Raw genomic sequence first — 57,671 nt, 5'->3', positions numbered from 1 at the left:
TTTCTGTGCAGGTGATTCTTTAGGCTTAGGTGATTGGTGCATGGCATTCATCCTTGGATTTTGCGCCCAATCCATCTTACCGTGCTTTCGAAGCCAGGTTAAAACGGTTGAGCGGCCTTGGATACCATAAATGGTTTGGGCTTGTTTATATGTCATATCGCCTCTTTCTACAGCAGCGACAATCTGTAATTTAAAGCCTAGTGTGTAATCACGCTGAGTGCGCTTAACATAGGTACTATTTGAAGTAGTCATAATTCGTCCTCAATGTGTAAACACATTTCAGGACGGGACAAGAAATTAAAAAAGGCCAAGTTAGTAAACTAACTTGGCCTTTTTCTTATCGCTGCATTAATGCTTTGCGTTACAAGTCTCAAACTTAAGCGTTCACACCTGTCGCTTTAAAGTCAGGGTTCACTGCTGTTAACTTCTTAACTACGTAATTTAGAAGCACACCGTACATTGGAACAAACAGACCTAAGCTGATGATGAGTTTGAATCCGTAATCAACCAACGCAATTTCAGTCCAGTGCTCAGCCATGAATGGATCTGGGCTTTGGTAGAAAGCAATCGCAAAGAACGCGATGGTATCAATGGCATTCCCGAATAACGTTGAACACGTTGGCGCAACCCACCATTGCTTCATTTGGCGTAAGCGGTTGAACACATGCACATCCAAGATCTGACCAAGCAAATAAGCCATGAAGCTTGCTGCTGCGATGCGTGCAACAAACAGGTTGAACTCGCCTAGTTGGCTAAAGCCTTGGAATGAACCTTCAAAAAACACCACAGACAATAAATAAGAAACGGCCAGTGCTGGCAACATCACTAAGAAAATGATTTTACGAGCAAGCTGCGCGCCAAAGATGCGTACGGTCAGGTCGGTCGCTAAGAAGATAAACGGGAAAGTGAAAGCACCCCAAGTGGTGTGCATACCGAAGACGGTAAAAGGGAGCTGAACCAAATAATTGCTTGATGCAATAATGATCAAATGGAACAAAACTAATAGTGCTAGGGCTTTGCGCTGTTGCGCAGGGGTAAAGTTACTCATGCTGTACCTTTTTAGTTTGGTTTGGGGGTGAGGGAACCCAAATCGAGTCATTTCTTCGAATAATCCAAGAAAGCTCTTACCAATAATGTGAATTAAAAATGTTTCTATAATTTGCTCTATTGAGCGGCGGGCGATTATACATTAATCAATATTGGCTGCAACGGTGAGAACAAACGCAAACGTTTATCCTCACTTTTATTGATGAATGACGTTAGAAGCCAAGTTTTAAAAGCCAGGTTAGAAGCTACGTTTCAGAAGCCATGCTAAAAGTTAGAAACCACGCTTGAAAAGCGTCGCGAGATAATCGAACTCTTCTCGGCTTTCTTCAGCGTTTAACGACTCAAACCAAATTGATTCGCTGTAATGCTCAGACTTTAAAAACATTCGACAATCTTCAAAATCAATCAACCAAGAATGCATATCGGCGTCCCATTGCTTTTCAACAACAGAAGCTGACAGCAATGCCACCAGCTTTTCACCTAGCACTTCATAAGAATCAAAATCAAAACTTGGAGACGTAATCAATAAACGCCCTTCCTCAGCCAAATACTCTCTTAAGCCAAATTCTGTTGGTGTTGTCATGTCCCTATCAACCTTATTCTTTTTCTATAAGCCAATCGTTTTTACAAGCTAGTCGTTTCTGGCAAGCTAGCCGTGTGTGGTGATGTGTTCTTGAATCAAATCTAAGAATGGGTCTGCGTACTTATCAAGTTTACGCTGACCAACGCCATTGACTGCCAGCATCTCGCCATAAGATGTGGGTAATATTTCAGCCATATCAATCAGCGTCGCATCACTGAATACCACATAAGGTGGCAAACCATCTTCATCTGCAATCGACTTACGCAGCTTACGCAGTTTGGCAAACAGCTTCTTATCGTAATTCTTGCTGCTTAGTTTATCGGACTTAGCATTACGCACTGCGGTATCTAAACGAGGTACAGCCAACTCCAAAGACATCTCACCACGCAGTAGCGGACGCGCTTCTTCTGTTAGCTGTAATGTTGAGTTACGAGTAATGTTCTGGAACAGCAAGCCTTTGTGAATTAACTGACGGAAGATACTGATCCAGTAATCATGGCTGTGGTCGCGGCCGATACCGTAAGTAGACAGCTTGTCGTGACCATTATCGCGTACACGGATGTTCTGCATACCGCGCATCACTTCGACCACATAGCCCATACCAAACGACTGATTAACTCGGTACACACAAGACAACGCCTTCTGTGCCTCTTGGGTCGCATCAAAGTGTTTTGGTGGGTCTAAGCAGATATCGCAGTTGCCACATTGCTTCTCGCGATATTCGCCAAAGTAGTTGAGCAGCACCTGACGACGACACGTTTGTGCTTCGGCAAAGGCACTCATCGCGTTCAGCTTGTGCATCTCAACTTGTTTTTGCGGGCCTTCTTCTTTCTCATCCAGCATACGACGCAGCCAACCCATATCGGCCGGGTCAAACAACATCATCGCTTCAGCAGGTAAGCCATCACGACCTGCACGGCCTGTCTCTTGATAGTAAGATTCGATGTTACGTGGAATATCAAAGTGCACCACAAAACGTACATTGGGTTTATTGATGCCCATACCAAACGCCACAGTCGCCACAACGATCTGAATATCATCACGTTGGAAGGCTTCTTGAACGTAAGCACGTTCGTCGGTGTCCATGCCTGCATGGTAACCCGCTGCGCGAATACCGTTATTGCACAGCTTCTCGGTCACCATCTCCACTTTCTTACGGCTGCCACAATAGATGATGCCGCAATTGCCTTTCTGCGTTTCTAGGTAGCGAACCACCTGAGACACGGGTTTGTGCTTTTCAACCAGGTTGTAGCGAATGTTAGGGCGATCGAAGCTGCCTAAGTACGTGTGCGGCTCCACCAGCTGCAAACGCGAGATAATATCTTTGCGCGTCGCATCGTCAGCGGTTGCTGTCAGCGCCATATAAGGCACATGCGGGAAATACTGTTTAAGCTGACCTAGCAAAGCATACTCAGGGCGGAAATCGTGTCCCCACTGAGAGATACAGTGTGCTTCATCCACCGCAATCATCGAAAGCGGTAAGCCTTGTAAGCGCTCGATGAAATCACGCATCAACACACGCTCTGGTGAAGCATAAACCATCTTCAATTGGCCTGAGTTCATGCGGTTGAACACGCTCAACAGTTGATCGCGTGGCATCGATGAGTTTATGCATTCAGCCGCCACACCATTAGCTTTCAATTGGTCAACTTGGTCTTTCATCAATGAAATGAGCGGTGAGATAACCAAAGTCAGCCCATCACGCACTAAAGCCGGGATTTGGTAACACAGAGACTTACCACCACCGGTTGGCATAATCACCAAGCTGTCTTTGCCTTCAACAGCTAGGTCTATGACCTCTTGCTGACCATCACGAAAGCTTTGATAACCAAAGACATCTTGTAAGATATCTTGCGCATCATTCGCGGGAGTTGGTGTTTGCTCAGCAATCAGAGTGGCGGTCATTGTGGTTCCTAATCAAGGTATAAAGTCAGCGTGCAGCATTGGCAAGCAAGGCGCACATTGTAGAGGGGAACGCTGGCGAATTAAACCGCAAATTGTTAGGTGAAAAGGGTTAACGCTCCTATACTGACCAACTCTCTTTATAAATCTTATTAATAAGCACTCAGTGCTAGAGAAAGTTACATGACACAGGAAGAACAACAACGTACGCGCCAGGGAGTTTTGCTTGCCGTTGCCGCTTACACCATGTGGGGAATCGCTCCCATATATTTCAAATCTTTAAGTGAAGTATCCCCATTTGAGATTCTTAGCCACCGTGTAGTATGGTCTTTTTTCCTACTCGCTTTTCTACTGCACATGAGTCGTGGCTGGCGTAAGGTTCGAGATACCCTGACCTCTAAACCAAAAATGCTCTATTTAGTCGCCACTTCGATTTTAGTGGGCGCCAACTGGCTTATTTTTATTTGGGCGGTGAATTCCAATCACATGCTCGATGCCAGCTTAGGCTATTACATCAACCCGCTGATTAACGTGTTACTCGGGATGTTCTTCCTTGGCGAACGCTTACGCAAGATCCAATGGTTTGCCGTTAGTCTTGCTGCGATTGGCGTGATAATTCAATTGATCGCATTTGGCTCTGTGCCGATCGTTGCCATTGCCCTAGCCTTCAGCTTTGGCTTCTATGGCTTGTTACGTAAAAAGGTTAGCTTGGAAGCTCAAACTGGCTTATTCATTGAGACGCTGGTGATGCTGCCTATCGCCGCAACGTACTTATTGTTTATCGCAGACAGTGCAACGTCAGATTTCTCGATGAACCCAATGCAGCTCAATCTATTATTGGTTGCAGCTGGTGTGATCACCACGGTTCCACTGCTTTGTTTTACTGGAGCAGCAACCCGCTTGAAGCTATCGACACTCGGTTTCTTCCAGTACATCGGCCCAAGCTTAATGTTCTTACTGGCGGTCCTTATTTACGGTGAAGCCTTTACTTCAGATAAAGCGATTACCTTCGCCTTTATTTGGGGCGCTCTGGTGATTTTCAGCTTTGACGGCCTACGTAACAACAAGAAGAACAAACGCGCTAAGCAGTCACACTGATCGTTTTTTACAAGACAATCCCTTAATACGAAGATAAGCTTGGTTGAATTGATGACTATTTGACCAAGCTTTTTTGTACCATGGATAAAGTCCACTATTACTCTACCCCCACAGAAGATATCAGCCTGATACAAGCTCAGTACCAAGAGTTTGCCTTTCAGCGCCACTATCATTTGGACTTTCACATTGGCTTAATTACCCAAGGACAGCAGAAATTCGTCTATAAAGGGACGAGCCATAATGTTGGTGCTGGCCAAGTTGTTATCATGCCACCCGATGAACTGCATGATGGGCACTCCAAGCTCGATTCAGGTTATCAAGTCAGTGTGTTTGCGGTTTCTCCCCAATGGTTTCAAGATCTTGCCGATCACGGTAAAAATGGTCACGATTTGAGCTTTTCCGAGTTGATCCTCTCCGATCAAGCGACCTTTTTACAATTACGTAACCTACACGGACTGCTCATCAACCCAAACATCAGCCAACTTGCTCAAGATTGCCTACCATTCGAAGGTTTTTCGACGATTGTTGATCGTTACGCGCAATTTGGATCGAAAACAGAGGTGCAGCTTGGTACCCAATCGATGTACACACTCAAAGACTATTTGATGGCAAACCTCGACCAGCCCGTACGACTCGAACAGCTGTCTGAACTGTGCGATCTCACCACGACTCAATTCCAACGCCATTTTAAAAACAAAATGGGTATTACGCCTTATGCATGGCTGAGCCGTTTACGCATGGAACAAAGCATGCGCCTGATTAAGTCTGGGATATGTGGTACTAAGGTTGCGCACCAAGTAGGCTTCTATGATCAGGCACACTTCTCTAAGGCTTTCAAAACCACGTTCGGCGTACCACCCTCACAAATCAACTAAGTGTTGATAATTTACAATTGCTCGATTTCAAATCACGGTAAGCTACGCTCAATACGATTACTTATTTAAAAATAGCGGCAACGTTATTGAGAACTGACGATGAACGAAGTCACCATACTGATCACCCTAGCCTCTATCCACTTCATCGCTTTGATGAGCCCCGGCCCTGATTTTGCGTTAGTCGTGCAAAATGCGACGCGTCACGGACGCCAGACAGGCTTGTACATTGCGCTTGGTTTATCTTGCGGGATCTTGCTGCACTCATTGCTAAGCCTGACGGGAATCAGTTACCTAGTCCACCAACAACCGACATTATTTGCCATTATCCAACTAGCCGGCGGTAGCTACTTGCTGTACTTAGGCTACGGTGCACTTAAAGCAACCTGGCAAATCATTCAGAACCACGATGATGATGCCGATATCGTCAATTCCAACGATCTGATTCTGACCAATAAGCGTCAGGCATTTTCGAAAGGGTTTGCGACCAATATTCTCAACCCAAAGGCTTTGGTGTTCTTTATCAGCTTGATGTCGAGCCTAGTGCCTGCCGACATGTCTCTGTCAGGTAAAGGCTTTGCGCTTATCATCCTGTTTGGTCTGTCTCTATTTTGGTTCTCACTACTGGCGTGGATGCTTTCGACCAAGGCATTACAAAAGAAACTCAGCGAAGCAACAGTATACATCGATGGCTTATGTGGCGTGGTATTCAGCCTTATTGGCGTGAGTATTCTTTGGCAGTCGCTGTCCGGTTTAATCGCTTAAATTCGAATCAAGATTACAATTCGTTAACAACAATCTGGCTATCTCATCTTTCCACTGCCAATCTAGCTCTGCATATTAAAAGGAGAAGATCATGCAGTGGAAAACAAAACTAACAACCCTCGCCACTTCTACCCTACTTTTTGCCTCTCACGTCAGTTGGGCAAATCAAGCTGCCGATTCTGTCGCACCCGAACAAAGTAGTGGTTTAGAAACCAAACAGCTCATTAAAGCCAACGATTGGATGGTCACCGCGGCCAACCCATTAGCAACACAAGCTGGAGCTGATGTGCTTGCTCGTGGTGGTAACGCGATAGATGCCATGGTTGCCGTGCAACTTATGCTTGGCTTAGTGGAACCTCAGTCATCCGGTATTGGTGGCGGCGCGTTCCTTGTTTATTTTGATGGCAAGGACAAGCAACTCAAAACCTACGATGGCCGTGAAACCGCGCCGCTTGATGCCACACCACGTCTATTCCAAGACGAAAACGGCCAACCGCTTAAATTCTATGATGCCGTGGTTGGCGGTCATTCTGTTGGCACGCCAGGCACAGTGCAATTACTGTGGGACACTCACCAGAAGTACGGCAAGCTCGAATGGGCGTCACTGATTAAGCCTATTGCTCAGCTGGCTGAAGAAGGTTTTACTATTAGTCCACGTTTAGCCACCTTGATTAAGAATGACCAAGAACGTCTAAGCCGCTTTGCCACCACCAAAGCCTACTTCTTCAATGCCGATGGCAGCCCGAAAACCGCTGGCACGCAACTTAAAAACCCAGAATACGCGGCAACGTTAAACGCTATCTCGAAGGAAGGTGCTAAGGCCTTCTATCAGGGTGAGATCTCTGCCGATATCATCAATACCGTGCAAACCGCGAAAGGTAACCCGGGTGTATTGGCACAGAAAGATTTCGACGCGTATTCCATCAAGCAACGTGAACCGGTTTGTTCTGCTTATGAGAGCTATCAAGTATGTGGAATGGGGCCACCAAGTTCAGGTGCATTGACGGTTGGACAAATTCTCGCGATGACCGAGCAGTTTGATCTTAAATCATGGGGACCGAACGACGCAAAATCTTGGCAAGTGTTAGCAGACGCTTCTCGCCTAGCCTTTGCTGACCGTGGTATGTACATGGCAGACCAAGATTACGTGCCAATGCCAACCCAAGGGTTAGTGAATACTGACTATTTGCAGGAACGTGCTCAGTTAATTACCGCAGGTAAGGCATTAGACAGCGCGCCATCGGGCACCCCACCGTGGGATCATGCAATGCAAAGAAGCCAAGATGTTTCTATTGAATTGCCGTCCACCAGCCACTTCAATATTGTTGATAGCGATGGCAATGTCGTGTCGATGACCACCACTATTGAGAATGCCTTTGGTTCACGCTTGATGGTTAGAGGTTTCCTACTCAATAACGAACTAACAGACTTCTCATTCAAGACCCATAACGATGGTAAGCCTATCGCCAACCGACTTGAACCGGGTAAGCGTCCGCGCTCTTCAATGGCACCGACCATCATCATGCAAGACGATAAACCTTACATGGCAATTGGCTCTCCGGGAGGCAGCCGTATCATAGGTTATGTGGCACAAGCGATCATTGCTCATACCCAATGGGACATGGATATTCAGCAAGCCATCAATCAACCACACTTCCTAAACCGCTTCGGTACCTTAGATTTGGAAAAAGGAACATCAGCGGAAAACTTCAAACCTGAGCTAGAAAAGATGGGATTTGAGGTCAACGTTCGCGATCTTAACTCTGGTTTACACGCGATTCGCATCACAAAAGATGGTTTAGAAGGCGCTGCAGACCCTCGTCGTGAAGGTGCAGCTATTGGTCAGTAGGGAATAATCCTCCCTTTTTACTCGCGGCCTTGTGCGAGATCTCTCACAAGGCAGTGAGTAAATATCGATATTTGATGACGAAATTAGTCACCCACACACCGTAACTAGTTGAAATAAAAAGATACGTATATTTATCATTCAAATAATTATATAGAAATTCGCTTATGCACCATTGCTGATAAATAAGGAATCGGTAATATGAATGGTGTCGGAAGGATGCTGACACGGAACAGGAAACGCCAAGGACTTGGTTATCTTCAGGATGAAGATTCGATTACTCAGGATGAATAATCGGCATGGATAGCGAAATGGACATGGAATGGACGCAATAGTAACTAGGATGGTTGCTACTAAGGAAAGACAATGGACACCTCTGGACGAGGAAAGGACTGAACATCAGGATGATGTAAAGGACACCGCTCAAGGAACAAGTGACGCGCGCTAACGAGGATTGTTGGCAGATCAGGATAAGATCAAGGACACCGCTAGGAAGGCGACGAAAGGAATACGCTGAAGGATAACAGCACACTATCATGGATTTGATGCATGGAGCACACTTAGTAGCCGGATTGCTGCGAGTAAGACTATAGACCCCGATGAGCGCAAGCTCTCGGGGTTTTTCTTTATCTGTCATCCCGCCTTTTCTTCCCCTAAAACAAATAAATCAAAGACCTTTGATTACAATTCTGACATTTAAACCATTCACTTCTTAACCACTTCCGAGTAACGTAAGTTGAACTAGGCTCAACTAGTTTCATAACCATAATTAAACTAAGGACAAATTCATGTCACACGTTACCTTCAAAGGCGCTGCTGTACCGCTAACAGGCACATTCCCACAAACTGGCGAACAAGCACCAAGCTTTGCACTGACTGCAGGCGATCTTTCTGAACTGACTCTTGCTTCTCTTGAAGGCAAGAAAGTAGTTCTAAACATCTTCCCAAGCATCGACACAGCAACTTGTGCGACAAGCGTACGCACGTTCAACGCAAAAGCGGCAGAGCTTGAGAATACGGTTGTTGTTTGTATTTCTGCTGACCTACCGTTTGCTGCGGGTCGCTTCTGCGAACTAGAAGGCATTGAAGGCGTTCAACACGCCTCAACTTTCCGTTCTCCTGCATTCGCATCAGACTACGGCGTAGCGATTGCTGAAGGCCCACTATCAAGCCTAACAACGCGCGCAGTTGTCGTTGTTGATGAAAAAGGTGCGGTAACACACAGCGAGTTGGTTGCAGAGATCACTGAAGAACCAAACTACGAAGCGGCACTTGCAGCACTGTAAGTCTCACTTTTAGGCAGCAATGCCTTAAGCTCGTATTAACCTAATTGAGGTCGGTACAAAGCAATAAAAAGAGCAGCCATTGGCTGCTCTTTTAGTTTTTAATAATGAACGGTTATTAAATGCTGAAGTAATAGATTAAAGCTGCTCTAATCGAGCGTAAGCCGTTACTAACCATTTAATCCCTTCACCGTTAAACGCGACTTGAACTCGGCTTTGTGGGCCACTTCCCTCGAAGTTGATGATAGTACCTTCACCAAACTTAGGGTGCTTAACGCGAGAGCCCAAGCTAAAGCCTGTTTCGTTAAAGTTCTCTTTCACGGCGGTTTGGCTAAAGCGACCACTGCTTGCAGGGCGACTCACTTGTGCTTTCATACGCACTTCATCCAGACATGTCTCTGGTAACTCACGAATAAAGCGTGATGGTTTGTGGTACTTGTCCTGACCGTACAAACGACGCATCTCAGCGTAAGTGATGTAGAGCTTCTCCATTGCACGGGTCATGCCTACGTAACACAGACGACGCTCTTCTTCTAAACGCCCCGCTTCTTCTGCAGACATCTGGCTTGGGAACATGCCTTCTTCAACGCCAACCATGAATACCATTGGGAACTCTAGGCCTTTGGCACTGTGCAGGGTCATGAGCTGAACCGCATCATCAAACTCATCAGCCTGACCTTCACCCGCTTCCAAAGCTGCATGAGTTAAGAATGCCGTTAGCATACTCATTTCATCCGCTTCTTCTGGTTTTTCAAACTGACGCGTTGCCGTTACCAATTCTTCCAAGTTCTCAATACGAGCCTTCGACTTCTCGCCTTTCTCTTGCTCATACATCGCAAACAAGCCAGACGATTTGATCACGTGGTCGGTTTGCTCATGAAGTCTCAGTTCGATGGTGTCATCCTCAAGTGCATTGATAAGCTCAATAAAGCGGCTCAAAGCACCTGCAGCACGGCCTGGTAACACTTGTTCTTCTATCAGAGCAACACTGGCTTCCCACATGGTTGCACCACGATCACGCGCTGCAAGACGAATCGTTTCTAGCGTTTTATCGCCCAAGCCACGCGTTGGCGTATTAACGACACGTTCGAACGCCGCATCATTACTGCGATTACTCATTAGGCGCAGGTAGCTCAAGGCATCTCTGATTTCCTGACGCTCGAAGAATCGCATGCCGCCGTAGATTCGGTAAGGTAAACCACCTTGAATCAAAGCTTCTTCAAGAACACGAGACTGGGCATTATTACGATAAAGCATTGCAGTATCTTCTAGCGCACCGCCTTTCTCCTGCCACTCTTTGATTTTGCTAACCGTGAAACGCGCTTCATCTAACTCGTTATAAGCAGAGTAAACAGAGATTGGCTCGCCATCGTTACCATCGGTCCACAGCTCTTTACCCATACGCTCGGTGTTGTTCGAGATAAGCTCGTTCGACGCCTGCAGAATGGTTTTGGTTGAACGGTAGTTTTGTTCGAGTCGAACCGTTGAAGCGCCTGGGAATTCATCCAAGAACTTCTGAATATTTTCAATTTTAGCGCCGCGCCAACCATAGATAGATTGGTCATCATCACCCACGATCATCACACGACAATCCGAGCCTGCCATCATACGTAGCCAAGCGTATTGGATATTGTTGGTATCTTGAAATTCGTCGACAAGAATGTGCTTGAAGCGAGCTTGGTAGTGCTCGCGGATGTGTTTCTTATCACGCAATAGTTCATGCGATCTCAACAAGATCTCAGCAAAGTCGACCAAGCCAGCACGATCACATGCCTCTTGGTAAGCCGAGTAAATCTTTAACCACGTTTGAGTTATTGGATCATGGTAGGCGTCAATGTGATTTGGGCGCAGCCCTTCGTCTTTCTTGCCATTGATCCACCAAGAAGCTTGCTTGGCTGGCCACTGCTTTTCATCAAGGTTTTGCGCCTTGATTAAGCGACGTAGTAAGCGAATCTGATCATCTGAATCAATGATCTGGAAGTCTTCTGGCAGTTTTGCATCTAGGTAGTGAGCACGAAGAATGCGGTGACAGATACCGTGGAAGGTGCCGTTCCACATGCCTGACGAGCTGCCCATCATCAACTCTTCAATACGACCACGCATCTCTGCTGCCGCTTTGTTGGTAAAGGTAACCGACATGATAGAGAACGGTGATGCTTGCTCTACGCTTTGTAACCAAGCGATACGATGCACCAACACTCGCGTTTTACCACTGCCAGCACCTGCCAGAATTAGTAGGTTTTCTAAAGGTGCTGCGACCGCCTCACGTTGCTTGTCGTTTAGGCCATCGAGTAAAAGCGAAGGATCTATCATTGGATATGCTCACTACTGGGTATTTATACATAAAAGTCGATTATAACCTAAACACTAGGCTGCGTTTAGGATAATAAGAAGAAAAAACAATCAAAAATTAACACCATAAAATCAGCAACTTAAAAGATAACTCATCATTAATATTGATATTTCTTATAATGCCGTGAAATTATTTCCTGGTTCTTCCTATCCTTTTTAGTAAGCAAGTTAACAATTCATTAACCTGCGATATAAAAATACTATTAAGTCCTAGAGGGAATGACTATGAAAAATTCTAATCTTGCTGTTACAGCTGCAATCACAAGTGTACTAGCGTTCGGCGGTGTAGTTCTTACATCAGCACCTGCGGAAGCAGCAGCAAAAGAAAAATGCTACGGCGTGGCAAAAGCTGGCCAAAATGATTGTGCAACTAAAACAAGTTCATGTGCGGGTACAGCCAAAGAAGACAACCAATCCGATGCATTCGTAGTCGTGCCTAAAGGACTATGTGGCAAATTAACTGGTGGTAACACTCAATCATCATAATTGAGCTGCTTAGTATGGTGGGCTGACCTTCAGCTCACCTCCACTTCCGATTAGGAGAACCGTTGTGACTCAAACTCTTCACCCCAATGCAGGGGTTGGCCTTAGAACACCGCACTTGGACTTCTTCAGCCAAAATCCATCTCTAGTGAGTTGGTTAGAGGTGCACAGCGAGAACTACTTTTTAGCTCAATCACCGCAACGCCAACAACTCAGAGAAATTCGTAACGCACACAGCATAAGTTGCCACGGTGTTGGATTGTCTCTAGGTTCTGTTGAGCGCATCAACCCAAATCACCTACTGAAGTTGAAAGAACTCGTCGATGACATCGAGCCGTTCTTAGTTTCTGACCACCTCAGCTGGAGTCAGACTGGCGGGCATTACTTCAATGACTTGCTACCGCTACCTTATACCGAAGAAGCGTTAGAAGTCTTCTGTCGCAATGTCATCGAGGTTCAAGACAGCCTGCAACGCCCTATGCTGATTGAGAACCCATCGAGCTACCTTACCTTCAAGCATTCAACCATCCCAGAATGGGAGTTTTTAGCCGAGGTACAGAAGCGTACTGAGTGTCGTCTACTGCTCGATTTCAATAATATTTTTGTCTCATCTTTTAATCACGGCTTCAGCTGTGAAGAGTACTTAAGCGGAATTCCGGCAGACAAAGTGGAAGAGATTCACTTGGCAGGTTTTACCAAAAAGAAACTCGAACAAGGTGAGATCTGGATAGACACCCACAGTAAACCTGTCTGTGACGAAGTGTGGCAACTCTACACTGACTGGATAGCACTACATGGTTCACGCCATACCTTGATTGAGTGGGATCTAGATATCCCAGAACCACAAGTCTTATTGGCTGAAGCAACCAAAGCCAGCGATATCTTGTATCAACACGACAAGTTAAACCAAAGGAGTCGCGCATCATGAGCCACTCCCTATCAGATGTTCAGTTGGAGTTTGCTAATGCCCTACGCTACCAAAACAATGGTGAGCACTGCGACATAGTGAGCGACCATTTTACGGATGAACAGCGAATCCAAATTTACCGCAACAACTTTGTGATTAGCTTGAGCGAAGTGCTGGCAGCAACCTACCCACTCACTGAAATGTTGGTTGGCGAAGAGTGCTTCCAACAGATGGCTCGTCGACATGTCTTAAGTCACCCATCAACCTCTGGTGATGTCAGTGGTTACGGAGAACATTTTGAACAGACTATCCAAGCCTTTCCTGCCGTTATTGAGGCTGCCCCTTATCTCGCTGAAATGGCTTTGTATGAATGGAAAAAAGATAGCTTAGCAAGATGTGTTTCAGAATCACATGTCGACCGACGCCCTCTTTCTTGTTTAGCTGATGTGCCACAAGAACAGCAAGGCGCTTTGGTCTTCCATCTCCAAGATTCAATAACGCTAGTCATTTCTAGCTATACGATTATCGCGCTTGAGCAAGCTATCTACCAACAACAACTCGATGGGTTAGACATCAACCAACCTGAATTTGGGGTGTTAATCCGAGCGGAGAATTCACAGGTTGAGGCCCATCGTTTGACGCAAGAAAGCCACCAACTATTAACCGAATTTCAATCGGGTCAAACGCTCTCAGCGATAGACCCTTTACTACTACAACATCTGAATACTGTCATGGCACTGAACGTCATCTCAGGCTTTTCAATCAATGCCGAATTGGAGACATAATATGGATAACAACACAGTCACGAACATGATGGCTCAATACGACAATTTGATTGAGAAATCACAGGCACTTTTTGTTCCCGTACTACTTCTGTTTTGTCGTCTATGGGTGGCTTGGGTCTTCTTTAACTCAGGGCTCACCAAGATAGCCACTTGGGATAGCACCCTTTACTTGTTTGAATTGGAATACCAAGTGCCTCTTTTGCCTTGGGAATTGGCCGCTTACATGGGTACTGCCGCTGAATTGATTCTGCCGGTGTTCTTAGCGCTTGGTTTATTAACACGACCTATGGCTGCGGTGTTGTTCGTTTTCAATATCATTGCTGTCGTATCATACCCTGTATTGTGGGCACAAGGCTTCTATGATCATCAACTTTGGGGATTAATGATTCTTATCGTCGTGGTATGGGGAGCTGGACCATTTTCACTTGATAGAATCTTAAAATCCCAATTCAAAAGCTAAACCTCTTTTCCATGGCCTCCTAATTTACATAGGTCCAAAACGCAAAAAACCACTCAATTGAGTGGTTTCTTTTTATCTGGGATAAACTACTTGTTTAGAAAAGCTTGTAGCTCTTCAGCAGAGATACCTTGCTCGGCTAGCTCTTTTGCTAGTAGCTGAACCTGTTCACCCTTACGAGACTCAATTACATGCTGAAACTGATAAATAATATCTCGCAAAGTATCAATTGGAACTTGTTTTGCCGCACTGCGAATACGCTCTTCACTTTGGTTTCCTAGCTCTTTAAGCAGTTTACCAAACATAACCTTTTCAGGTGCATCTTCCATTTGTTCTAAGACGCGCGCCATTTCGTAGGTTGTTAATGACATTACAGTATTTTCCGTTGGGGACTAACGTTTCAATGAGTGACAAATATACCATGTTTTAAGGTTTCGCAAACCGCCATTTGTATATTTTGTCACCCTTGAGACTTATGCCTTAGCAAACGTCGTGTGCCACGACTTACCTGCTTTACTCGCAAGCACTAACAATGCCGGAACAATAAGGAACATTTGTAGCGCAATCATCACCTGAGACGTTAAATCAAGACGTTGCATGGTACCAACAAGCAGCCCTGAACCGCTCATTTGGAACAAGCCAAGCAACGCAGCTGCTGTACCCGCACGGTCACCGAAAGGTTCAAGAGCCTTACCAGCAGCAGCACCGAGAATCCAAGCAAAACCCACTGAAGATAAGAAGATTGGCAACATGAATGCGATCGCTGTCGCTTGATCAGCAAGCACCAACATAATCACCCCAGCTAAGCCAAGCGTTGAAATACCAACAACCAGGGCTTTGTAGGTACCAAAGCGATCCATAAACTTTGGCGCTGTGAATGCTGCGATGATATTAATTGCCGCGTTTACACCAAACCAAAAGGTAAATTCGTTCATCGTCAAACCTAGGTTCTCCATCAGTACAACCGGTGCAGAGGTAACATAAGCTAGGATTACCGCCATCGCCATCAAGCATAAAGTGGCATGGAAGATAAATGACGGTGTTTTCAATACCGACCAGTAACGTTCAAGTTTGAACACCGCAACCTTTTCTGTCGCAGGGTTAGACTCTTTCATTTGGAAGAATAAGATAGTGCCCACAACGACAGCGAAGCCTGCCATAAAGCTGAAGTTCGAACGCCAACCAAATTGATGAGTCAACCAAGCGCCAAGAATCGGAGCCAAAGCAGGAATAAAACAGATTGCACCATTAAGGTAGCTGATCATACGGCCACTCTTCTGCGGGCCAAATAGATCGCGAACCGTTGCAAAAGCTGCTACAGAAGTCGCACAAGCTCCTAAGCCTTGTAGCAGCCGAGCTATTAGCATCATATCAATCGTTTGAGCTGCCCACGCCAAGCAAGCACTCAATGCATAGATACTAACACCTCCCAATGCAACGGTTCGACGTCCTAACTTATCAGCCAAAGGGCCTGCAAATAATTGCCCGACACCCATGGCGAATAAAAACCATGTAATCGTATCTTGTGCTAGTGCGTGTTCCACGTGAAACGCTGTTGAAATTTGTGGCAGAGCTGGAAGATAAATATCTATAGCCAAAGGGCTAAATAGAACCAGCATTGCCAATAAAGCAACCTGCAGTTTACTAGGGGTTGGAAGCGCGTTAGAAGGCACAAGATTCTCCGAATGAGTTAATTTAGGTGCATAATAACCAACTAAAGATATGAACAAAAATGGCATATACTCATTAGCATTATTCCAAATAGGAAACTCACATGAATATCGAGAAACTATCACGCCTCGACCTTAATCTATTAGTTTGCTTGCAGGTGCTGATGGAAGAGCTGAGTGTCACTCGCACTGCGCATCGATTGTGCTTGAGTCAATCGGCTGTGAGTAAGTCGCTAGCCAAGCTTCGTGAACAATTTAATGACCCCCTTTTCACACGAAGTGCTCATGGCCTACGACCAACACCGAAAGCTGTTTTCCTTAAGCCTCGGTTAGAAACGTTGATCAACCAACTTGATGTTCTCACTCAGCCTGAGACATTCACTCCCAACAATAGCGACCACAGCTTTCACATTGCTGCCGTTGAGAGTGTGTACCCGCTGATTCTTCCGCACTTCTTACCGGCAATATTTCGACAAGCACCTAAGGTCAATATCAACACCCATGCTTGGACAGAACAAACCTTTAAGAAGCTGCAGCTTGGCGAACTAGATATCGGACTCACTGGCAAAGACATCGACATCAACGATGCGCGTTTAACTATGCTGCCGCCAGACGACATTTGCGAACAAGAGATCTACCGCGACGCACAGATGTGTGTGCTAAGACGCAACCACCCCGCTCTGAATGGTAAATGGGATCTGGAAACCTACCTTGCGCAGCGTCATGTACAAGTAAGGTGTGATGGTAACGACCGCTGGCTGCTCGACTACAAACTAGCTGATCTTGGCCATCAACGTGATATCGCTATTTCTGTTCCAGACTTCAATAGCGCTGCAAGCCTGTGTACTTACACCGATTTTGTGTTTACCGCACCAAGCCACTTTACTTACCTCGTCGCTAAGCAGCTCGACTTAGTGGTTGTTCCTTTGCCAATGGAATTCCCACCGATGGCATACACTTTGTTTTGGCACCGTGACAGAGAAAATGACCCAGCCTTAACTTGGTTGCGAGATATCATCAAAGAAAAAACTCTGCACCTTAGATAAAAATGGCGTACAGCGTTTGCAGCAAACGAACAAAAGCGCTAGCTTATTGACCTAATAAGTCCCCTCGCATGTATATCGACTGTGAGTGTTAACAAGGACCCTAACAACAAGGATAAACACAGATGCACAATATCACTGCTGAACGCGTTGCTGCGGTTCGAGCTTGGCTTGAAACAAACAACCTAGATGCCGTTATCATTCCACATGAAGACGAATATCTAGGTGAATACGTTCCCGCTCATAACGAGCGACTTCACTGGTTAACAGGTTTTACTGGCTCTGCAGGTGCCGCTGTTATCACTCGTGATACTGCTGCTATTTTTGTTGATGGTCGCTACACCGTTCAGGTTCGTAAGCAGGTACCAGCAGAGTTATTTGAGTATCGCCACCTTATTGAAGAACCGGCTTTAGATTGGATCATCAATTCATTGCCACAAGGTAGTAAGGTTGCATTCGACCCACGCATGCATACCGCTGATTGGTTGAAAGGCGCACAAGCAAAACTAACGGAGAAAGTTGAGCTAACAACGTTATCAGCAAACCCGATTGATGAGCTTTGGTCTGACCGTCCTGAGCCTGTTGTATCTGATGTTCGCCTAATGGCAACAGATGCCGTTGGTCAATCAAGTGAAAGCAAACGTGCGGAGATTGCTGGTTTACTAAAAGCAAAAGGTGCGGACGCCGCTATCCTTACCGAGCTAGACTCAATCTGTTGGTTGCTTAACATTCGTGGTTTAGACGTATCTCGCCTACCGGTTGTGTTATCTAATGCGATAATTCACGCCGATGAAAGTGTCGATTTCTTCCTAGACCCAGCACGCATCCCTGCAGGTTTTGAAGCACACGTTGGTAATGGCATTCGCGTTTCTCACCCATCAGAGCTTGAAGCGCGCCTTCAGTCTTTAGAAGGTAACAATGTGTCTGTCGATTCAGGCACGAGTAATGCTTGGTACACGCTGGTTCTGCAAAACGCTGGCGCTCACATCATTGAAGCAGCAGACCCATGCCTAATGCCAAAAGCTGCTAAAAACGCAACTGAAATTGCCGGCATGAAAGCGTGTCACATTCGAGATGGCGTCGCGATGGCGAAATTCCTGTCTTGGGTTGATGCAGAAGTCGCGCAAGGTAACCTACACAACGAAGCGGTATTAGCAGACAAAGTACAATCGTTCCGTGAGCAAGACCCAACGCTGATGGACTTAAGTTTTGACACAATTTCAGCTGCAGGTGGCAACGCTGCAATGTGTCACTACAACCATGAGAACCAACCTGAACCAGGTAAGCTAGAACTGAATACTCTGTACCTAGTCGACTCAGGCGGTCAGTACTTAGATGGTACAACCGACATCACTCGCACTATCGCGATTGGCCAACCAAGCGACGAAATGATCCAACAGTTCACATTAGCGCTTAAAGGTCACATCGGCATTGCACGTGCGCGTTTCCCACAAGGTACTCGTGGTTTTCAACTTGATATCCTAGCGCGTCAGCACTTATGGGCAGAAGGCTTCGATTACGATCATGGTACTGGTCACGGTGTTGGTCATTTCTTAAGTGTTCATGAAGGCCCACAAAGTATCTCTAAGAAGCTAATCGACGTGTCGCTTGTTGAAGGCATGGTGTTATCAAACGAGCCGGGTTACTACCGTGCTGATGAGTTTGGTATTCGAATCGAAAACCTAGAGCTCGTGGTTGAACTGCCAACTCAAGGTGATTTTTCAGTACTAACGTTTGAGTCGCTAACTCGTTGCCCTATCGATAAGCGCAACATCAATGTTGATTTGCTAACACGACCTGAACTGGCGTGGCTGAACGACTACCATCAGAAAGTATGGAACGATGTTAGCCCATTAGTTGAAGGTGATACGCTGGAATGGCTACGCCAATCAACTACACCATTAGCTCACGCATAATGCTTCGTTAAGCTATTAACCGAACCAAAACGAGCTTGCGAGGTTAATAAGTTAAATAGCAAATAGCAAAACGGCTACCCAAAGGTAGCCGTTTTTATTTGCCTGTATCATTACATCGATGTTTCACGTGGAACATCAACCAATATGTTGATTAACCAGAATAGGCACTGTGCCAGTCTCGCCACACTGGATCGAAACCTCGCTGTCGGATCATTGACTCAACATCAGCAGCACTTCTCTCGTCGCTTATCTCAAATTGTTCGAGCTCTTCTTCACCAGAAGCATAACCGCCAGGCTGGGTTTTAGAAGCCGCCGACATACTCGTGATACCCAATGGCAACACATTGTCGCGGAAGGTTGCAGACTCACGAGTAGATAGAGATAGCTCGACTTCAGGATTCAAGAGTCGATATGCGCAGATAAGCTGAACCAACTGTTTATCGTTCATGACTGATTTAGGCTGTAATCCTCCACTAGAGTCTCCACCCTCGCACGGGCGAAGACGTGGGAATGAAATCGAGTAACGTGTCTGCCAATAAGTACGCTCTAGGTAATCTAAATGAGCAGCAACAAAGAAGCAGTCGGTTCGCCAATCTTCCAAACCAATCAAGGCACCAATCCCTATCTTATCGATCCCCGCCTTTGCCAAGCGATCGGGGGTTTCAAGGCGATATTCAAAGTCCATTTTATTACCGCGTAAGTGATGCTCAGCGTAGGTTCGTGGCTGATAAGTCTCCTGATAAACCATCACCGCATCTAAACCGAGAGTTTTAAGCTCGGCGTAATCATGTTGATCAAGCGGCTGCACTTCCATCGCAAGGTAGTTAAATTGCTTTTTGATATTCGGCAACACCTGTCGAAAGTAATTCATCCCGACCTTAGTTTCGTGTTCACCGGTGACCAACAAAACGCTATCGAACTTCATCTTTTTGATAGCCGCACTTTCGGCATCAATTTCATCCAAAGTAAGCGTGCGGCGCTTGATACGGTTCTCCATTGAGAAACCACAATACGTGCACGCGTTAGCGCACAGGTTAGATAGGTATAAGGGAATATAAAGCGACATCGTATTGCCAAACCGCTTGCGAGTTAGCGCCAACGATTGTTGTGCCATCTGCTCTAAGTAAGGTTCTGCCGCCGGAGAGATCAGAGCCTTAAAGTCTTCTAAGTCACGTTTGGGTTTACTCAGAGCACGTTCAACATCCGCTGCCGTTTTACTGAAGATAGACATACCAATGTCATCCCAGTTGAGCTGTTTAAATCGATCAACAAACGTCATAGCAATACTACTCGTCTAGGAATGAAGTTAACGGGCTCGAAGCAACCGCGTGAGATACTTTTCCTGCAAGTCCAGCAAGGTAAGCCATTCGACCCGCCTCAACCGCCAACTTAAAAGCAATCGCCATATCAACAGGCTGTTGCGACGCAGCTATAGCCGTATTCACTAACACAGCGTCTGCGCCCATTTCCATTGCACGAGCAGCATGAGATGGCGCACCAATGCCCGCATCAACAATCACAGGGACATTCGCTTGGTCGATGATGATCTCTAAGAAATCTGCAGACGCAATACCCTTATTTGAACCAATCGGCGCACCTAACGGCATAACCGCAGCACAACCCACCTCTTCCAAGCGTTTACACAATACTGGGTCGGCATGGCAGTAAGGCAACACAACAAAGCCATCTTTAACCAGTTGCTCAGCAGCTTTAAGCGTTTCAATTGGGTCCGGCATCAAGTACTTTGGATCTGGGTGAATTTCTAGTTTAAGCCAGTTTGTACCCAGTGCTTCACGAGCCAAATGCGCAGCAAAGATGGCGTCTTTTGCATTCTTAGCACCTGATGTATTCGGTAGTAAGTTCACGCCAGCATCAATGATGGGTTGTAAAATGTCGTCTTGCTCAGAGCGAATATCAACCCTCTTCAGCGCCATGGTTGCCAATTGCGAACCTGAAGCCTCAATAGCACTCGCCATCAATTGCTTATTGGCGAACTTACCCGTTCCAGTGAACAGACGTGATTGAAACGTTTTATCTGCGATGGTTAACATGGTTAGCCCCCTGCAATAGCTTGGAAAAGAGATATAGCGTCGCCTTCATTAACGACCGTTTGTTGCCACTGGCTACGCGGGACAACCGCATTATTGATAGCAAATACACAACCTAGATCGGGTAATGCTAGAACTTGGATAATGTCCGCTAGAGACGATGAGTGTGCTACTTGTTCTGATTGTTCGTTTATCGAGATCGTTATATGGCTCATTGGATTTCTTCTTCTAAATGCTTAACTACAGACGCACTGCACACAGGACATTCACTATCTTGAGTGACCATAAGGTTTTGCCAATTCATCGTCTGGCCATCGAACAGTTTGAGTTGGTGTGTTGCGACCTGAAACTCACCACGAGTTAGACGTTGAATAGCAGCCAAAGCTTGAAGGTTACCTATGGTGCCAACAACTGGGCCGATGATGCCGCTATCGCTACAACGAGTCGTTTGTGGATGATGTCTGAACGGGAACAAACAGTGATAGCACCCTTTCTGATTCTGATAATCAAATACAATAAACTGGCCTTTCCAGCCAATTGCAGAACCAGAAATCAAAGGGGTCTTCGCGCTGAAACATGCTTGGTTAACCTGCTGGCGTGACTCGAAGTTGTCAGTACAATCCAACACTAAGTCAGCTAGCATCACTTCAAGCTCAAGCTGACTTTCACTCATTCGTTGATTGATGGTTCTTACTTGGCTGCGACCATTGAGCTCACTCAGTTGTTGCTTCAACGCTTCAACCTTAGGCGAACCTAACTGATTTTCCCGGAACGCGACCTGTCGTTGCAGGTTCGATGAATCGACACAATCATCATCGACCAGCACGATCTTTCCAACACCAGAAGCCGCAAGGTAAAGAGCCGCAGCATTACCTAAGCCACCACAACCGATGATCAACACATGACTATTTAGTAGGTTGCGTTGCCCTTGCTCACCCACTTCAGGTAACGCAATTTGTCGTTGATAACGAATGAATTCAAAGTCACTCAACATAGCTAGGCTCCTGTATAACCTCTTCCTTGATAGTTGGAGATTTAGGTACCATCAGTTTTTCGAAAAATTCGATCACTTTCTGTGGGTCTTCCGCCAATGTAATCGCACGTACCACCGCCAAACTCGATACCTCACACTCCCACACCTGCTCAGCTGTCGATTGGTCAATACCGCCAATAGCAACCGTCGGATAACCGATAAGTTGTTCTGTGTATGGGATAGTATCAATCAGCTGTTGATACAGAGATAAACGAACTAAACCCTGAGGTTTCGATGGCATCTGTTTAGTTGTTGTTGGGAAGATATGCCCTAGCGCAATATAGCTTGGGTTGATTTGAACAATGCGTAGCAACTCGTAATAGCCATGAGTCGAGAGACCGATCTTAATACCTGCTTGGCTCAACTGTGAGAGGTTTGATTCTTCAATATCCTCTTGCCCCAAATGAACACCAAACGCGTCATGCTTGAGTGCAAGCTGCCAATAATCATTGATAAAAACCTGAGCGTTATGCTCTCGACCAAGCTCGATTGATCGCGCAACTTGTTGTTCTAAGTCCTCTTGCTGCGGGTTTTTAATACGTAGTTGAACAGTGTTGATTCCAAGCTTGAGCAACCTTTCGATCCACTCAACATCATCAACTACTGGGTATAAACCGAGGCTACTCTTACTCAATTCAGGAAAAGAAAGAGATGTCCCTTGGTTAGTCCAACCAACGCTTATGTCCAATCGTTGATCTTCAAGAACAGGGATAGGAAAGTCTTGATAATGTGCTGGCCATGTTCCACGTGAAACATTCGATGCAGCGCGAGCTAAAACTAGTGCGTCTTCTAATGGGAATTCCAGCGCCAACAAAGTAAGCAACCAAGCAAAATGACCACGACTATCTAATTCTTGATGAGCTGTAGTTTCACTCTTGATGACACGATTAGCATCTAGGTGAGACCAGATATCCATTACAGATGAATCATCTGAGACACCAATATAGATAGTGTTTGGATATTGTGTAAAGGCGCCACAAACGTCAGTTAGTGCAACTGAATTACTGTAATCAACAACATGGTTCAGTTCCGCTAACTTACACTCCGCTAATGAATCAAGATCATGAGCAAAGCCGATAGATAACGTCTGCTGAATATCAACAACAGAGAAGTATTGAGTTGGGCTTACACCCAACTCAACTGCACCGGTTGCCAAGCCTTGTCGCTTAGCAACCAATAGACAGTTTTGAACCTCCCCCGTTAACTCGATGTCTTGAGATGGGATGAGAATCTTCACTGTCATTATTCCTCTAATTGAGCTTCTTTTACGCCCACAGCTGGGTGGTAAAGTTCAGAGCCAGTATCACGGAACTCTTGTGATTTCTGACGCATCCCTTCCAACGGGTTATCCAACATCTTAATTTCAATAGCCTGATCAGCAGCCACTTGTTCGGTATCTTTCGCATACTCTCGGACTTCCTGAGAGATCTTCATCGAGCAGAATTTAGGTCCACACATTGAGCAGAAGTGAGCAACCTTACCGGATTCTTGTGGCAGAGTTTCATCATGGAATGAACGCGCGGTTTCAGGATCTAAAGCTAGATTGAATTGGTCTTCCCAACGGAATTCAAAACGTGCCTTTGAGAGTGCATTATCTCGAATTTGTGCGCCCGGGTGTCCTTTAGCAAGATCCGCTGCGTGTGCTGCTAGCTTGTATGTAATCAGGCCAGTCTTCACATCTTCTTTATTTGGTAAGCCTAGGTGCTCTTTAGGTGTGACATAACAGAGCATTGCACAGCCGTACCAACCAATCATGGCCGCGCCAATACCAGAGGTAATATGGTCATAACCAGGGGCAATATCAGTAGTCAATGGACCTAAAGTATAGAAAGGTGCTTCATGGCAGTGCTCTAACTGCTCGTCCATATTCTCTTTAATTAAGTGCATTGGCACATGTCCAGGGCCTTCAATGATCACCTGCACGTCGTATTCCCAAGCAACCTTAGTTAACTCACCTAGAGTACGTAACTCCGAGAATTGAGCCTCATCATTGGCATCAGCAATCGAACCCGGGCGTAGACCATCACCCAATGACAGAGCTACATCGTACTTCGCACAGATCTCACAGATCTCACGGAAGTGGGTATAAAGGAAACTTTCTTGGTGATGAGCAAGGCACCACTTCGCAATGATGGAGCCGCCACGAGAGACAATACCAGTCACACGCTTAGCGGTCATTGGTACGTAACGAAGCAGTAAGCCTGCGTGGATAGTGAAGTAATCAACACCCTGCTCTGCTTGCTCGATCAAAGTATCACGCATTACTTCCCAGTTAAGGTCTTCCGCAACGCCGTTCACTTTTTCAAGCGCTTGATACATAGGAACCGTACCAATTGGCACCGGACTATTACGCAAGATCCATTCGCGAGTCTCGTGGATATTGCGGCCGGTGGAAAGGTCCATCACGGTATCGCCACCCCAACGAGTTGACCATACTAATTTCTCAACTTCTTCTTCAATCGAAGAGCTTACTGAAGAGTTACCGATATTGGCGTTCACCTTCACTAAGAAGTTTCGGCCGATAATCATCGGTTCTGATTCTGGATGGTTGATGTTTGAAGGAATAATAGCTCGGCCTTCAGCAACCTCTTTACGTACGAACTCAGGGGTAATTTCTTTAGGTAGGTTGGCGCCAAAGTTATGGCCAGGGTGTTGATGGTTCAGCTGCTCATCAGCAAACTTCTGGCGTCCCATGTTCTCACGTATCGCAATGTACTCCATCTCAGGAGTGATAATCCCCTGACGAGCATAATGCAGCTGAGTAACACATTGACCGCCAGTCGCGCGACGAATTCTAGGTAGATTGCCGTAACGAAGGTCGTCTAGAGTTTCATCTTCTAAACGCTCTTTAGTGTAAACAGAGCTTACATCATCTAACAGTTCCGTATCACCACGCTCATCAATCCATTGCTCACGCAACTTAGGAAGGCCGCTATACAGGTCTATTTGATGTGTAGGGTCAGTGTAAACACCTGAGGTATCGTAAACTTGAATGGGTACATTAGGTTCGAATACAGGCTCTTTTTTGGTACCACCAACAAGGCTATCAGCGAGTGATATTTCTCGTACAGGGACTTGAATGTCCTCGCGAGATCCTTGGATATAAGCTTTTTTTGAATTTGGATAAGGTTGTACGGATAAAGAATCAATGAAATTCTTCGCTTCCAGTCTTGCTTGTTTACGACTCGACATAGCATTTTTCCTTGGCTTTTAGCCATTATTTATAGGGATAAAAATGCTTGACGGATTAGATGCTACAAGAGGGATCACAGCAAGAAAATGCAGTTGTGATCTGGAGATAGATCTCTAGAAGGATTCTAGTTAGATATCTACTCTTGTTCCCTTCGCAGGTATTAGCCTGATCAGGTTCAACGGATCCCGAGTTAACGGTCTCAGCCATATGGCACTCCGACAAGTATTACCGAGTATATAAAAACGGCTTGGATAAACCAAGCCGAGTTGTTAACAAACCGTAAGAAAGTTTTAAGACTTTATCAGAAGTTGGAAACCGATCCATGCTGCAGAGATGCTGAGAACCACGTTGAGTAGCACATTGAGTCCCATCTTAAAGAAAGCACCCTGCTGCATAAGAAGCACGTTATCCATCGAAAATGTAGAAAATGTAGTCAATGCTCCAAGGAAACCAAGACCGATGATCTGTCTCCATGGTTCTGTCGCAACCATCTCATTCTCAAACGCTGCGATGAGTAATCCCATAATTAAAGAGCCAATCACGTTAACAGTCAGCGTACCATAAGGAAAGCCACGCCCTAGCATCACTACACATAACTCTGAAATCAAATAGCGCGAACAAGCACCAAATGCGCCACCAATGGCAATAAAACCTAAAATAGATAACTGACCCATGAATCCTCCCAAACAATAGTCCCTATATTCTAGCTTTACCGCCGATAAAAGCGAGGGTAGAAACTAAGAATGCATGCGCAAATATTAAACGTTACAGGTGTCACTTAACTTCGATATATCCCATTAAACCCGTTTTCATGTGTTCTATAACATGACAGTGATACATCCAACGTCCTGGGTTGTCTGCAACAAATGCCGCTTTAGCTCGGCCGTTTCTTCCAAGTAGCACTGTATCGGTATGGAAAGGTTCTTCAATTTTTTTACCATCAAGTTCCAATACAGTGAATGTATGACCGTGAATATGAATCGGGTGATGATACTGAGTGACGTTCTTAAGATCGAATATGTAAGTCTTACCTAAATCTAAAGTCGCCAACGGTTCAGGGATACTGTCTTTGCTCATCCCCTCCCATGCTCTTTTATTAGTAAGCCAAAATTTAGGCATCGACTTCCCATCTTTAGATACTGGTGATACCGCGCCTTCCCACTCGAACACAAAATCGATCTCTTCAGCATTAGCAAGATCTAGGTTAGGTACTGGATTCAATGGTAATAATGGCAACACTCGCTTTTGAGTAAATGCTGAATCTACGACTTCAAATTCACACAAAGAAAATGGGAAACGTCCCTTCATTTGGAGAACGTTAACTCGCTCACCAGTTTTAGGAGCGATCAGTCCAATATCCACGCGCATCCCTGGGCCGATTTTATGTTGAGTCAGTTTGTAAGGCTTTTTCACAGGGTTACCATCGATGGCAATCACCCATGCCTCAGCCCCTTCGATAGCAATAGGATAAGTGATCGTATTATCGACATTAGCAATACGCAGTCTAGTCGCTGCATACTGCTTCAACTGGTATACAGGTTCATGAACTCCATTAACGCTACTCCACTCACCAGGAGTGCCCATACGAGCACTGAGTCGGGGAATCATTAAGTCTTTCCATTGACCCTTTTGATCGATATGCCAATGCTTCAGCATCAATGCATGTTCTTCGTCAAACTGCACTGGAGTACTTTCTTCTACGATAATTAGCCCAACCAAACCCATACCAAGTTGTTTAACGCTATTCATATGTGGGTGATACCAAAATGTGCCAGCATCTGGCGGCGTAAACTCATAAATGAATGTTTCACCTGGCATGATCGGTGGCTGACTTAAGAAGGGAACTCCATCCATTTCGATAGGAATTCTTAAACCATGCCAATGGATAGTCGTCGGTTCTGATAACTTATTCGTAAAACGAATTGTGACCTTTTCATCCTGTCGACATCGAATCGTCGGAGCCGGAATCTGACCATTAAAGGCTAAAACATTGGTGTCAAATCCCGCGACTAACTCAGCCATTGAAGGTTCAGCAGTTAAGTCATAAACATACTTTCCTTGTTCATCAACAGACCGCTTCATTGAACAAGCAGGTAGGACTGTTAGTGCAGATATAGCGAGGGATGATTGAATAAACTTACGACGGGAAATATCCATATTTGTTGCCTTTTAGTAATAACGACCAAAATGTAACAAAATATTGAGAATAATTCTCATAAAGAAGTGGGGATTGTGCTGTTGATTGTTTATAAAAGAGGCTGGGATAAGTGAGTACTTACCTTTTTAAGGTCAAATATCATCCAAAGTAACAAATAATCGTTGAAATATCCCAAATATAGAAAGCCCAAAGACCTCCCTCTTCGACTAGCTATTCAGATATTAAGGAAGCGTTATAGTTCTAATATCAGCATATCTAAATTAGAAGAATTAAGTGAAACCATTAATAAGTAGAAGCTAGTAATACCAATTAAAGTAAAAATATGATCTAATTAAGGCCGTCGAACTCTTACAGAAAATCGCCATGGATAGCCTTAATAATACTGATTTTAAAAAGCTAGCAAGCCAACAAAAAACCATTCAAATGAAGGTTCGCTTGCTAGCACTTGCCCACTTCAAAGAAGGTCACTCGCGCACTCAAATTGCCAAATACCTTAAAGTCAGTCGAACTAGTGTAAACAAATGGGTTCAAGTATTTCTTGAAGAAGGATTGGAAGGGCTTCAAGAAAAACCTCGCACAGGCAGACCTGCATACCTCAATGCAGAACAACGAAAACAACTCAGTGCATTCATTAAGAAAGAAGCAGAGTCCCCTTCAGGCGGGCGCCTTGTCGGGAGCGATATACATGACTACATCGTGAAAAACTTTGATAAATACTACCACCCTAATTCTATCTATTATCTCCTCGACCACATGGGCTTCTCTTGGATAACTTCTCGCTCCAAACACCCTAAACAATCACAGCAAATCCAAGACGATTTTAAAAAAATTCAAAATAGAAACGATCCTTAAGATCCCCGGCCATATTGGGCTAGAGAGTGTTGATGTCTGGTTTCAAGACGAAGCTAGGTTTGGCCAACAGAACACAACGACACGTCTTTGGGCGACTCGTGGAACGAGGCCTCGCGTGGTAAAACAACAGCAATTTGAATACGCTTATTTGTTTGGTTCGGTATGCCCTGAAAGAGGAATTGGCGAAGCCATAGTGGTTCCTTGGGTTAACAAGGACATAATGACAAATCACTTAGAGCAGATATCTAAAGCTACTGAAAAAGGACGTCATGCTGTCGTTATAATGGATGGTGCAGGCTGGCATACCGATGATATTGCGAGAGAGTTTAATAACGTCAGTACTATTAAGCTTCCTCCCTACTCGCCAGAGCTTAACCCTATAGAGCAAGTTTGGAGTTGGTTGCGACAACATTATCTAGCGAATCAAAGTTTCACTGATTATAACGACATTGTTTCCAAGGTTTGTCGCGCTTGGAATGAATTTCTTGAGTGCAAAGATCGTGTCACAAAAATGAGCAGAAGGGATTGGATAAACCTGATCAGTTAATTTTCCGGATTGGTATAAGTCGGGGAATCCGCTGCTCTGCTAATCGTGTACATTAGATTCAGAAAGCAAAAAGGCTCTAGCATTTCTGCTAGAGCCTTAAATATGGCAGGGGTGGAGAGATTCGAACTCCCAACACGCGGATTTGGAATCCGCTGCTCTGCCAATTGGAGCTACACCCCTAAAACTTTTTACTACTTCAGATTCGAAAAAACCTCGCACTAGGCGAGGTTATCGAATAAGTGGCGGAGTGGACGGGACTCGAACCCGCGACCCCCGGCGTGACAGGCCGGTATTCTAACCAACTGAACTACCACTCCGCAGTGGTCAACTCACTAAGTGAGCGTCCATATCTCCAGGTCGGTCAACCTAAAGATTTAATTTAAAGCCTGGCGATGTCCTACTCTCACATGGGGAAGCCCCACACTACCATCGGCGCTATTGTGTTTCACTTCTGAGTTCGGCATGGAATCAGGTGGGTCCACAATGCTATGGTCGCCAAGCAAATTTTAAAATTCGGAAAGCTTATTTAAAAGTATTTCTCTTCAAACGCATTCAAGGTCTGGTCTTTCTATTGAGTCCACAAAACCCCTTGGGTGTTGTATGGTTAAGCCTCACGGGCAATTAGTACAGGTTAGCTCAATGCCTCGCAGCACTTACACACCCTGCCTATCAACGTCGTAGTCTACGACAACCCTTTAGGACACTTATAGTGCCAGGGAAAACTCATCTCAAGGCTCGCTTCCCGCTTAGATGCTTTCAGCGGTTATCGATTCCGAACTTAGCTACCGGGCAATGCCATTGGCATGACAACCCGAACACCAGAGGTTCGTCCACTCCGGTCCTCTCGTACTAGGAGCAGCCCCTTTCAATTTTCCAACGCCCACGGCAGATAGGGACCGAACTGTCTCACGACGTTCTAAACCCAGCTCGCGTACCACTTTAAATGGCGAACAGCCATACCCTTGGGACCGACTTCAGCCCCAGGATGTGATGAGCCGACATCGAGGTGCCAAACACCGCCGTCGATATGAACTCTTGGGCGGTATCAGCCTGTTATCCCCGGAGTACCTTTTATCCGTTGAGCGATGGCCCTTCCATTCAGAACCACCGGATCACTATGACCTGCTTTCGCACCTGCTCGAATTGTCATTCTCGCAGTCAAGCGGGCTTATGCCATTGCACTAACCACACGATGTCCAACCGTGTTTAGCCCACCTTCGTGCTCCTCCGTTACTCTTTGGGAGGAGACCGCCCCAGTCAAACTACCCACCAGGCACTGTCCGTAATCCCGATTCAGGGACCAACGTTAGAACATCAAAACTACAAGGGTGGTATTTCAAGGACGACTCCACCACATCTAGCGACGCGGTTTCATAGTCTCCCACCTATCCTACACATGTAGGTTCAATGTTCAGTGCCAAGCTGTAGTAAAGGTTCACGGGGTCTTTCCGTCTAGCCGCGGGTACACTGCATCTTCACAGCGATTTCAATTTCACTGAGTCTCGGGTGGAGACAGCGTGGCCATCATTACGCCATTCGTGCAGGTCGGAACTTACCCGACAAGGAATTTCGCTACCTTAGGACCGTTATAGTTACGGCCGCCGTTTACCGGGGCTTCGATCAAGAGCTTCGACCGAAGTCTAACCCCATCAATTAACCTTCCGGCACCGGGCAGGCGTCACACCGTATACGTCATCTTACGATTTTGCACAGTGCTGTGTTTTTAATAAACAGTTGCAGCCACCTGGTATCTGCGACTCTCGTCTGCTCCATCCGCAAGGGACTTCACTGATAAGAGCGTACCTTCTCCCGAAGTTACGGTACCATTTTGCCTAGTTCCTTCACCCGAGTTCTCTCAAGCGCCTTGGTATTCTCTACCCGACCACCTGTGTCGGTTTGGGGTACGATTCCTTACAATCTGAAGCTTAGAGGCTTTTCCTGGAAGCATGGCATCAATGACTTCACTACCGTAGTAGCTCGACATCGTATCTCAGCGTTAATGAAAGTCCGGATTTACCTAAACTTTCCGCCTACGTACTTGAACCTGGACAACCGTCGCCAGGCCCACCTAGCCTTCTCCGTCCCCCCATCGCAATTGTAAGAAGTACGGGAATATTAACCCGTTTCCCATCGACTACGCCTTTCGGCCTCGCCTTAGGAGTCGACTTACCCTGCCCCGATTAACGTTGGACAGGAACCCTTGGTCTTCCGGCGAGGGAGTTTTTCACTCCCTTTATCGTTACTCATGTCAGCATTCGCACTTCTGATACCTCCAGCAGCCCTTACAGACCACCTTCAACGGCTTACAGAACGCTCCCCTACCCCACATACCCTAAGGTACGTAGCCGCAGCTTCGGTGTATAGCTTAGCCCCGTTACATCTTCCGCGCAGGCCGACTCGACCAGTGAGCTATTACGCTTTCTTTAAATGATGGCTGCTTCTAAGCCAACATCCTGGCTGTCTGAGCCTTCCCACATCGTTTCCCACTTAGCTATACTTTGGGACCTTAGCTGGCGGTCTGGGTTGTTTCCCTCTCCACGACGGACGTTAGCACCCGCCGTGTGTCTCCCGGATAGTACTTACTGGTATTCGGAGTTTGCAAAGGGTTGGTAAGTCGGGATGACCCCCTAGCCTTAACAGTGCTCTACCCCCAGTAGTATTCGTCCGAGGCGCTACCTAAATAGCTTTCGGGGAGAACCAGCTATCTCCAGGTTTGATTGGCCTTTCACCCCTAGCCACAAGTCATCCGCTAATTTTTCAACATTAGTCGGTTCGGTCCTCCAGTTGATGTTACTCAACCTTCAACCTGCCCATGGCTAGATCACCTGGTTTCGGGTCTAATCCTAGCAACTGTACGCCCAGTTAAGACTCGGTTTCCCTACGGCTCCCCTAAACGGTTAACCTTGCTACTAAAATTAAGTCGCTGACCCATTATACAAAAGGTACGCAGTCACACCACGAAGGTGCTCCTACTGCTTGTACGTACACGGTTTCAGGTTCTATTTCACTCCCCTCACAGGGGTTCTTTTCGCCTTTCCCTCACGGTACTGGTTCACTATCGGTCAGTCAGTAGTATTTAGCCTTGGAGGATGGTCCCCCCATATTCAGACAGGATATCACGTGTCCCGCCCTACTCGTTTTCACTGATTATGAGATGTCGATTACGGGGCTATCACCCTTTATTGCGGCACTTTCCAGAGCCTTCATCTGTCTCATTAAAAGCTTAAGGGCTAATCCAATTTCGCTCGCCGCTACTTTCGGAATCTCGGTTGATTTCTCTTCCTCGGGGTACTTAGATGTTTCAGTTCCCCCGGTTTGCCTCCTGTTGCTATGTATTCACAACAGGATACGTGCTTATGCACGTGGGTTTCCCCATTCAGAAATCCCAGACTCAAAAGGTTATTACTACCTAATCTGGGCTTATCGCAAGTTATTACGTCTTTCATCGCCTCTGACTGCCAAGGCATCCACCGTGTACGCTTAGTCACTTAACCATACAACCCGAAAGGGTCTTAGTGTATGGCAACTAACCAAGGTTTTTGGTTGTCATCAAGAAGGGTTAATTCTTGATAACTGTTTGCCGGACTCAATTGTGAATCAAACTAAGTTTGATTCGAATACAAGACACTTGAATGTGTTTGTTGTGTTTATCTAATGAAAGATAAACATTGAGAACTTTTAAATTTGATTGAATTACTCGTAAGTAAATCAATCAGTCAGCTTTCCAAATTGTTAAAGAGCATGAGACTTTAAGAACCAGTGTTCTAAAATTCACATTTTCTAAAGACTCTCAGGGTCAAACACACCAACCAACGACAAAAGAAGTGGTTTGGATATGACAATAACCAAGAATATTTAGAGAATGGTGGGCGATACCGGGCTCGAACCAGTGACCCCCTGCTTGTAAGGCAGGTGCTCTCCCAACTGAGCTAATCGCCCACGATAGTTTTAATTCCTTCGCGGAGAAAGAATGGTGGGTCGTGCAGGATTCGAACCTGCGACCAATTGATTAAAAGTCAACTGCTCTACCAACTGAGCTAACGACCCAATGGTATCCCGTAGGGGAGTCGAACCCCTGTTACCGCCGTGAAAGGGCGGTGTCCTAGGCCTCTAGACGAACGGGACACTGGATATTGAAGAACTTGGGAGTTCTTCGTCTCTTTACTTTTCTAAACCTAATCAATCTGTGTGGACACTCATCGTGGTATCTTCGTATAAGGAGGTGATCCAGCCCCAGGTTCCCCTAGGGCTACCTTGTTACGACTTCACCCCAGTCATGAACCACAAAGTGGTGAGCGTCCTCCCCGAAAGGTTAAACTACCCACTTCTTTTGCAGCCCACTCCCATGGTGTGACGGGCGGTGTGTACAAGGCCCGGGAACGTATTCACCGTGACATTCTGATTCACGATTACTAGCGATTCCGACTTCATGGAGTCGAGTTGCAGACTCCAATCCGGACTACGACGCACTTTTTGGGATTCGCTCACTATCGCTAGCTTGCTGCCCTCTGTATGCGCCATTGTAGCACGTGTGTAGCCCTACTCGTAAGGGCCATGATGACTTGACGTCGTCCCCACCTTCCTCCGGTTTATCACCGGCAGTCTCCCTGGAGTTCCCGACATTACTCGCTGGCAAACAAGGATAAGGGTTGCGCTCGTTGCGGGACTTAACCCAACATTTCACAACACGAGCTGACGACAGCCATGCAGCACCTGTCTCAGAGCTCCCGAAGGCACACCTGCGTCTCCGCTGGCTTCTCTGGATGTCAAGAGTAGGTAAGGTTCTTCGCGTTGCATCGAATTAAACCACATGCTCCACCGCTTGTGCGGGCCCCCGTCAATTCATTTGAGTTTTAATCTTGCGACCGTACTCCCCAGGCGGTCTACTTAACGCGTTAGCTCCGAAAGCCACGGCTCAAGGCCACAACCTCCAAGTAGACATCGTTTACGGCGTGGACTACCAGGGTATCTAATCCTGTTTGCTCCCCACGCTTTCGCATCTGAGTGTCAGTGTCTGTCCAGGGGGCCGCCTTCGCCACTGGTATTCCTTCAGATCTCTACGCATTTCACCGCTACACCTGAAATTCTACCCCCCTCTACAGCACTCTAGTTCACCAGTTTCAAATGCAGTTCCGAGGTTGAGCCCCGGGCTTTCACATCTGACTTAATGAACCACCTGCATGCGCTTTACGCCCAGTAATTCCGATTAACGCTCGCACCCTCCGTATTACCGCGGCTGCTGGCACGGAGTTAGCCGGTGCTTCTTCTGTTGCTAACGTCAAGATGTGCAGCTATTAACTACACACCCTTCCTCACAACTGAAAGTACTTTACAACCCGAAGGCCTTCTTCATACACGCGGCATGGCTGCATCAGGCTTGCGCCCATTGTGCAATATTCCCCACTGCTGCCTCCCGTAGGAGTCTGGACCGTGTCTCAGTTCCAGTGTGGCTGATCATCCTCTCAGACCAGCTAGGGATCGTCGCCTTGGTGAGCCATTACCTCACCAACTAGCTAATCCCACCTAGGCATATCTTGACGCGAGAGGTCCGAAGATCCCCCTCTTTGGCCCGTAGGCATTATGCGGTATTAGCCATCGTTTCCAATGGTTATCCCCCACATCAAGGCAATTTCCTAGGCATTACTCACCCGTCCGCCGCTCGACGCCCAACAAATCCTCCGAAGATTCAATGTTGTCGTTTCCGCTCGACTTGCATGTGTTAGGCCTGCCGCCAGCGTTCAATCTGAGCCATGATCAAACTCTTCAATTTAAGATTTTGTGACTCAACGAATACTGACTTCAAAACTAATATTCATGTAAACATGAACATGTAATTCTAAAGCTATTACCATTCCAACAGAATGGTAATGAATTGACTGTGCCGAATAACTACAAGTAGTTAAACGTATTGGTCACTCAGTTCATTGAAATCATTTTGTTACCGAAGTAACTGTTACTACCTAAGTAATAACGTTTTGATATTCATCAACGAGTGCCCACACAGATTGATAAGTTTAAATTGTTAAAGAGCTTTTCCTTTTTGAGCTTCGATCAAATCGGACGGCCATTTTAGCGATTTAAGTTTTAGTGTCAACCACTATTTTCAAAACTTTTTTCAAGCGCTTAGCTTGGCTAATTTGACCTGCTGATTCGTTTTCGCTTTTGAAACCTAAGCTTCGAAGCCATCCCGTGTCAGCGAGGTGGCATTATAGAGATTTCGATCACACTGGCAAGCCCTTTTTGAAGTTTTTCTCGTTTTTTTATTCGTTCGATTAAAAAGAACTCAAAACGCCTCAAAAGTAGGCTTTTCTCTTACATATTCTTTAGTTTTTCAGTGAACAAAGAGACTTTTTCCCAGTTCGTGTACTCAACTTCCTTGGTTGTATCCGTTTCTCCACCTGTCATATTCATAATGAAGCGAATCATAGTTTTATCGAACCAATTATAACGAGGATAATAGAGGGCACCCGCGAATACACCGATCAAAGTCGGCTGCCACGGTGACTTGAGAAGAAACTTCTTAATATAAGCACTACCTTCTGGGGTATCTTTACCTTGGTCTTCTTTACGAGCCGTTAAGTTAACGCAGAAGAAAGCGACCTTGTTTGATTGCAGCTGAACAAGATTGGCATCAATAAACTGATATAACTTCTTATTAAGGTGGCCGTAACGAATCGATGCACCAATCAACACTCTGTCGTACCTAGCAAAGTCAACGTTACCAATAGTGTGCAGATCTTGAAGCTCACATTCGAACTCACTCATTTCTTCTTTTATATAGTTCAAGATTTTCTTGGTCTGGCCTTCACGGCTTGAATACAAAAATAGAGCTTTTGCCACAATATGTCCTTAGCTACGCCAAAACGTAGGGGTCAATAAAATTAATAAGGTGAATATTTCTAAACGGCCAAACAACATAGACACGATCAATACCCACTTGGCTTTGTCATTAACGTCGCCAAAGTGCATCGCAACCTCGCCAAGACCAGGACCAAGGTTATTCAATGTTGCCGCTACAGCAGAGAAAGCGCTTAGCTCATCCATTCCCGTAGCAATAAGAGCCAACATACAAACCACAAAAACCAATGCGTATGCAGAGAAGAAGCCCCAAACCGCATCCACGACACGTTGTGGTAGTGCCGAACCACCAACCTTGATGGTATAGACAGCTCGCGGGTGAACAAGACGCTTCATTTCACGAGCACCTTGCAAGGTAAGCAGTAATATTCGAATGACTTTCATACCGCCACCCGTTGAACCTGCACAACCACCTATAAAAGAAGAGAACAGAAGCAGCACAGGTAAGAATAACGGCCACTCAGAGAAACCGGTGGTGGTGAAGCCTGCGGTTGTTGAAATAGATACTGTCTGGAACAACGCCTGATCGAAAGCATCATAATACGAATCGTAAGAGTGATGATTCAGCAGTAACAAGAAACAAACTAAGAATAGGACGACTTGAATAAAGATAAAGGCGCGGAACTCAGGATCTTTCCAGTAATACTTGGGATGCACGCCACCTGAAGCAAAGGCCGCAAAGTGAAGAGAATAGTTACACGCAGAAATAAGAAGGAACACGACCGTGATCATGTTGATAGCAGGGCTATTGAAGTAGCCCATACTTGCATCGTGAGTCGAGAAGCCACCAATCGCAATGGTTGAGAAACTATGACTAATAGCATCGAAGAAACTCATACCTGCAAGCCAAAACGCTACCGCACAAGCAATAGTTAAGCTCAGATAGATGTACCAGAGCGCTTTTGCCGTTTCAGCAATACGCGGAGTCATCTTACTGTCTTTTACAGGGCCTGGGATTTCAGCGCGATATAGCTGCATACCACCGATACCCAGAACAGGAAGGATGGCTACCGCCAATACGATGATACCCATACCACCAAACCATTGCAGGAATTGGCGATAAAATAGAATTGCCTTAGGTAGGTCATCGAGGCCAACGATTACGGTTGCACCTGTCGTCGTTAATGCAGAAAACGATTCAAAAAAGGCGTCAGTAACCGAAACACTCGGATTATCCGCGATCAAAAACGGCAGCGCACCAGCACTACCGATTACCGTCCAGAACAACACCACAATGAGAAAGCCATCTCGCGCCTTCAATTCATGTTTATAGCGTCGGTTTGGAAACCAGCAAGTTGCTCCACAAAATAATAGAACGAAGAAAGTCGTCACAAATGGCACACCCGCACCATCTCTATAGATCAGTGCGACGAGCGCAGGTGCGAGCATTGATACACTAAAAAGTGCTAATAATAATCCGACGATTCGAATAATTGAGCGAAATTGCATGAGCTATTGAACGAAGCGAAATGCTTCACACTTCCTAGTTGTCTTTAACTTTCGTTACCAGTGCCTTAGCACCGCTTTTATTGATCATGGTTTGGGTAAACGAATCTACCTGAAGGAGCTCTATTTCAATAATAAGCTCAACTTGAACACCATAATCCGCTTGGACTTCAACAGCCTGATGCTGAGCCATAATGGATTGCGCGATTGGCACAAAGCCATAGTCTAACTCTAGCCGTAATTTTGTGGTTATTTTTTTCTCGATAGTTTGAAGCAGCTTGAGAGCTTGTTGTACTCCACCACCATAAGCCTTTACTAGGCCACCAGTTCCAAGCTTGATTCCGCCTGAATAACGAGTGACAACGGCCGTCAGTTCACCGATACCAGAACCAGACAGTTGCGCCAAGATAGGCTTACCCGCAGTACCAGATGGCTCTCCATCGTCACTAAAGCCCCATTTCATTGAGTCTTCAGGTCGCCCAGCAGCAAAACCCCAACAATTATGTCGCGCTGATGAATGCTCTTTTTTTACCTGTTCTACGAACTGTTTAGCAGCTTCTACACTTGGAGTATGAGCAAGATGAGTAATGAAGACGCTCTTCTTTATCTCTTCTTCAAACAGGGCCGACGCAGACGGTATTAAATAGGGCTGTTCATTCATATCGTTAACTTAATTAATAAGAGCGGCGAAGTGTATCACGCGTGAATAATAAGGGTTAGAGGATCTGTGCTATCGCACAATGTTAAACAATTGTTTAAAAAATGTATTGAAATTCACCAGGCAGAGGTACAGACTAAGATAACTGGTCTTACCAGGTATTCTACAATAATAGAAAGATAACAAGATTCTCTCAAACAATCGTGGATTGTATGTCATGGAGATAGACAATGATTTACCAAGCTAACACCTTACAGGTAAAGGAATTACAAGACGGTATTGCAGAACTTAGCTTCTGTGCGCCAGCCTCTGTAAACAAACTCGACCTTGCTACTTTAGAATCACTAGATAAAGCGTTAGATGCTCTTAATGCTCACGCTGGATTACGTGGTTTAATCTTAACTTCAAACAAAGACGCGTTCATCGTAGGCGCAGACATCACTGAATTTCTTGGCCTATTTGCTAAGCCAGAAGCAGAACTTGATGAATGGTTAAGATTCGCGAATTCAATCTTCAGCAAGCTCGAAGACCTTCCTGTCCCAACTCTTTCAATGATGCGTGGCCATGCCCTAGGTGGCGGCTGTGAATGTGTCTTAGCGACCGATTTCCGTATTGGTGACAAGACCACCAGCATAGGCCTACCAGAAACCAAACTTGGCATCATGCCTGGCTTTGGTGGTTGTGTACGCCTGCCACGTGTTATCGGTGCTGACAGCGCAATGGAAATTATCACGCAAGGCAAAGCATGCCGTGCAGATGAAGCACTTAAAGTTGGCTTGTTAGATGCGATTGTTGAAACAGACCAACTATTAGAATCAGCGATTAACACTGTTTCTCTAGCAGCCAATGAGAAACTTGATTGGCAGCTACGCCGTAAACAAAAAACATCAGCGCTTTCACTAAGCAAACTAGAAGCGATGATGAGCTTTACTATGGCTAAGGGCTTAGTGGCTCAAAAAGCAGGGCCTCATTACCCAGCACCAATCACTTCGGTAATTGCTATTGAAGAAGCAGCGCGCAGCGATCGCGATGCGGCGTTAGACATCGAACGTAAACACTTCGTTAAGCTAGCAAAATCTGAGGAAGCAAAAGCATTAGTTGGCTTATTCCTGAATGACCAATACATCAAAGGCCTAGCGAAACAAGCGGGTAAGTCTGCCAACAAAGCGACTGAACGTGCTGCGGTACTTGGTGCTGGCATCATGGGTGGCGGTATTGCTTACCAATCAGCATTGAAAGGCGTGCCAGTGATGATGAAAGACATCGCACAAGCATCACTTGATCTAGGAATGAATGAAGCTTCTAAGCTGTTGAATAAACGCTTATCGCGCGGTCGTCTCGATGGATTCAAGATGGCAGGTATTCTGTCTTCTATTACTCCAAGCCTACATTACGCAGGTGTTGAGCAATCCGATGTGATTGTGGAAGCGGTAGTAGAGAACCCTAAAGTAAAGGCAGCCGTACTGAGCGAAGTAGAAGGTTTGGTTGGTGAAGACACGGTTCTAACATCAAATACCTCAACGATTCCGATTAACCTGTTAGCGAAATCTTTGAAGCGCCCAGAGAACTTCTGTGGCATGCACTTCTTTAACCCAGTACACCGCATGCCTTTGGTTGAGATCATCCGTGGCGAGCATACTTCAGAAGAAACGATCAATCGCGTGGTTGCTTACGCAGCGAAAATGGGGAAATCCCCTATCGTTGTTAATGACTGCCCTGGCTTCTTCGTAAACCGTGTACTTTTCCCTTACTTTGGCGGTTTCAGCATGTTGCTACGCGACGGTGCTGACTTCACTAAGATTGATAAAGTCATGGAGCGCAAGTTCGGTTGGCCAATGGGCCCTGCGTACCTATTAGACGTTGTTGGCCTAGACACAGCACACCACGCACAAGCTGTAATGGCACAAGGTTTCCCAGAGCGTATGGGCAAAGAAGGTCGTGATGCAATTGACGCGCTTTACGTCGCTGAGAAATACGGCCAGAAGAACGGCAGCGGTTTCTACACGTACAGCGTAGACAAACGCGGTCGCCCGAAGAAAACCTTCTCTGAAGACATTCTTCCTATCTTGGCTGACGTATGCCAACAGCCACAAGACTTTGATGACCAGACAATTATCCAACGTGTGATGATTCCTATGATCAACGAAGTGGTGCTTTGTTTAGAAGAAGGCATCATCGCGACACCGCAAGAAGCGGATATGGCACTGGTTTACGGTTTAGGCTTCCCTCCATTTAGAGGCGGCGTATTCCGCTACTTAGACAGTGTGGGTATTGGTAACTTCGTTGAAATGGCGAAGAGCTACCAAGACTTAGGTGCAATGTACCAAGTTCCTCAACTATTGCTTGATATGGCAGCGAAAGGCGAAAGCTTTTACGACGGCCAACAAGCCAGTTCTCTGTAACCCACATTTGGAAAAGGAATAGCAAAATGAATAATGTAGTTGTTGTTGATTGCCTTCGTACCCCAATGGGACGTTCCAAAGGTGGAGCTTTCCGTCACACTCGTGCTGAAGATCTATCGGCACATTTGATGAAAGGCATTTTAGAGCGCAACCCAGAAGTAAACCCTGTCGAAATTGAAGACATTTACTGGGGTTGTGTACAACAAACGCTAGAGCAAGGCTTTAACGTGGCTCGTAACGCTGCTTTGCTTGCTGGCCTACCGATTGAAATTGGTGCGGTAACGGTGAACCGTTTATGTGGTTCATCTATGCAAGCTTTGCATGATGCTGCTCGTTCAATCATGGTTGGAGATGCAGAAATCTGCTTGATCGGTGGTGTAGAACACATGGGGCATGTACCTATGAACCACGGTGTCGATTTCCACCCTGGCATGTCTAAGCACGTAGCAAAAGCAGCAGGAATGATGGGCTTAACGGCTGAGATGCTTGGCAAGATGCATGGCATCAGCCGTGAAGACCAAGATGCATTCGCAGCACGCTCACACGCTCGAGCTCAAGCAGCAACGGTTGAAGGTCGTTTCAAAAACGAAATCCTACCAACCGAAGCTCACGCAGCAGATGGTTCTCTGTTCACTCTGGATTACGATGAAGTCATTCGTCCAGAAACAACAGTTGAAGGTCTATCTCAACTTCGTCCTGTATTCGACCCAGCAAACGGAACGGTAACAGCAGGTACTTCATCAGCATTGTCTGATGGTGCATCGGCAATGCTGATCATGAGTGAAGATAAAGCCAACGCGCTTGGCCTTAAGATCCGCGCTCGCGTGAAGTCGATGGCTATCGCAGGTTGTGATCCTTCAATCATGGGTTACGGTCCAGTACCGGCGACTCAAAAAGCGTTAAAACGTGCAGGTCTGAACATTGAAGATATGGGCGTTATTGAGCTCAACGAAGCGTTCGCTGCTCAATCTCTGCCATGTGCTAAAGATCTCGGTCTATTGGATGTAGTTGACGAGAAAGTTAACCTTAACGGCGGTGCGATTGCACTCGGTCACCCACTGGGTTGTTCTGGATCTCGTATATCGACAACGCTAATCAATCTGATGGAAGCGCAAGACGTGAAATACGGCTTAGCGACCATGTGTATTGGTTTAGGCCAAGGTATTGCAACGGTATTTGAACGCCCATAGCGACCACTGACTGTAATACTTGAAAGGTAATATTTTGTGCAGCTATATTTATATAGCTGCACTTTTTATTACTCGGCATCCGATAATCTATCGATTCGTTAAGCGAACTTGGCAAAAGAAAAAGCACCACCTAGATCTATGCACAAAACGCATAGATTCAATGTTGATGTTTCATTATTTTTTCTCCAACGATTCAACTAAAGTTACTTCAGTTTCCTAATATTCCTCCTACGGAGCAGATCATGTTTAAAGCACTTGTACTAAACCAAGAAGACAAAAAAACTATCGCATCAGTTTCTCAAATTGATGAGTCTCAATTACCAGAAGGTAACGTGAAGGTTGATGTGAGTTACTCTTCTTTGAACTACAAAGATGGTTTGGCGATAACAGGTAAAGGGCGCATTGTTCGCAACTTCCCTATGGTTCCTGGTATCGACCTTTCTGGTGTGGTTTCACAATCTGATGACCCGCGCTACAAAGCAGGCGACGAAGTTGTTCTAACGGGTTGGGGTGTTGGTGAAGGCCACTGGGGCGGCATGGCTGAGAAAGCAAGCCTAAACGGTGACTGGTTAGTGCCAATGCCTGCAAGTCTAGACGCTAAGAAAGTAATGGCGATCGGTACAGCAGGCTTCACCGCTATGCTTTGTGTGCAAGCTATCGTAGATGCTGGTATCAAACCTGAAGACGGTGAAATCCTAGTAACGGGTGCAAGTGGCGGTGTAGGCAGCGTGTCTATCACTCTACTTAACCAACTGGGCTACAAAGTGGCAGCGGTGACTGGCCGTGCTTCAGAAAATGGTGAGCTTCTAAAATCACTAGGCGCGACACGCATTGTTGAGCGTGCTGAACTAGAAGAACCAGCAAAACCACTTGAGAAACAACTGTGGGCTGGTGCTATCGATACGGTAGGCAGCAAAGTACTTGCGAAAGTATTGGCGCAAATTGATTACAACGGTGCGGTTGCAATGTGTGGCCTAGCTGGCGGCTTTGACTTACCAACCACGGTAATGCCATTCATTCTGCGTAACGTTCGCCTACAAGGTGTTGATTCAGTAATGTGCCCTCGTGAGAAACGTATTAAAGCGTGGGAACAACTTGCTGAGCTGCTACCTGAGTCTTTCTACGGCCAAGCGACTAAAGAAGTATCTTTAGATGGCGCTATTCAAGCTGCAGAAGACATCACTAACGGTCAAATCACTGGTCGCGTAGTTATAAAGCTTTAATAATCAGCTAAAGCTCAAATATCCCAGAACAACAAAGGGCTGATAGTAATCAGCCCTTTTGCATTTTTGTCATTTGGATCGAGTAAACCAAAACTAGATCTAAATTAGGTTACCCCAAGCCAACATCCGCAATACGCTTCTGAATCAACTCACCACACTCCTCTTTTACCACCCTTCTTAACCATTGTTGCGAGGCCGAAGAATCGCAGCGCGAGTGCCAGATCAGTGAGTAATCAAACGGCATAAACTCAAATGGCAACGGCTTGACGACTAAGTCATAACGCTCAGCCACCAAATAAGCCAAATCAGCAGGCACAGTGATCACTAATGGCATTCTATCGACAATCGCTAATGCAGCTTCAAGGTGATAAGCACGCAGTACCATTTTGCGAGGTTGTTGATTGGCTAAAGCGTTATCGAGTAAAGCCTTAACACCATCACTGATCGCAATCATCGCGTGAGGTAAAGAAACATAGTCTTCAAGACTTAACGATCGATCGGCTAACGGATGATTTTTAGATAACAAACATGATACGCCCACCGGCCCCAATACTTCTTGATGAAGTGGCGCGATGCTGCCACTCGGGCGACAAATCGCCATATCGACACGTTCGGTACTGAGCTGCTTAAACAAATGCTCATGCTGCAGTGGCGCAAACTCCAAAGAGATATTCGGCGCTTGCTCATAAATTTTAGGTAACGCATACGGCAAGATGGTTTGCATTGCGTAGTCAGTAGTCGCAATCAAAAATCGCTCGCTGCAATAGTAAGGATCGAAATCACTCGGGCTAAGAAGTTGGCGGAAAGACTCCAAAGGTTGATCAATACGCTGGCTGATCTCGAGTGCTTTCTTGGTGGGAATAAGGTGCTGACCTTGGCGCGTAAACAGGGGATCGTTGAGTAGTTCTCTTAAGCGACCTAATACTCGGCTGGTTGCCGATTGGCTTAGGTTAAGACGAAGCGCAGCCTGACTAACACTGCCCTCTTCAATCAATACCTTTAAGGCGACCAGTAAATTCAGGTCTCTACGATAGATGTCTTCTAATTCCACGCCACTTACCTAGCTGTATACAATTATCATTGGTCACTAAGTTGTTTATAGCATGCTTTAGATAAAAAAAATCCCGCAATTACGCGGGGAAGCCCAAGAAAATCTGGGGATAGTGTCGGAATGTTGTCGTATCGGAATTTGCTTGTTGTATCCGGGTTAGTGCTCTTGCTCCTCGGCTATGCCTTGCCAACGGCGCATCTCTACCCAAATACCAATAATCGTTGCTACTATGCCAAAGATTGGCATTAGAGAGGTCTCTGTCGATGAGCGTAGTACTAACGCACAAAAAGAAATAAAACAGAGAACTGAATAAATTGTTAATCTATCTAATCCTGTCAACATCGCCACTCCTTAGCTAGTTGCCTTTGTTACAAGTTGTTATCAACTTGTTAATTAAGTTATAGGAAATGGTTCCGTTTGCCAAGCACTTATTGCATATTTTTTCTGCAGACGTATTATTCACTCGTTAGATAGATATAGAGATACAAACCATGACATTCAAACCTGAACTGGCAACCCACACTTTAGAAGCTGAAGGCCTACGTTGCCCAGAACCAGTAATGATGGTCAGGAAGACAATTAGAAACATGCAGGATGGCGATGTGTTACTGGTAAAAGCTGACGACCCTTCGACAACTCGTGATATTCCGAGCTTTTGTCGATTCATGGATCACCAGTTGGTAGGCCAAGCGACAGAAACGTTGCCTTACCAGTATTTGATCAGAAAGGGATTGGAGGCGTAACGCCCCACCGACTATCAAGTATCAAAAAAGCCGCTCGTACCTTATGTTCTTAAGCAGAACTCAGAGTACGAGCGGCTTTTTGTTTATTCGCTTCTAGACTTGTTTTGCAGATGCTCAAGCTGATGCTGAATTTCTCGGATATCTTTTCGCATAGGAATAATATGCGCAACCCGAATCCAAGCTTCTACCGCAAGCCCGGTCATGATCATCGAACCAGCCACCATTGGTAGCCACATGTCCGTCAACACCATGCCTAGTAGTGTAAGTGCAAGACCAAAGGTAAATAGATAACTTTGGCTTTGTGGAGTAATACCCATATAACGCGTCAACATAATCATGCCCTCGTGTTCTTAACTCACAAGATTAAAATATCATGACAAGTATGACAGTTATATGTCCATTCGCTCGATAAACCCCACAATACTGTAAGAGTATGACCTACAACACATTACTCTACTGATTGAGTATAATAAGACTCAATACTACCGATTAATAGAACGCTGCTGCGATAGCCAAACCCACGAACAACAAGGCTGTGATCTTGCGAATCAGGTCAAGTGGCATCTTATCTGCCGATAGCTTACCAATGATCACCACAGGCACATTCGCCAGCAACATACCAATGGTAGTGCCGAGAATTACCCACGTTAATGCATCTGAATATTGAGCCCCTAGAATGGAGGTCGCAATCTGAGTCTTATCACCGATCTCAGCGATGAAGAAAGCGATAAAACTGGCGACAAACGGCCCTCGGTTCGAGATCTGCTCATCATCGTCCAACTTATCCGGAATCAGAATCCAGCCCGCCATCGCAATGAAACTGACCACCAGCACCCATTTTAAGATTTCAGGAGATAAGTAATCTGCGACCACAACTCCAAGCCATGCGGCAAGGGCATGATTGGCAATAGTGGCAAAGAAGATAGCCGCGATGATAGGTATCGGTTTTCGATATCGACTGGCTAATAAAAGGGATAGCAACTGAGTCTTATCACCGATCTCGGCTAAGGCGACAGTTGTAATTGAAATTGCTAAAACGCTCACGACATGCTCATTTGGGATGAGGATTATTATAATTTAACCAAAGACAAACCTCGCGCCCCATCCCGGTTCACGATGCTTGTCTAAGGTCTTGCTAAGCGCCACCAAGGTGGTGGTTGCCTCGAACGCCATGATGATTTTGCATCAATTATGTTGACGGACGAACTCATTCAATAGGATATGAATAAGTAAGCTACTCCCCAAAGACCGCGAGATTTTAATCACCCACGCTTTCAAACACAAGTGTCAAAGTTATCAAAATATCCACTTGTGCCGAAAAACAAACATTAAAGGCAAAAAAATCCACTAAACGACATTTTAGACCACTAATTAAACAAGATTACCCCTACTCGCTTTACCAATATCTCGGTATACTCAGAGGTTATTTTTCTCATTCATTTAAAAGAATCGCGCGAACCTGACTATGCAAAAATACGATATCAAAACCTTCCAGGGAATGATCCTCGCGCTGCAGGATTACTGGGCACAAAACGGTTGTACCATTGTTCAACCACTAGATATGGAAGTAGGTGCTGGCACCTCTCACCCAATGACATGTCTACGTGCACTTGGCCCAGAGCCAATGTCTACGGCATACGTTCAACCTTCTCGTCGTCCGACCGATGGTCGTTACGGTGAAAACCCGAACCGCCTGCAGCACTACTATCAATTCCAAGTAGCTCTAAAACCTTCTCCAGATAACATCCAGGAGTTGTACTTAGGCTCGCTTGAAGTTCTTGGTGTCGACCCACTTGTTCACGATATTCGCTTCGTAGAAGACAACTGGGAAAACCCAACGCTAGGCGCATGGGGTCTTGGTTGGGAAGTATGGCTAAACGGTATGGAAGTGACTCAATTTACTTACTTCCAACAAGTTGGCGGCCTTGAGTGTAAGCCTGTAACGGGTGAGATCACTTACGGTATCGAACGTCTAGCAATGTACATCCAAGAAGTAGACTCTGTTTACGACCTTGTATGGAACGTAGCACCAGACGGTTCTAACGTGACTTACGGTGACATCTTCCACCAAAACGAAGTTGAGCAATCAACATACAACTTCGAGCACGCAGACGTAGATTTCCTATTCACTTTCTTCGACCAGTGCGAAAAAGAGTGTAAAGAGCTACTTGAGCTTGAAAAGCCACTGCCGCTTCCAGCTTACGAGCGCATTCTAAAAGCAGGTCACGCATTCAACATCCTTGATGCGCGTAAAGCTATCTCTGTAACAGAGCGTCAACGTTACATCCTTCGTATCCGCAACCTGACTAAAGCTGTTGCAGAAGCGTACTACGCGTCACGTGAAGCGCTTGGCTTCCCAATGTGCCGTTCTGTAGAAAAAAAGGAAGGTAAATAATCATGGCGAAGAATTTTCTAATTGAACTGGGTACGGAAGAGCTTCCACCAACAGCACTTCGTTCTCTAGCTGAAGCCTTTGCTTCTAACTTTGAAGCAGGTCTTAAAACGGCTGAGCTTTCTCACGAAGGCATCAAGTGGTACGCAGCACCTCGTCGTCTAGCACTTAAAGTGACTGCACTGGCTGAAGGCCAAGCAGACAAAGTGGTTGAGAAGCGCGGTCCTGCAATTTCTGTCGCATTCGATGCTGAAGGCAACGCGACTAAAGCTGCACAAGGTTGGGCCCGTGGTAACGGTATTACCGTTGAGCAAGCTGACCGCCTGAAAACAGACAAAGGCGAGTGGCTTCTTTTCAAACAAGAAGTGGCTGGCAAACCTGTTCAAGAATTGGTGATCGACATTGCTGCGAAAGCTCTCGCTGGCCTACCAATTCCTAAAGCAATGCGCTGGGGTAACTCAGACATTCAATTTATCCGTCCAGTGAAAACACTGACAGTACTACTAGGTGATGAGCTTGTTGAAGGCAAAATCCTAGGCGTAGCTTCTGCTCGTACTATCCGTGGCCACCGTTTCATGGGCGAACAAGAGTTCACAATCGACTCTGCTGACCAATACCCTGCGATCTTAGAAGAGCGCGGTAAAGTAATGGCAGATTACGATGCGCGTAAAGCGATCATTCTTGCTGATGCTAAAAAAGCAGCAGATGCGGTTGGCGGTATTGCTGACCTAGAAGATGATCTTGTTGAAGAAGTTACCTCTTTGGTTGAATGGCCAGTGGTGCTTACTGCTAAGTTTGAGCAAGAGTTCCTAAAAGTGCCTTCTGAAGCTTTGGTTTACACCATGAAAGGCGATCAGAAGTACTTCCCTGTATACGATTCAGAGAAAAACCTACTACCGAACTTTATCTTCGTTTCGAACATCGAGTCTAAAGAGCCTCGTCACGTTATCGAAGGTAACGAGAAAGTTGTACGTCCACGTCTAGCTGATGCTGAGTTCTTCTTCAACACAGACCGTAAGCGTCCGCTTATCGACCGTCTTGCTGAACTAGATCAAGCTATCTTCCAGAAGCAACTGGGCACTATCAAAGACAAAACAGACCGCATCACAGAACTTGCAGGCTACATTGCTGAGCAAATCGATGCTGATGTTGAAAAGTCTAAGCGCGCTGGCCTACTGGCTAAGTGTGACCTAATGACATCAATGGTATTCGAATTTACGGATACTCAAGGTGTGATGGGTATGCACTACGCGACTCACGATGGTGAAGACGAGCAAGTAGCACTGGCACTTTACGAGCAGTATATGCCTCGTTTCGCGGGTGACACACTACCAAGCACCGGTATTTCATCTGCAGTAGCAATGGCAGACAAGCTAGACACTATCGTAGGTATCTTCGGTATTGGCCAAGCTCCAAAAGGTTCTGACCCATTCGCTCTACGTCGTGCATCACTGGGTGTGCTACGTATCATCGTTGAAAACGGCTACAACCTAGACCTAACCGATCTAATCGGTAAAGCGAAAGAGCTACTAGGCGACAAGCTAACTAACGACAACGTTGAAGCTGACGTTATCGACTTCATGTTAGGTCGTTTCCGCGCATGGTACCAAGATGCTGGTTTCAGCGTTGATATCATCCAAGCAGTACTAGCACGTCGTCCAACTAAGCCAGCTGACTTTGACCAACGTGTTAAAGCCGTTTCTCACTTCCGTGAACTGGAAGCAGCAGAAGCACTAGCAGCAGCGAACAAGCGCGTAGGTAACATCCTTGCGAAATTCGATGGCGAGCTACCAGCTGAAATCGATCTTGCTCTTCTTCAAGAAGACGCAGAGAAAGCTCTGGCTGAAAACGTTGAAGTAATGACAGAAGCATTAGAACCAGCATTCGCGACAGGCAACTACCAAGAAGCCCTAAGCAAACTTGCTGATCTACGTGAACCTGTTGATGCATTCTTCGACAACGTAATGGTTATGGCTGATGACGAAGCGCTTAAGAAGAACCGTCTAACGCTACTGAACAACCTACGTAACCTGTTCCTACAGATTGCTGACATCTCTCTACTGCAAAAATAAGCACAAGTGAGACAGTTACTCTAAGTCATACTCTGAGTAATTAACCGTAAACACCCAAAGGGAAGCGAAAGCTTCCCTTTTTGTTTTTGTGAACCAAGCATTGTTGAGTTTTTTTTCGTGTGAGGGCAATTCGTGCTTTGCGCCGCAAAAACATTGCGGTATGTTCAAAGATTACCCACTGTAACCCGCCACGCTCGGGTTCATAAGATTGATCATAATCTACGAATAATAATCACAATGAATTAGGTATACGAAGCAATGCAATTCTCAAAGTTTGGTGAAAAGTTTAATCGATACTCTGGAATCACTCGTTTAATGGATGATTTGAATGATGGCCTGCGCACTCCTGGTGCAATCATGCTCGGTGGTGGTAACCCAGCCGCTATCCCAGCCATGCTCGATAACTTTAACCAAGCCAGTGCCGACATGCTCGCCAGTGGAGAACTCATCGCCGCCCTCGCCAACTACGATGGTCCGCAAGGCAAAGACAGCTTCATCAAGTCGTTAGCTACAATGCTAAAAGATACTTACGGCTGGGACATCAGTGAGAAGAACATTAGCCTAACTAATGGCAGCCAAAGTGGCTTCTTCTACCTATTCAACCTACTAGCAGGCCAACAGCCTGATGGCTCACATAAGAAAATCTTGCTACCGATCGCGCCTGAATATATCGGCTACGGCGATGCGGGCATTGATGACGATATTTTTATCTCTTACCACCCAGAGATCGAGCTGCTTGAAAACAGACAGTTCAAATACCATGTTGATTTTGAAAAGCTTAAAGTTGATGACTCGGTTGCCGCTATCTGTGCTTCTCGCCCAACCAACCCAACCGGTAACGTACTGACCGACGAAGAAGTACGTAAACTGGATAAACTGGCGCGCGAAAACAACATCCCGCTACTGATCGATAATGCCTATGGCCTGCCGTTTCCAAACATCATCTTTGAAGATGTCGAACCGTTCTGGAATGAAAATACCATTCTGTGCATGAGCCTTTCTAAGCTTGGTTTACCGGGTGTGCGTTGCGGTATCGTGATTGCGAGCGAAGAAGTAACACAAGCTCTGACTAACATGAATGGCATTATCAGCTTAGCGCCGAGCAGTGTTGGGCCGGCAATTGCCAATCATATGATTGAAAAAGGCGATTTATTGCGTTTGAGCAGTGAGGTGATCAAACCTTTCTATAAAGACAAATCTCTACGTGCGGTTGAGCTTTTACAAGAAGCGATCGATGACCCTCGCTTCCGTATCCACAAGCCTGAAGGCGCGATTTTCTTATGGCTATGGTTTGATGGGCTACCGATTACCACCATGGAGCTTTACGATCGCTTGAAAGCTCGCGGCGTATTGATTGTTCCGGGTGAATACTTCTTTATCGGCCAAGAAGACGAGTGGGATCATGCTCACCAGTGCTTACGCATGAACTACGTACAAGATGATGAGGCGATGCAGAAAGGTATCGCGATCATTGCTGAAGAGGTGAAAAAGGCTTACAGCGAAAGTAAATAGAGATTCCCTACTCGGTCGTTCCTCCCTCTATGGAATGACGTTAATAGGACAAATAAAAAAGAGCACCGACCTTCTTCAAGGTACTGGTGCTCTTTCACTTCTACTTCCCGATAGTTTTTGTCACTTGAATACCCGAAATAATTGGGGGTTCAGCTAGGCGACTAGAGAATTCAACCCTATGAGCATAGGGAACCTATGTGATTAGGGGGAATTTACGACGTCAACAACGCTGTAGCTTCAAGTATGACGGGTATTAGCCTTCGATTAGACATTACCATTGATAGTAATCTTACGTGGTTGCATCGCTTCTGGAATTTCGCGTTCTAGGTCGATATGAAGAAGACCATTTTCCATACTTGCGCCTACCACTTTTACGTAGTCAGCCAGTTGGAATTTACGTTCGAAATCGCGCTCTGCAATACCTTGATATACGAAGGTTTTCTCGGCTTCTGCTTTACGCTCGCCTTTAACAATTAGCATGTTCTCTTTTTGAGTAAGATCTAATTGGTCATCTGCAAAACCAGCGACTGCCATAGTTATACGGTAGTTATTCTCGTCTTTTTGCTCGATGTTATACGGAGGGTAACCACCAGAAGTATTTTTCGACGTGTTCGCTTCCATCATGTTGAATAGACGATCGAAGCCGATTGCGTTGCGGTAAAGTGGAGTGAAATCTACAGTTCTCATAATGCTATCCTTTTAGTAAGCAATAGTCTTAGCTGTAATTTTTACTGAGATCGAACCTGTGAATGATTCAGTAAACAGCTAAGAGATTCAGTTCGCATTCCTCGGGTTTCACCTCGTTTGATGACAACTCTGGGACATGACAATGAATCAATTTTTAAATTGTGTGCTGCCAAAGTTATCCTCTATTGAGCGATACTCTAGCAACGGTTATGAAGGGTCTGTTTCTTCTCTTGTAGAGCAAGACAGTCATCCTCTTCACAACTAGATATGTGGATTGAGCAAATCAGTTTCAAGCGTTTATTTTCAATTACTTTTCCAATCCAATATTTTTCAATACCTTACAGAAACAAAAAAGCACCGCCAATAGGCAGTGCTTTCATAATTTTTAATCGTTTAGATTTGGACTACACATCCAAATTGGCAACTTTCAATGCATTCTCTTCGATGAAGTTACGACGCGGTTCTACTTGGTCGCCCATCAACGTTGTAAACAACAGGTCAGCACCAACAGCATCTTCAATCGTTACTTGCATCATACGACGAGTTTCAGGATCCATTGTCGTTTCCCAAAGTTGATCAGGGTTCATCTCACCTAGACCTTTGTATCGTTGTAGGCTCAGGCCACGACGAGACTCTTTCACTAACCAGTTCAGAGCTTCAACGAAGCTAGAAACTTCTTGAGTACGCTCGCCACGCTTAATGTAAGCACCTTCTTCAATCAGGCCATCAAGTGCTTCAGAAAGATCCGCTAGCTTGCCAAACTCTTTCGAGTTGATAAGGTCAATGCTCAGTACGTGCTCATGAGTTACACCATGAGTACGAACCACAATCTTAGGAACGCTTAAACCTAGCTCTTCGTGTTTTTCAACTTCAAGAGAGTATTGGCTCGCACCCGCTTCTTTACCATTTAGCTGCTCTACAAGCTGCTTACCCCAAGCTTCAACCACCGCGTCATCATGACACTGCTCAGCTGTTAGGCGAGGAACGTAAATCAGTTCGTGAACCAATGCGCGTGGGTAGCGGCGGCTCATACGATCAACGAGCTTGATGCCTGCATTGTATTGCTGAACAAGCTTCTCTAAGCCTTCACCAGCAAACGCAGGTGCTTCAGGATTTACGTGCAGTTCTGCATTGTCTAAAGCCAAAGATACTTGATACTGGTTCATCGCATCTTCATCTTTGATGTACTGCTCTTGCTTACCCTTCTTCACTTTGTAAAGTGGCGGTTGAGCAATGTAGATGTAACCACGTTCAATCAACTCTGGCATTTGACGGTAGAAGAACGTCAGTAGCAGAGTACGGATGTGAGAACCATCGACATCGGCATCGGTCATGATGATGATGTTGTGGTAACGCAGTTTATCTGGGTTGTATTCATCACGGCCAATACCACAACCAAGGGCTGTGATTAGCGTTGCGACTTCTTGAGAAGACAGCATTTTATCGAAACGCGCTTTCTCTACGTTAAGGATTTTACCTTTAAGCGGTAGGATTGCTTGGTTCTTACGGTTACGCCCCTGCTTAGCTGATCCGCCAGCAGAGTCTCCTTCCACAATATATAGTTCAGACTGTGCAGGATCTTTTTCCTGACAGTCAGCTAGTTTACCTGGAAGACCCGCTAAATCTAATGCGCCTTTACGACGTGTCATCTCACGAGCTTTACGCGCTGCATCACGAGCACGTGCTGCATCGATAATTTTAGAACAAACGATTTTCGCTTCACCTGGGTTCTCAATTAGGAACTCAGACAGTTTCTCACCCATTGTAGACTCAACGGCAGATTTCACTTCTGAAGAAACCAGCTTGTCTTTCGTTTGGCTTGAGAACTTAGGATCTGGCACTTTCACCGAAACAATCGCTGTCAAACCTTCACGAGCATCATCACCTGATGTTGAAGTCTTCGCTTTCTTCGAGAAGCCTTCTTTATCCATGAAGCTGTTCAATGTACGTGTTAGTGCACCACGGAAACCCGCTAAGTGAGCACCACCATCACGCTGAGGGATGTTGTTGGTGAAACAATAAATATTTTCTTGGTAACCGTCATTCCATTGCATCGCAACTTCAACGGTAATACCGTCTTCACGCTCATGATCGAAATGGAATATTTTCTGGATAATCGGTGTTTTGTTGGTATTAAGGTGTTCAACAAACGCTTGGATACCGCCTTCGTATTCGAAGTGATCCATTTTATCTTCTTCGCGCTTATCAATTAGCTTAATTGATACACCTGAGTTCAAGAATGATAGCTCACGTAGACGCTTAGCTAAAATGTCGTAATGGAACTCGATGTTAGTGAAGGTTTCTTCACTCGGCCAGAAACGAATCTCTGTACCTGTTTTATCCGTGTCACCGATAACCGCTAGTGGCGCTTGAGGCTCACCGTGGCTGTAGGTTTGAGTGTGGATTTTGCCACCGCGGTGGATAGTAAGAGTAACTTGCTTAGAAAGTGCGTTAACTACTGAAACACCAACACCGTGCAGACCACCAGATACCTTGTACGAGTTATCATCGAACTTACCACCAGCGTGAAGAACCGTCATGATTACTTCTGCTGCTGATACTTTTTCTTCTGGGTGCAATTCTGTTGGAATACCACGGCCGTCATCGCTTACTGACACAGAGCTATCTTCATGGATAGTTACAATGATGTCATTACAGTGACCAGCTAGCGCTTCATCAATAGAGTTATCTACCACCTCAAAAACCATGTGGTGCAGACCGGTACCATCATCCGTGTCGCCAATGTACATTCCAGGACGCTTACGTACCGCATCCAGACCCTTCAGTACTTTAATACTCGATGAATCGTAATTATCTGACATAGTTACTCTCTGACTAATTATCCTTGCTCTATTTTGCCATGTTCCACATGAAACATCCTGCTATTTTCGTCATGCATATCTGCAATCTGATCAGCGGTAATAGAGCTTACAAAAACTTGAGCCTGGGTCGCCTTTAAACACTCAGCAAGACGTGCTCGGCGTTGGCTATCTAATTCGGAAGCGAAGTCATCTATCAAATAGATGCACTGCTTACCTGTCATTTGAGTGAGGTGTTGCCCTTGTGCTACTCGCAACGCGCACACCATCAACTTCAACTGACCTCGTGACAAGACATCTTCCACTGGAGTGCCGTTCACTTTTATCTTTAGATCCGCTTTGTTTGGCCCACTAAAGGTGTAACCAAGCTGCTGATCCCTTTCAAAATTCTTTTCTAAAATCTCGGCGTATGGGGTGTCTTTATCCCAGCCACGATAATAGTTAATCTTTATCTCAAACTCAGGTAAGAAGGTCGCGCAGATTTCTTCAGCGACTTCTTTTAGCTGTTCAACGTAAGTGGCACGCCACTGGCTGATACTTTCAGCTAAACGGGCCAATTCTTGGTCCCAATAGCTCAGTTCTCGATAGTTTGTTGCCGTTTTCAATAAGGCGTTTCGTTGCTTATTGAGGCGCTTTACCCTGCCCCATGCATCATAAAAGCCGGACTCACTGTGGAAGACTCCCCAATCAATAAATGCGCGGCGATGCTTAGGTCCATCGGTTAGTAAATCAAACCCTTCCGGGTGAATCAACTGCAAAGGTAAAACCTGTGCTAACTGAGCCAATTTTTGCCCAGTTTGACCGCTTATTTTAACCTCTGTTGTGCCATCGCGCTGCTTATTAATGCCAATTGGCAGCTCAAATTGATCCGAGGTCATAAAACGGCCATGGACAAACAGCTCACTGCACTCGTTTTGTATGATACGGCCGGTGAGTGAACTCTTAAATGAGCGACCATGTCCGAGCAGATATACCGCTTCAAGGACACTGGTTTTTCCGCTCCCGTTAGCCCCTATAAGAAAGTTAAAGCCTGATGACGGTTGAATGTCACAGGCTTCTATATTTCTAAACTGCTTAACGATTAAGCGCGATAAAGGCATAACGTCTTCATATTAATCTTCAATCACGACTCGATAGGTAAACGTTGTTGATCAGTAAACATCACAAACAACGCTTATAAGCGAATAGGCATAACAACGTACATCGCGCTGTCGTCTTGTGCGTTCTCGATAAGAGCACTCGCATTTGCGTCTGACATTGAGATGCGAACTTGCTCACAACGTAGTGTGTTCAGAACATCCAATACGTAGCTTACGTTGAAGCCAATCTCTAGCGCGTCACCGTCGAAGTTAACATCTAACACTTCTTCCGCTTCTTCTTGTTCTGGGTTGTTCGCGGTAATGCGCATCTCGCTATCTACAAGATTAACGCGAACACCACGGAATTTTTCGTTCGACAGAATCGCAGCACGAGAAAATGCTGAACGTAATTCATCACAACCAGCTTCAAGTGTCTTGGTAGTATTTTGCGGCATTACGCGGCGATAATCAGGGAAACGACCATCAACGAGCTTAGAAGTGAAGACATAGTTGTTCACTTCAGCACGCACATTAGAGTTACCAATCTGCAGCGTTACCGGTTGCTCTGGTGCATCCAGTAGCTTCACTAACTCTTGCACACCTTTGCGAGGAACAATGATCTGCTTCTGAGCAAAATCGGCACCCAATTGTGCTTGAGATACCGCCATACGGTGACCATCAGTTGCGACACTTCGTAGGATTGAACCTTCAATCTCAAACAACATACCGTTTAGGTAATAACGAACATCTTGGTTCGCCATTGAGAATTGGGTTTTCTCGATAAGACCGCGTAGCTCAGCTTGTGTCACTGACACTTCAACTTCACTGCTCCAGTCTTCAATGTTTGGAAAATCTGCCGCAGGTAATGTTGCTAATGAGAAGCGGCTACGACCAGAACGAACCTGAATACGGTCGCCATCCAATACCACAGTGATCACTGAGCTGTCTGGCAAGCCACGACAGATATCTAGGAATTTACGTGAAGGTACAGTAATGCTGCCCGCTTCGAAATCACCTTCAAGCGTTACACGGCTGATCAGTTCAACTTCTAGATCCGTTGCTGTCATCGACAACACGTTATCTTCTACTTTAATCAGTAGATTTCCTAGAATTGGAAGCGTTGGCCTGCCACCGAGTGCGCCAGATACTTGTTGTAATGGCTTAATCAGGTGACTACGTTCAATGGTAAATTTCATATCTTGCTCTTACGGTCTAAATGGCACTGCGTAATAGTACGTGGCCAAGATTCTGCTTATTAAGGTTAAGAATACTGTGTATTAAGAAGAAAGGGTACGAATCAAGTTCGAATAATCTTCTTTAATGTCGTGGCTCTCTTCACGCAACTGAGCAATCTTACGACAAGCATGCAGTACGGTCGTGTGATCACGGCCACCGAATGCATCGCCAATCTCAGGCAAGCTGTGGTTGGTTAACTCTTTAGCCAGTGCCATCGCCAGTTGGCGTGGACGAGCAACAGAACGAGAACGACGTTTAGATAATAGATCAGCAACTTTGATTTTGTAGTATTCAGCGACTGTCTTTTGAATGTTATCAATGGTGACTAGTTTTTCTTGCAGGGCAAGTAAGTCACGCAGTGCTTCACGCACGAAATCGATCGTGATCGGACGGCCAGTGAAGTTTGCATTCGCAATAACGCGGTTCAATGCGCCTTCTAGCTCACGAACGTTAGAGCGTAAACGCTTAGCAATAAAGAATGCCACTTCATCCGCAAGGTGAATTTGGTGGTCTTCGGCTTTCTTCATTAAGATCGCAACACGAGTCTCAAGCTCTGGTGGCTCAATCGCTACCGTCAAACCCCAGCCGAAGCGAGATTTAAGACGATCCTCTACCCCGTTGATCTCTTTTGGATAACGGTCAGAGGTTAGGATGATCTGTTGGTTGCCTTCAAGCAGCGCATTAAAGGTATGGAAGAACTCTTCTTGAGAGCGCTCTTTATTCGCGAAAAATTGGATATCATCGATAAGCAAAGCATCAACACTACGGTAGTAGCGCTTAAATTCTTCAATCGCGTTATTTTGTAGCGCCTTCACCATATCCTGAACAAAGCGCTCAGAATGCATGTAAACCACTTTCGCATTCGGTTTGTTGTCAACAATGGCATTACCCACCGCATGCAACAAGTGTGTCTTACCTAAACCGGTGCCACCGTATAAAAACAACGGGTTATAGGCTGTTCCTGGATTATCAGAAACCTGACGTGCCGCCGCCAAACCCAATTGGTTTGATTTACCCTCAACAAAGTTATTGAACTTATGTTTTGGGTTTACGTTTGAACGGTGGTTAAGATCAACCGCTACAGGCTCTTCATCACGCCAGATATTGTGAACAGGCTTACGAGCTTGTAACTGCGCAGGTGCTGACGATTCAGCGGCCACATCAGCGGCTGTACGGGTGCGAGCTGGGGCGATAGTCTCAGATTTTGGAGCAGTAACTCGTTTGTTCCCAATTTCAAAATGAAGATGCGGGATATCATTACCACAATATTCTTGTAGCAAACGGTTAATGCTATTTAGGTACTTATCGCGCACCCAATCGAGTACAAATCGGTTTGGTGCAAATAGAGTTAGAGTATTACCATTGAGCTCCGCTTGTAACGGACGTACCCACATACTGAATTCTGTAGCTGGTAACTCTTCTTGAAGCTGTTGCAAGCATTGCAACCAAAGCGAAGATGACAC

46 protein-coding genes, 5 tRNA genes, 3 rRNA genes and 2 riboswitches (1 of these 56 running past the window's edge) are annotated in these 57,671 nt (G+C 45.7%); of the genes, 19 read left to right on the top strand and 35 right to left on the bottom strand.

Annotated elements, in window-relative coordinates:
• The 4 genes from OCV44_RS00270 to recQ all read right to left on the bottom strand — a co-directional run.
• Positions 1-252, bottom strand: a protein-coding gene (locus OCV44_RS00270) for an IS3 family transposase (protein WP_139686333.1) (it extends 986 nt beyond the left edge of the window). Within the gene, positions 1-252 belong to an annotated coding region that runs on past the window's edge; the region does not span the whole gene.
• Between the two features lie 124 nt (positions 253-376).
• Positions 377-1,048 (bottom strand): 7-cyano-7-deazaguanine/7-aminomethyl-7-deazaguanine transporter, encoded by a 672-nt coding sequence (locus tag OCV44_RS00265; protein ID WP_009848193.1) that lies wholly within the window; start codon positions 1,046-1,048, stop codon positions 377-379.
• A 270-nt stretch (positions 1,049-1,318) separates the two neighbouring features.
• Positions 1,319-1,630 (bottom strand): DUF3630 family protein, encoded by a 312-nt coding sequence (locus OCV44_RS00260; protein ID WP_009848192.1) that lies wholly within the window; start codon positions 1,628-1,630, stop codon positions 1,319-1,321.
• A 66-nt stretch (positions 1,631-1,696) separates the two neighbouring features.
• Complete coding sequence (gene recQ / locus OCV44_RS00255) at positions 1,697-3,535, bottom strand: ATP-dependent DNA helicase RecQ (RefSeq protein WP_009848191.1); 1,839 nt, start codon at positions 3,533-3,535, stop codon at positions 1,697-1,699.
• Positions 3,536-3,715: 180 nt separating this feature from the next.
• Here recQ and rarD point away from each other — a divergent pair, with 180 nt between their 5' ends.
• From rarD to tpx, 5 genes are all read left to right on the top strand, one after another.
• Entirely contained in the window at positions 3,716-4,630 is a 915-nt protein-coding gene (gene rarD / locus OCV44_RS00250) for an EamA family transporter RarD (protein ID WP_139685931.1), read from the top strand.
• A gap of 80 nt (positions 4,631-4,710) precedes the next feature.
• On the top strand, positions 4,711-5,505 hold the full coding sequence (locus OCV44_RS00245) for a helix-turn-helix transcriptional regulator (RefSeq protein WP_139685932.1): 795 nt from the start codon (positions 4,711-4,713) through the stop codon (positions 5,503-5,505).
• A 99-nt stretch (positions 5,506-5,604) separates the two neighbouring features.
• A complete protein-coding gene (locus tag OCV44_RS00240) occupies positions 5,605-6,267 on the top strand; it encodes a LysE family translocator (RefSeq protein WP_054548411.1) in 663 nt (220 codons plus the stop codon).
• 91 nt (positions 6,268-6,358) lie between these two features.
• Positions 6,359-8,116, top strand: coding sequence for a gamma-glutamyltransferase (gene ggt, locus OCV44_RS00235; RefSeq protein WP_139685933.1), 1,758 nt, complete (start codon positions 6,359-6,361; stop codon positions 8,114-8,116).
• A gap of 785 nt (positions 8,117-8,901) precedes the next feature.
• Complete coding sequence (tpx, locus tag OCV44_RS00230; RefSeq protein ID WP_139685934.1) at positions 8,902-9,399, top strand: thiol peroxidase; 498 nt, start codon at positions 8,902-8,904, stop codon at positions 9,397-9,399.
• A gap of 135 nt (positions 9,400-9,534) precedes the next feature.
• On the opposite strand, the gene uvrD is transcribed toward tpx, so the two are convergent.
• Positions 9,535-11,709 (bottom strand): DNA helicase II, encoded by a 2,175-nt coding sequence (uvrD, locus tag OCV44_RS00225; protein WP_139685935.1) that lies wholly within the window; start codon positions 11,707-11,709, stop codon positions 9,535-9,537.
• 264 nt (positions 11,710-11,973) lie between these two features.
• On the opposite strand from uvrD, the gene OCV44_RS00220 reads away from it, so the two are divergent.
• The 4 genes from OCV44_RS00220 (at position 11,974) to OCV44_RS00205 (ending at position 14,383) form a co-directional block, all read left to right on the top strand.
• The gene (locus OCV44_RS00220; RefSeq protein ID WP_139685936.1) at positions 11,974-12,234 is read left to right on the top strand and encodes a BufA1 family periplasmic bufferin-type metallophore; all 261 of its coding nucleotides are present in this window, start codon (positions 11,974-11,976) and stop codon (positions 12,232-12,234) included.
• A 64-nt stretch (positions 12,235-12,298) separates the two neighbouring features.
• Positions 12,299-13,159, top strand: a complete 861-nt coding sequence (gene bufB, locus OCV44_RS00215) for an MNIO family bufferin maturase (RefSeq protein ID WP_139685937.1) — start codon at positions 12,299-12,301, stop codon at positions 13,157-13,159.
• Complete coding sequence (locus OCV44_RS00210) at positions 13,156-13,923, top strand: HvfC/BufC N-terminal domain-containing protein (protein ID WP_139685938.1); 768 nt, start codon at positions 13,156-13,158, stop codon at positions 13,921-13,923. The genes bufB and OCV44_RS00210 overlap by 4 nt, the downstream gene beginning before the upstream one ends.
• A gap of 1 nt (position 13,924) precedes the next feature.
• Positions 13,925-14,383: a DoxX family protein gene (locus OCV44_RS00205; protein ID WP_139685939.1), complete on the top strand. Its 459-nt coding sequence runs from the start codon at positions 13,925-13,927 to the stop codon at positions 14,381-14,383.
• An 86-nt stretch (positions 14,384-14,469) separates the two neighbouring features.
• On the opposite strand, the gene tsrA is transcribed toward OCV44_RS00205, so the two are convergent.
• Together tsrA and OCV44_RS00195 are read right to left on the bottom strand one after the other, a co-directional pair.
• The gene (gene tsrA, locus OCV44_RS00200; protein WP_139685940.1) at positions 14,470-14,751 is read right to left on the bottom strand and encodes an H-NS-like global regulator TsrA; all 282 of its coding nucleotides are present in this window, start codon (positions 14,749-14,751) and stop codon (positions 14,470-14,472) included.
• Between the two features lie 102 nt (positions 14,752-14,853).
• Positions 14,854-16,053, bottom strand: a complete 1,200-nt coding sequence (locus OCV44_RS00195; RefSeq protein WP_211349776.1) for a multidrug effflux MFS transporter — start codon at positions 16,051-16,053, stop codon at positions 14,854-14,856.
• Between the two features lie 101 nt (positions 16,054-16,154).
• On the opposite strand from OCV44_RS00195, the gene OCV44_RS00190 reads away from it, so the two are divergent.
• Positions 16,155-17,096 carry a LysR substrate-binding domain-containing protein gene (locus tag OCV44_RS00190; RefSeq protein WP_139685942.1) on the top strand — a complete coding sequence of 314 codons (942 nt, stop codon included), beginning with the start codon at positions 16,155-16,157 and terminating at the stop codon, positions 17,094-17,096.
• A 122-nt stretch (positions 17,097-17,218) separates the two neighbouring features.
• Complete coding sequence (locus OCV44_RS00185; protein ID WP_139685943.1) at positions 17,219-19,009, top strand: aminopeptidase P family protein; 1,791 nt, start codon at positions 17,219-17,221, stop codon at positions 19,007-19,009.
• 151 nt (positions 19,010-19,160) lie between these two features.
• Here the strand turns inward: OCV44_RS00185 and thiH are convergent, their stop codons facing one another.
• The 8 genes from thiH to OCV44_RS00145 all read right to left on the bottom strand — a co-directional run bounded on the left by thiH (position 19,161) and on the right by OCV44_RS00145 (position 27,440).
• Complete coding sequence (gene thiH / locus OCV44_RS00180) at positions 19,161-20,288, bottom strand: 2-iminoacetate synthase ThiH (protein ID WP_102267380.1); 1,128 nt, start codon at positions 20,286-20,288, stop codon at positions 19,161-19,163.
• Between the two features lie 7 nt (positions 20,289-20,295).
• Positions 20,296-21,060 (bottom strand): thiazole synthase, encoded by a 765-nt coding sequence (locus tag OCV44_RS00175; RefSeq protein WP_102514669.1) that lies wholly within the window; start codon positions 21,058-21,060, stop codon positions 20,296-20,298.
• A gap of 2 nt (positions 21,061-21,062) precedes the next feature.
• Positions 21,063-21,272: a sulfur carrier protein ThiS gene (gene thiS, locus OCV44_RS00170; RefSeq protein WP_010440653.1), complete on the bottom strand. Its 210-nt coding sequence runs from the start codon at positions 21,270-21,272 to the stop codon at positions 21,063-21,065.
• Complete coding sequence (locus OCV44_RS00165; protein WP_139685944.1) at positions 21,269-22,051, bottom strand: HesA/MoeB/ThiF family protein; 783 nt, start codon at positions 22,049-22,051, stop codon at positions 21,269-21,271. The genes thiS and OCV44_RS00165 overlap by 4 nt, the downstream gene beginning before the upstream one ends.
• Complete coding sequence (locus OCV44_RS00160; protein WP_139685945.1) at positions 22,041-23,333, bottom strand: thiamine phosphate synthase; 1,293 nt, start codon at positions 23,331-23,333, stop codon at positions 22,041-22,043. The genes OCV44_RS00165 and OCV44_RS00160 overlap by 11 nt, the downstream gene beginning before the upstream one ends.
• The gene (thiC, locus tag OCV44_RS00155) at positions 23,333-25,282 is read right to left on the bottom strand and encodes a phosphomethylpyrimidine synthase ThiC (protein ID WP_139685946.1); all 1,950 of its coding nucleotides are present in this window, start codon (positions 25,280-25,282) and stop codon (positions 23,333-23,335) included. The genes OCV44_RS00160 and thiC overlap by 1 nt, the downstream gene beginning before the upstream one ends.
• Before the next feature lie 130 nt (positions 25,283-25,412).
• Positions 25,413-25,511: riboswitch (TPP riboswitch) on the bottom strand.
• Positions 25,512-25,573: 62 nt separating this feature from the next.
• Positions 25,574-25,957, bottom strand: coding sequence for a fluoride efflux transporter CrcB (gene crcB, locus OCV44_RS00150; protein WP_004736665.1), 384 nt, complete (start codon positions 25,955-25,957; stop codon positions 25,574-25,576).
• Between the two features lie 100 nt (positions 25,958-26,057).
• Positions 26,058-27,440: a multicopper oxidase family protein gene (locus OCV44_RS00145; RefSeq protein ID WP_139685947.1), complete on the bottom strand. Its 1,383-nt coding sequence runs from the start codon at positions 27,438-27,440 to the stop codon at positions 26,058-26,060.
• 364 nt (positions 27,441-27,804) lie between these two features.
• Here OCV44_RS00145 and OCV44_RS00140 point away from each other — a divergent pair.
• Positions 27,805-28,840, top strand: a protein-coding gene (locus OCV44_RS00140; protein WP_157665725.1) for an IS630 family transposase whose coding sequence is annotated in 2 segments (ribosomal slippage) — positions 27,805-28,263 and positions 28,265-28,840 — 1,035 coding nt in all. Because the reading frame shifts where the segments join, the coding sequence is not laid out codon by codon here.
• Positions 28,841-28,943: 103 nt separating this feature from the next.
• Here OCV44_RS00140 and OCV44_RS00135 read toward each other — a convergent pair.
• From OCV44_RS00135 to OCV44_RS00085, 11 genes are all read right to left on the bottom strand, one after another.
• Positions 28,944-29,020, bottom strand: a tRNA-Trp gene (locus tag OCV44_RS00135).
• A 60-nt stretch (positions 29,021-29,080) separates the two neighbouring features.
• Positions 29,081-29,157, bottom strand: a tRNA-Asp gene (locus OCV44_RS00130).
• 67 nt (positions 29,158-29,224) lie between these two features.
• A 5S ribosomal RNA gene (gene rrf / locus OCV44_RS00125) occupies positions 29,225-29,340 on the bottom strand.
• A gap of 100 nt (positions 29,341-29,440) precedes the next feature.
• Positions 29,441-32,334 (bottom strand): 23S ribosomal RNA (locus tag OCV44_RS00120).
• Positions 32,335-32,703: 369 nt separating this feature from the next.
• A tRNA-Val gene (locus tag OCV44_RS00115) sits at positions 32,704-32,779 on the bottom strand.
• A 32-nt stretch (positions 32,780-32,811) separates the two neighbouring features.
• A tRNA-Lys gene (locus OCV44_RS00110) sits at positions 32,812-32,887 on the bottom strand.
• 2 nt (positions 32,888-32,889) lie between these two features.
• A tRNA-Glu gene (locus OCV44_RS00105) sits at positions 32,890-32,965 on the bottom strand.
• 90 nt (positions 32,966-33,055) lie between these two features.
• Positions 33,056-34,610 (bottom strand): 16S ribosomal RNA (locus tag OCV44_RS00100).
• The 16S, 23S and 5S rRNA genes sit together here with 5 tRNA genes alongside, the layout of an rRNA operon.
• Positions 34,611-35,152: 542 nt before the next feature.
• A complete protein-coding gene (gene hemG / locus OCV44_RS00095) occupies positions 35,153-35,680 on the bottom strand; it encodes a menaquinone-dependent protoporphyrinogen IX dehydrogenase (RefSeq protein WP_139685491.1) in 528 nt (175 codons plus the stop codon).
• 9 nt (positions 35,681-35,689) lie between these two features.
• Positions 35,690-37,147, bottom strand: a complete 1,458-nt coding sequence (locus tag OCV44_RS00090) for a TrkH family potassium uptake protein (RefSeq protein ID WP_012602960.1) — start codon at positions 37,145-37,147, stop codon at positions 35,690-35,692.
• Positions 37,148-37,181: 34 nt separating this feature from the next.
• Positions 37,182-37,805, bottom strand: coding sequence for a YigZ family protein (locus OCV44_RS00085; RefSeq protein ID WP_139685490.1), 624 nt, complete (start codon positions 37,803-37,805; stop codon positions 37,182-37,184).
• A 227-nt stretch (positions 37,806-38,032) separates the two neighbouring features.
• On the opposite strand from OCV44_RS00085, the gene fadB reads away from it, so the two are divergent.
• The 3 genes from fadB to acuI all read left to right on the top strand — a co-directional run bounded on the left by fadB (position 38,033) and on the right by acuI (position 42,617).
• On the top strand, positions 38,033-40,204 hold the full coding sequence (gene fadB, locus OCV44_RS00080) for a fatty acid oxidation complex subunit alpha FadB (protein ID WP_009848167.1): 2,172 nt from the start codon (positions 38,033-38,035) through the stop codon (positions 40,202-40,204).
• 26 nt (positions 40,205-40,230) lie between these two features.
• Positions 40,231-41,394 (top strand): acetyl-CoA C-acyltransferase FadA, encoded by a 1,164-nt coding sequence (fadA, locus tag OCV44_RS00075; protein WP_065111981.1) that lies wholly within the window; start codon positions 40,231-40,233, stop codon positions 41,392-41,394.
• 242 nt (positions 41,395-41,636) lie between these two features.
• Positions 41,637-42,617 carry an acrylyl-CoA reductase (NADPH) gene (acuI, locus tag OCV44_RS00070; protein WP_139685489.1) on the top strand — a complete coding sequence of 327 codons (981 nt, stop codon included), beginning with the start codon at positions 41,637-41,639 and terminating at the stop codon, positions 42,615-42,617.
• Positions 42,618-42,726: 109 nt separating this feature from the next.
• Here acuI and OCV44_RS00065 read toward each other — a convergent pair whose 3' ends face one another.
• Together OCV44_RS00065 and OCV44_RS00060 are read right to left on the bottom strand one after the other, a co-directional pair.
• Entirely contained in the window at positions 42,727-43,668 is a 942-nt protein-coding gene (locus OCV44_RS00065; protein WP_102569450.1) for a LysR family transcriptional regulator, read from the bottom strand.
• 156 nt (positions 43,669-43,824) lie between these two features.
• Positions 43,825-44,010 carry a hypothetical protein gene (locus OCV44_RS00060; RefSeq protein WP_004736674.1) on the bottom strand — a complete coding sequence of 62 codons (186 nt, stop codon included), beginning with the start codon at positions 44,008-44,010 and terminating at the stop codon, positions 43,825-43,827.
• Positions 44,011-44,159: 149 nt separating this feature from the next.
• Here OCV44_RS00060 and tusA point away from each other — a divergent pair, with 149 nt between their 5' ends.
• Positions 44,160-44,411, top strand: a complete 252-nt coding sequence (gene tusA / locus OCV44_RS00055; protein WP_004736675.1) for a sulfurtransferase TusA — start codon at positions 44,160-44,162, stop codon at positions 44,409-44,411.
• 83 nt (positions 44,412-44,494) lie between these two features.
• On the opposite strand, the gene OCV44_RS00050 is transcribed toward tusA, so the two are convergent.
• Together OCV44_RS00050 and OCV44_RS00045 are read right to left on the bottom strand one after the other, a co-directional pair.
• Positions 44,495-44,749 (bottom strand): hypothetical protein, encoded by a 255-nt coding sequence (locus tag OCV44_RS00050; protein ID WP_009848161.1) that lies wholly within the window; start codon positions 44,747-44,749, stop codon positions 44,495-44,497.
• Positions 44,750-44,900: 151 nt separating this feature from the next.
• Positions 44,901-45,455: a TMEM165/GDT1 family protein gene (locus tag OCV44_RS00045; RefSeq protein ID WP_139685488.1), complete on the bottom strand. Its 555-nt coding sequence runs from the start codon at positions 45,453-45,455 to the stop codon at positions 44,901-44,903.
• A 35-nt stretch (positions 45,456-45,490) separates the two neighbouring features.
• Positions 45,491-45,666: riboswitch (yybP-ykoY riboswitch) on the bottom strand.
• Positions 45,667-45,876: 210 nt separating this feature from the next.
• On the opposite strand from OCV44_RS00045, the gene glyQ reads away from it, so the two are divergent.
• The 3 genes from glyQ to OCV44_RS00030 all read left to right on the top strand — a co-directional run bounded on the left by glyQ (position 45,877) and on the right by OCV44_RS00030 (position 50,387).
• Positions 45,877-46,806 (top strand): glycine--tRNA ligase subunit alpha, encoded by a 930-nt coding sequence (gene glyQ, locus OCV44_RS00040; RefSeq protein ID WP_017073808.1) that lies wholly within the window; start codon positions 45,877-45,879, stop codon positions 46,804-46,806.
• Positions 46,807-46,808: 2 nt separating this feature from the next.
• On the top strand, positions 46,809-48,875 hold the full coding sequence (gene glyS, locus OCV44_RS00035; RefSeq protein ID WP_054548329.1) for a glycine--tRNA ligase subunit beta: 2,067 nt from the start codon (positions 46,809-46,811) through the stop codon (positions 48,873-48,875).
• Positions 48,876-49,133: 258 nt separating this feature from the next.
• On the top strand, positions 49,134-50,387 hold the full coding sequence (locus tag OCV44_RS00030; RefSeq protein ID WP_139685487.1) for a valine--pyruvate transaminase: 1,254 nt from the start codon (positions 49,134-49,136) through the stop codon (positions 50,385-50,387).
• Between the two features lie 264 nt (positions 50,388-50,651).
• Here OCV44_RS00030 and OCV44_RS00025 read toward each other — a convergent pair whose 3' ends face one another.
• The 5 genes from OCV44_RS00025 to dnaA all read right to left on the bottom strand — a co-directional run bounded on the left by OCV44_RS00025 (position 50,652) and on the right by dnaA (position 57,671).
• Positions 50,652-51,074, bottom strand: a complete 423-nt coding sequence (locus OCV44_RS00025) for an Hsp20 family protein (protein ID WP_139685486.1) — start codon at positions 51,072-51,074, stop codon at positions 50,652-50,654.
• Between the two features lie 404 nt (positions 51,075-51,478).
• Positions 51,479-53,896, bottom strand: coding sequence for a DNA topoisomerase (ATP-hydrolyzing) subunit B (gyrB, locus tag OCV44_RS00020; protein WP_139685485.1), 2,418 nt, complete (start codon positions 53,894-53,896; stop codon positions 51,479-51,481).
• Positions 53,897-53,913: 17 nt separating this feature from the next.
• Positions 53,914-54,993, bottom strand: a complete 1,080-nt coding sequence (gene recF / locus OCV44_RS00015; RefSeq protein ID WP_017080844.1) for a DNA replication/repair protein RecF — start codon at positions 54,991-54,993, stop codon at positions 53,914-53,916.
• Between the two features lie 74 nt (positions 54,994-55,067).
• A complete protein-coding gene (dnaN, locus tag OCV44_RS00010) occupies positions 55,068-56,168 on the bottom strand; it encodes a DNA polymerase III subunit beta (RefSeq protein ID WP_010433159.1) in 1,101 nt (366 codons plus the stop codon).
• A gap of 81 nt (positions 56,169-56,249) precedes the next feature.
• Entirely contained in the window at positions 56,250-57,671 is a 1,422-nt protein-coding gene (gene dnaA / locus OCV44_RS00005) for a chromosomal replication initiator protein DnaA (RefSeq protein ID WP_009848136.1), read from the bottom strand.

This window comes from Vibrio tasmaniensis, from assembly GCF_024347635.1.
GTDB lineage: Bacteria > Pseudomonadota > Gammaproteobacteria > Enterobacterales > Vibrionaceae > Vibrio > Vibrio tasmaniensis.
Note: the sequence above shows the minus strand (reverse complement) of the source record. Positions and strands in the feature narration are given on the sequence as shown.

Coding starts and splice junctions, on each gene's coding strand:
- OCV44_RS00145 (WP_139685947.1), bottom strand. CDS start 27,440: ATGGATATTTCCCGTCGTAAGTTTATTCAATCATCCCTCGCTATATCT.
- OCV44_RS00175 (WP_102514669.1), bottom strand. CDS start 21,060: ATGTTAACCATCGCAGATAAAACGTTTCAATCACGTCTGTTCACTGGA.
- tsrA (WP_139685940.1), bottom strand. CDS start 14,751: ATGTCATTAACAACCTACGAAATGGCGCGCGTCTTAGAACAAATGGAA.
- rarD (WP_139685931.1), top strand. CDS start 3,716: ATGACACAGGAAGAACAACAACGTACGCGCCAGGGAGTTTTGCTTGCC.
- glyS (WP_054548329.1), top strand. CDS start 46,809: ATGGCGAAGAATTTTCTAATTGAACTGGGTACGGAAGAGCTTCCACCA.
- acuI (WP_139685489.1), top strand. CDS start 41,637: ATGTTTAAAGCACTTGTACTAAACCAAGAAGACAAAAAAACTATCGCA.
- uvrD (WP_139685935.1), bottom strand. CDS start 11,709: ATGATAGATCCTTCGCTTTTACTCGATGGCCTAAACGACAAGCAACGT.
- OCV44_RS00245 (WP_139685932.1), top strand. CDS start 4,711: ATGGATAAAGTCCACTATTACTCTACCCCCACAGAAGATATCAGCCTG.
- OCV44_RS00060 (WP_004736674.1), bottom strand. CDS start 44,010: ATGTTGACAGGATTAGATAGATTAACAATTTATTCAGTTCTCTGTTTT.
- OCV44_RS00030 (WP_139685487.1), top strand. CDS start 49,134: ATGCAATTCTCAAAGTTTGGTGAAAAGTTTAATCGATACTCTGGAATC.
- OCV44_RS00205 (WP_139685939.1), top strand. CDS start 13,925: ATGGATAACAACACAGTCACGAACATGATGGCTCAATACGACAATTTG.
- OCV44_RS00265 (WP_009848193.1), bottom strand. CDS start 1,048: ATGAGTAACTTTACCCCTGCGCAACAGCGCAAAGCCCTAGCACTATTA.
- glyQ (WP_017073808.1), top strand. CDS start 45,877: ATGCAAAAATACGATATCAAAACCTTCCAGGGAATGATCCTCGCGCTG.
- recQ (WP_009848191.1), bottom strand. CDS start 3,535: ATGACCGCCACTCTGATTGCTGAGCAAACACCAACTCCCGCGAATGAT.
- OCV44_RS00190 (WP_139685942.1), top strand. CDS start 16,155: ATGAATATCGAGAAACTATCACGCCTCGACCTTAATCTATTAGTTTGC.
- dnaN (WP_010433159.1), bottom strand. CDS start 56,168: ATGAAATTTACCATTGAACGTAGTCACCTGATTAAGCCATTACAACAA.
- OCV44_RS00050 (WP_009848161.1), bottom strand. CDS start 44,749: ATGATTATGTTGACGCGTTATATGGGTATTACTCCACAAAGCCAAAGT.
- tusA (WP_004736675.1), top strand. CDS start 44,160: ATGACATTCAAACCTGAACTGGCAACCCACACTTTAGAAGCTGAAGGC.
- OCV44_RS00025 (WP_139685486.1), bottom strand. CDS start 51,074: ATGAGAACTGTAGATTTCACTCCACTTTACCGCAACGCAATCGGCTTC.
- fadA (WP_065111981.1), top strand. CDS start 40,231: ATGAATAATGTAGTTGTTGTTGATTGCCTTCGTACCCCAATGGGACGT.
- OCV44_RS00165 (WP_139685944.1), bottom strand. CDS start 22,051: ATGTTGAGTGACTTTGAATTCATTCGTTATCAACGACAAATTGCGTTA.
- OCV44_RS00160 (WP_139685945.1), bottom strand. CDS start 23,333: ATGACAGTGAAGATTCTCATCCCATCTCAAGACATCGAGTTAACGGGG.
- thiC (WP_139685946.1), bottom strand. CDS start 25,282: ATGTCGAGTCGTAAACAAGCAAGACTGGAAGCGAAGAATTTCATTGAT.
- thiS (WP_010440653.1), bottom strand. CDS start 21,272: ATGAGCCATATAACGATCTCGATAAACGAACAATCAGAACAAGTAGCA.
- OCV44_RS00210 (WP_139685938.1), top strand. CDS start 13,156: ATGAGCCACTCCCTATCAGATGTTCAGTTGGAGTTTGCTAATGCCCTA.
- OCV44_RS00220 (WP_139685936.1), top strand. CDS start 11,974: ATGAAAAATTCTAATCTTGCTGTTACAGCTGCAATCACAAGTGTACTA.
- fadB (WP_009848167.1), top strand. CDS start 38,033: ATGATTTACCAAGCTAACACCTTACAGGTAAAGGAATTACAAGACGGT.
- thiH (WP_102267380.1), bottom strand. CDS start 20,288: ATGACGTTTGTTGATCGATTTAAACAGCTCAACTGGGATGACATTGGT.
- tpx (WP_139685934.1), top strand. CDS start 8,902: ATGTCACACGTTACCTTCAAAGGCGCTGCTGTACCGCTAACAGGCACA.
- OCV44_RS00240 (WP_054548411.1), top strand. CDS start 5,605: ATGAACGAAGTCACCATACTGATCACCCTAGCCTCTATCCACTTCATC.
- OCV44_RS00085 (WP_139685490.1), bottom strand. CDS start 37,805: ATGAATGAACAGCCCTATTTAATACCGTCTGCGTCGGCCCTGTTTGAA.
- recF (WP_017080844.1), bottom strand. CDS start 54,993: ATGCCTTTATCGCGCTTAATCGTTAAGCAGTTTAGAAATATAGAAGCC.
- ggt (WP_139685933.1), top strand. CDS start 6,359: ATGCAGTGGAAAACAAAACTAACAACCCTCGCCACTTCTACCCTACTT.
- OCV44_RS00090 (WP_012602960.1), bottom strand. CDS start 37,147: ATGCAATTTCGCTCAATTATTCGAATCGTCGGATTATTATTAGCACTT.
- OCV44_RS00185 (WP_139685943.1), top strand. CDS start 17,219: ATGCACAATATCACTGCTGAACGCGTTGCTGCGGTTCGAGCTTGGCTT.
- crcB (WP_004736665.1), bottom strand. CDS start 25,957: ATGGGTCAGTTATCTATTTTAGGTTTTATTGCCATTGGTGGCGCATTT.
- OCV44_RS00260 (WP_009848192.1), bottom strand. CDS start 1,630: ATGACAACACCAACAGAATTTGGCTTAAGAGAGTATTTGGCTGAGGAA.
- gyrB (WP_139685485.1), bottom strand. CDS start 53,896: ATGTCAGATAATTACGATTCATCGAGTATTAAAGTACTGAAGGGTCTG.